Raw genomic sequence first — 57671 nt, forward strand, 5'->3', positions numbered from 1 at the left:
GATAATAATTGGCATATTAATCGTATAGCTTTATATATAATCGCTAATTGGAATTACTATGTTTACTCTAAGCTTATTTTTACTCTCTCCTATTGCCGCTATTTGCACAGCAGCTTTATTACTGCTGTGCGAAAGATACATAAAAGCAATTTAGGGGAAATTAAATGATTAAAGATACCAGCGCACAAGACGTACAAGTAAAGGCACCTATAAGCTATAAAAAATACGCGATAATCACTGCGATTGTTTTCATTGTGGTCTCTGCAATTGCTTATATTTTTTTAACGAGCCATAGCGCTAAAAGCTCTATTAGCCGCTCAAAAGTACAGATTGCAAAAGTACATGTTAAAGCGCTCATTCGAGACATTGCCGCCAGTGGTAAAATTGTTGCTGCTAATGCTCCTAAAATCTACAGTCCAGAACGTGGATTTATAGATTTAAAAGTAAAGGCCGGCGATACAGTAAAGCAAGGCGACACACTTGCCCTGCTGCAAAGCCCTGAGTTAACTAATGAATTGAAGCAACAGGAGTCTGTACTTAAAAGACTTGAAGGCGAACAGCAAAGGCAACATTTGCAAGCAAGACGCCAAACACTCACCTTAAATAAAACACTCGATATGGCACAAGTCGAGCTTAACGCCGCTGAGCGCGAAAATCGTCGCGCACAGTTATCAATACAAAAGCACTTAATTAGCCAAATTGATCTAGAAAAAGCAGTTGATGATTTATCCCGAGCTAAGCTCTCCTATAAGCATGCGCAGCAAGAGGTATTGCTTGCCAAAGACACGCTCGCTTTTGAACTACAAGCTGCTAAAAGTGATGTAACCCGCCAACAACTTATTGTTGATGACTTAATCCGAAAAGTAAGCAACCTATCTATTAAAGCTACCGTTACAGGGATCGTGGGTAACCTATTAGTGCAACAAAAAGCCGCAGTGACGCAAAGCCAACCTCTTATGACTCTCGTCGACTTAAGTAATTTTGAAGCCGAACTCCAGGTTCCTGAAAGTTACGCAAACGAATTAGGGCTCGGTATGGAAGTAGAGCTTAAGTTAGGCAATGAAACAGTGATGGGGAATTTATCCGCCATATCACCAGAAGTTAATAATCGTGAAGTAACAGCACGCGTCCGGTTTAAAGGTGTTACTAACAACATTCGTCAGAACCAACGCTTAACTGCACGTATTTTACTCGACAACCGAGAAGGTGTAATGCAAGTAAAGCGTGGTGCATTTATGCAGCAAGGCGGAATTATAGCTTATAAGGTAGAAGGCAATATTGCAAAGCGTATACCTATTACAATAGGCGCCACCAGCATTAATGCGGTTGAGCTTTTAAGCGGACTAAAAGAAAACGATGAAATTATTATTTCAAGCTACAGCGACTTTAAGCAAGCCAACACGATTTTATTAAATTAAACAGACGTTCTCAACCAACGCTGAAAATAATTAGGAACAACCATGTTACAAATGAACAATGTAAGTAAAGTATACCAAACAGAAATGGTACAAACCCATGCGCTTCGAGATTTTAATCTGCAAGTAAACGAAGGCGAATTTATTGCTGTTACTGGTCCTAGCGGCTCAGGAAAAACAACCTTTTTAAATATTGCAGGTATGCTCGAGCCTTTTAACGAAGGTGAATACCTGTTGGATGGCGTTAATGTTGGCAGCCTAAACGATAACCAACGTGCTGATTTACGTAATCAAAAAATTGGCTTTATATTCCAAGGCTTTAATTTGATCCCCGATTTAAATTTATATGAAAACATAGAAGTTCCTCTTCGCTACAGAGGGATTAAAGCAAATGAGCGAAAACGTCGAATTGAGCAATGCCTTGAACAAGTTGGTTTAGCATCTCGCGCTAAACACTTACCTCAACAACTCTCTGGTGGCCAGCAACAACGTGTGGCAATAGCCCGTGCGCTTGCTGGTAAACCTCGTTTTTTACTTGCCGATGAGCCAACAGGTAACCTTGACAGCCTAATGGCTCGCCAAGTTATGGAGTTACTTGAACAAATCAATCGCGACGGTGCCACTATTGTAATGGTAACGCATGATAGCGAATTAGCCCGCCGTGCTCCGCGTAATATTCAAGTAGTTGATGGACAACTTGCCGACTTTACGCTTTATCAGGGCGCGCAAACTATAAAAACAGCATCGGGGGTTTAACTAATGTTTATTCATTATTTAGATTTAAGTTGGCGCAGCTTCAAGCGCACCCCACTGGTTAGCTTTTTAATGGTACTTGCCATTGCGATAGGTATAGGCATAACAATGACCAGCCTTAGTGTTTATCACATGATGTCGGCCGATCCTATCCCAGAAAAAAGCAGCCAACTTTACAGTGTGCAATTACAAACAATGGACGATGGTAGTACGTGGTGGACAGAAGATAACATGCCACTGCAACTGACCTATCAAGATGCTGAGAACTTATTAAACGCACCCACGTCAGAGAAAAAAGTGGCTATGATGCGTACCGGCTTTTCAGTTTATCTGGACTCCGACAAAATAAAACCTTTTATAGGTAATGCTCGCATGACAACGCCTGACTTTTTTAGCATGTTTAATTTGTCATTTTTATACGGAGGAGCTTGGAGCAAAGAGCAAGAAAACTCAGCCGCACCTGTGGTTGTTATTACCCAAGAGATAAACGAGAAACTATTTGCAGGAAAAAACTCTGTCGGCAAGCTGATTTACTTAGATGATGCAAGCTATCAAGTAGTTGGTGTTATTAACCATTGGCCTCTCAATATTAAATATTATGATTTAAATAACGGTGCATTTAATCAAGTAGAAGAGTTATTTATGCCCTTTAGCTTAATAAAGGCAAAAGAGCTCGTAAGTTGGGGCAATAGCAATGGATGGAAACACGAAAACACACCAACCTTTGCAGATAAACTGCAATCTGAGCAAGTATGGATCCAGTTTTGGGCAGAGCTAAATACGCTTGAACAAGAACAAGCCTATCAAAATTACTTATTAGCCTACATGCAAGAACAACAAAAACGTGGTCGATTTAATCGTAAAGAACTTGAGTATAAACTTCGCGATGTAAACCAATGGATGCAATACAACAACGTCGTCACCGAAGACAATAAAATTTTAGTGGGCCTGAGCTTTATGTTCTTAGGTGTCTGCTTAGCCAATATTTTAGGTTTACTTTTAGCTAAGTTTTTACGCAGAGCGCCAGAAGTAGGTGTAAGGCGCGCATTAGGTGCTAGTAAAAGGCAAATATTTTTACAGCACTTAGTTGAGGTCGCCATGCTTGGCTTTATAGGTGGCATGCTAGGAATTGTACTAGCACAACTTGGCTTAATGGGCGTAGGGCAAAGCTACGACTACTATGAAAACTTAGCGACAATGGATTTGACCATGCTATTGAGCGCCCCATTGATTGCAATTACAACCTGCATTTTGGCTGGTTTGTACCCAGCTTGGCTAGTGTGTAAAACCAACCCTGCTATTTATCTTAAGAGCCAATAAGGGATTTAACAATGTTAGAAATAAAACCTATATTTAACGCCTTATGCCGCTCAAAGGTGGGCGCTGTATTACTGCTAATTCAAATTGCAATCACAACGGCAATAGTCAGTAATGCTGCATTTATCATTCAAGACAGAATTAGCTATTTAAACCAAGAAACGGGCTACCCTGAACAAGATATATTTAAGTTTAATGTAATGACCTTTGGTACTGATATTAACTTAAGTCAGCAGTTTGAGCTTGATGAAAGCATGCTTAGAAAAATGCCAGGCGTGGTCGATGCCGCATTAAGCAGTAGTATTCCACTATCAGGGAGTGGCAGCGCTTCGAGCTTTAATTTAAAACCTGCTCCACAAGAAGGCCTAAGTGTCAGGACCGCTTATTTTTTTATAGATGACCACGCAATTAATACCTACGGCGTTAACTTAATTGCAGGGCGAAACTTTACCGAAGATGAAGTGCTCGTTACAAACGAAATTACACAAAAGCGCACCAACGTCACTATAGTCACTAAAGCCTTACTTGATGAGCTCTACCCTGATGGAGATGGTTTAGGGAAAATAGTTTATTTTGGCGACCTACCACTTAAAATTATTGGCGTGATCGGGAAAATGAAAGGCCCGTGGCTCAAAGACAGTAAACCCGATAATCTTGCGTTTATTCCTTATATTAAAGCAGCAAGTTATGCACAAGTTGCCGTTCGTACAGAGCCTGGTCAGCGAGCAGCTGTAATGAAAGAAATAGAAAATACTATGCTCGAAAATTACAGCAAACGCGTTATTAATAACATTAAAGGACTTGATGAATTAAAAAATGAGTATACCGCTCAAGATCGCCTCATGATGCGCATGCTCATAGTATTAATCACTATTTTAGTGCTTATAACCGCTCTCGGTATTTTTGGCTTAACCTTATTTAATATTAGCAAACGTACTAAGCAAATTGGTACACGCAGAGCACTTGGCGCAAGAAAGTCAGCTATTGTTAGCTACTTTTTAGTAGAAAATGCATTAATTTGTAGCCTAGGTTTAGCCTTAGGTGTAGTAACAGCAATACTGCTTGGGAAAATGTTAATGCAGTATTTTTCTGTAGCTGCACTACCGCCAAGTTATATAGCCGTTACCGCCATTGCCGTATTTTTAATGAGCTTACTTGCGGTATTAGCGCCGGCTAAACGCGCTGCTAATATTTCGCCCAGTATCGCAACTCGCACTATTTAATAATATGTAAATCACTATGCTACACTGCTTAGTAAGGCAGTGTAGCCATTAAAAAATTATAAAAATAACCTATGACTCATAAAATACTCATTGTTGATGATAACCAAGCAGTACTCGACGCACTTTCGTTATTGCTCGAGATCCACGACTTTTCGGTAGTCACTGCAACAAATCCGTTTGATGCTCTGCAAATAGTTCGCTATCAGCGAATTGAGCTTGTAATTCAAGACATGAACTTTACCAGCGACACAACCTCTGGCGAAGAAGGTAAAACGTTGTTTTATGAACTACGAGAAATAAACCCACACCTCCCTATTATACTTATTACAGCCTGGACCGAACTTGCTACCGCTATTGAGCTTGTAAAAGCAGGTGCTGCCGATTACTTACCAAAACCCTGGGATGATGCAAAACTACTAGTTTGTATCAGTAACTTAATAGAGCTAGGCAGTGCTAAAAAAATAGTGGCGACACATAATCGCCATCAACAAGAGCGTGAAGGTACATTTAAAAGCGCAGACCTTGCCGGGCTAATATTTAAAAGCACGGCTATGGAACGACTGGTCACTATGGCGCTACAAGTAGCTAAATCTGATATATCTGCATTAATTACAGGCCCTAATGGAAGTGGTAAAGAGTGCATTGCGCATATCATTCAAAAAAACTCCCCACTTGTATCGCAACCTTTTATTAAGGTAAACGCAGGCGCACTACCACAAGAACTTATAGAAGCCGAACTTTTTGGCGCTGAAGCTGGCGCATACACGGGGATAACTAAACAACGTATTGGTCGATTTGAAGCAGCTGATGGCGGTACGTTATTTTTAGATGAAATTGGTAATTTACCACTTTCAGGACAAATAAAATTACTACGCGTAGTACAAACCGGCGAGTTTGAACGTTTAGGCTCAACACAAACACAAAAAGTAAATGTGCGAGTAATATCGGCTACTAACGAAAACTTACTACAAGCAATTGAACAAGGTCGATTTAGGGAAGACTTATATTATCGCCTTAATGTAATTGAACTCAATGTGCCTGCCCTTAGCGAAAGGCAAGATGATGTTTTAGCACTTATTAGCCATTTTTTACCTCACCGAGAGCTGACTATAAACACAGAGCAAGCACTTCAACATTATAAATGGCCAGGTAACGTTCGAGAGCTAGAAAATGCTTGTAAACGTGTAGCGGTGCTAAAACCAACAGGTGCGCTTACAGTCGATGACTTTGCACTTTCGTCATCGGTTACTGCTCAACAAGAAGCAAAAGCAGAACCGACCAAACAGGAAATAGAACACGCAATGCGCGCTCATCAAGGTGTTATAGCCAAAGTGGCCCGTGAATTTGGTTTAAGCCGACAAGCTCTTTATCGTCGATTACAAAAAATGGGTATTGATTATTAATGCCAAACATTATTAGCCACTTTACCCTAAGCCAAAAGGTTGTGTTAATTTGCGCACTTTGTAGCGCGCTGCCTGTTTTTATTATTGCCGCACTTAGTGGTTTTGATATGTACTACACTCTGTTTTTAATATTACTAACGCTTGCATTTAGCACCTTGCTTTCAAGAGCTCTCACCAAACCAATAAAGCTTGGCATGCAATCGCTCGAAACCGGGTTGCTTAATTTTAAAGATGGTGAGCTCTCCAGCTTACTAGCGTATAAAAGTAATGATGAACTTGGAAAACTATGCCGACTTTATAATCAAACCGCTAAACAGCTTCGCCAAGAAAAACAATGGATTTACCAGCGCGAGTTAATGCTTGATAAAGTATTGCAAAGCTCGCCGCAAGCGTTATTACTGGTCAATGATAATAATACGGTGGTATTTAGTAATTTAATTAGCCGTAGTTTATTTAATAGCGCAACCCGCCTTGAAGGTATGCAGCTAAGTAAATTGCTCGAAAATTCGCCCCTGCAATTAATAGCAGCTATAGAGCACGGTGTTGATGGCCTCTTTAATATAGAAATAGAGAATCAAGACTCGCAAACTTGGCATTTAGCCACCGGGGAGTTTTTACTCAATAACCAAAAGCATCATTTATATATATTTAAACAATTAACCCGTGAGCTTAGTCGCCAAGAAGTTGCCGTGTGGAAAAAGGTAATACGCATTATCAGCCACGAATTGAATAATTCACTCGGCCCTATGTCGTCCATGTTACACAGCGCACAATTGCTCGCAAATAAAGTTGATGAGCCCCGCCTTGCCCGTGTATTTGCAACTATTGATGAGCGAATTAGTCATTTAACTGAATTTGTACAAGGCTATGGCAAGTTTGCTAAATTACCTCAGCCACAAAAAACACGGATTAACTGGCAAAACACGCTCAATAATTTAAAAAATCACTGGCAATTTAGCTACGAAATAAAAAATTCACACAATGAATTACAAGCTGATCAAGCCCAACTCGAGCAGCTGCTCATAAACCTATTAAAAAATTCACACGAGTCAGGCTCCAACTCCAATGAAATACATATTCAGGTCGAATTTGTACCCCAAGCTTGTGTTATAAATGTGAGCGACTGCGGCAAAGGAATGAGCGAGCAAGTAATGGCAAATGCTTTAGTGCCCTTTTATTCTACAAAAAGTACGGGGAGTGGTTTAGGGCTAGCCTTATGCAGAGAAATAGCAGAAGCGCACCAGGGGCATATAAGTTTACATAACAAAATAGAGGGCGGCTTAAACGTACAAGTGAGCCTTCCTTATTCGTAAATTCACAAAAATTAAAAACAACAAAGCCACTTAAAAAGTGGCTTTGTGTTTAAAGAGCTTAATAACCTGATAGCAGGTTGAGTAATAAAATTACTCTGCGTCAGCTTCTTTATATTTAGCAGCAGTTTCTGTAATTAACGGCTGTAATTCACCGCGTTGAAACATTTCGATAATAATGTCACAACCACCAACTAACTCGCCATCTACCCATAATTGCGGGAATGTTGGCCAATTTGCGTATGCTGGAAGCTCAGCACGAATGTCTGGATTAAGTAAAATATCAACGTATGCAAATGGTTCACCACATGACATTAACGCTTGCGATGCTTGTGAAGAAAAACCACAATTTGGTAATTTTGGTGACCCTTTCATAAAAAGGATTATTGGGTTTTCTGAAATTTGCTGTTTAATTTTATCAATGGTTTCCATCTACAACCTCAAAGTAACGATAGCTAAATATATTTAGGTCTTGAAAATAACTCATCGTGACCACAAATATATAACTTAAAATGGGCAAATAAAGCCGCAATTGAAATAGTCTTTCGCAATAGCATTGCTGTTTGCTTAAACTTGAGTAAAATACTCAACAATTATAGTAACACTATATTACCGCTTGGTATAGGTAACTGCTCTGTTTCAACAGGCATTACGTATTACCAAATGGACTATCAACCAAAGAAGATGGAGATAAAAAAATGGCATTTGAACTACCGTCACTACCATATGCAATCGACGCACTTGAGCCACATATTTCAAAAGAAACACTAGAGTTTCACCATGGCAAACACCACAACACTTACGTGGTTAAGCTTAATGGTTTAATCCCTGGTACTGAGTTTGAAAACAAATCTCTAGAAGAGATCGTATGTTCATCAGAAGGCGGCGTATTTAACAACGCAGCACAAATCTGGAACCATACTTTTTACTGGAACAGCTTATCTCCAAACGGCGGCGGCGAGCCTACTGGCGCAGTTGCTGATGCAATCAACGCTAAATGGGGTTCTTTTGATGCGTTTAAAGATGCATTAAATGACAAAGCAGTAAATAACTTTGGTTCAAGCTGGACGTGGTTAGTTAAGCTTGCTGATGGTTCACTAGACATCGTTAATACATCTAACGCTGCTACACCATTAACTGATGATGGCGTTACTCCAATCCTTACAGTGGATTTATGGGAACACGCTTACTACATTGATTACCGTAACGTTCGTCCAGATTACCTTAAAGGTTTTTGGTCGCTTGTTAACTGGGAATTCGCGAACGCTAACTTCGCTTAATTAGCCTTTAAACGCTAATGTAAAAAAGACGCTTAGGCGTCTTTTTTTGTTTCTTATTTATCACACCCAAGCGCCTCATCATTTAATAAAACACTTTTAGTAACATGATCTTTTTTCACTTAAATTTTTAATTTTATTGCACAAAAATACAGATTCGTGACTAGACTTTAAAAGGTAAGCACCTTTTTACAGCGGGTTTCGGAGGTTATTATGACGATTTTTGAGCATTACCAAGCACGATACGAAGCGGCACAGGAAGAAGAATACAGTATCGCTGAATTTCTTGAGATTTGTAAAACCGATAAGTCTGCCTACGCCAGCGCACCAGAACGCCTACTCATGGCAATTGGCGAACCAAACATGGTAGATACCGCAACGGATGCACGACTAAGCCGGTTATTTTCTAATAGAGTAGTTGCGCGCTACCCTGCCTTTGCTGATTTTTATGGTATGGAAGACGCCATTGAGCAAATAGTCTCTTATTTAAAACACGCAGCCCAAGGGCTTGAAGAATGCAAACAAGTGCTTTATTTACTTGGACCTGTTGGTGGGGGTAAATCATCCATTGCCGAAAAACTAAAATATTTAATGCAACAAGTGCCTATTTATTCAATTAAAGGATCTCCGGTAAACGACCATCCTCTTGCATTATTTGACCCAATAGAGGACGCCGACGTACTTAAGCAAGAATACGGTATTAAACCGCGCTACTTAAAAACCATTATGTCCCCTTGGGCTGGCAAACGCTTAAAAGAATTCAATGGTGATATTAGCCAGTTTAGAGTGGTTAAGCGCTACCCCTCAATTTTAAACCAAATAGGCATTGCCAAAACCGAACCAGGAGATGAAAACAACCAAGATATTTCGGCGCTAGTGGGTAAGGTCGATATTCGCCAGCTTGAGCACTTTGCCCAAAACGATCCTGATGCATACGCCTACTCTGGCTCTTTATGTTTAGCTAACCAAGGGCTGATGGAATTTGTAGAAATGTTTAAAGCACCTATTAAAGTGCTGCATCCTTTACTTACCGCAACACAAGAGGGTAACTACAACGGCACAGAAGGCATTAGTGCCCTGCCCTTTAATGGCATGATCCTCGCTCACTCGAATGAGTCTGAGTGGCAAACCTTTAAAAACAATAAAAACAACGAAGCATTTTTAGACCGTGTTTATATTGTAAAAGTCCCTTATTGCTTACGTGTAACTGAAGAAATTAAAATTTACGACAAATTACTTGAGCACAGCGAGCTATACAACGCGCCATGCGCACCAGGTACACTTAAAACATTGGCGCAATTTACGACGCTATCACGTTTAAAAGAGCCAGAAAATTCAAGTATCTATTCTAAAATGCGGGTATACGATGGCGAGACCCTAAAAGACACCGACCCCAAAGCAAAATCGTATCAAGAGTATCGTGATTACGCAGGTGTTGATGAAGGTATGACGGGGCTCTCTACCCGCTTTGCGTTTAAAATTTTGTCCCGAGTGTTTAACTTTGATACCACTGAGGTTGCTGCAAATCCGGTGCATTTGTTCTATGTGCTTGAGCAACAGATAGAGCGCGAGCAATTTTCAAGTGAAATAGAAGAGCGTTATTTAAGCTTTTTAAAAGGCTATTTAATTCCACAATATGTCGAGTTTATAGGTAAAGAACTGCAAACCGCTTATTTAGAATCGTATTCAGAATACGGACAAAACATTTTTGACCGTTATGTTATTTATGCAGACTTTTGGATACAAGACCAAGAATATCGCGACCCTGATACGGGACAACTATTTGACCGTGAGGCACTTAATGCCGAACTTGAAAAAATAGAAAAGCCAGCAGGTATTTCTAACCCTAAAGATTTTCGTAATGAAATAGTGAACTTTGTATTGCGTGCCCGTGCGCATAACAACGGTAAAAACCCACTATGGACAAGCTACGAAAAACTACGCACGGTGATTGAGAAAAAAATGTTCTCTAATACCGAAGATTTACTCCCCGTAATTTCGTTTAATACTAAAACGTCTGCAGAGGATCAGCAAAAGCACGAAGACTTTGTGAACCGTATGGTCGAAAAAGGCTATACACAAAAACAAGTTCGCTTGCTTTCTGAGTGGTATTTACGGGTTAGAAAATCGCAATAACCTTCATAGTCGTAGTATATAGGAGGTCAATATGGCGCATTTTATAGATAGGCGTTTAAACGGAAAAAATAAAAGTACGCTTAATCGCCAGCGCTTTATTAGGCGCTATAAAAAACAAATTAAAGAAGCGGTTTCAGATGCGATTAACAAACGCAGTGTTACCGACTCAAGCTCTGGTGAGAGTATTTCTATTCCACAACGCGATATCAGCGAACCTACATTTCATCAAGGGCAAGGCGGGAATAGAGAACAAATTCACCCTGGTAACGATCAGTTCTCTACAGGTGATAAAATTGAGCGCCCTAAAGGCGGACAAGGCGGCGGTGCCGGTGAAGGTGACGCCAGCGATTCGGGCGAAGGACAAGATGAGTTTGTATTTTCGATATCAAAAGATGAATACCTTGATTTACTGTTTGAAGATTTAGAACTTCCTAACTTACAAGAGAACCAGCTTGATAAGTTAGTGCAAATGAAAACCCATCGCGCAGGATTTTGTAGCAACGGCATGCCAAGCAATATTGACATTGTCCGCTCATTACAAGGCTCGCTTGCACGGCGTGTTGCCATGAGTGCAGGTAAAAAACGCCGTTTAAAAGAGCTCGAAGAACAACTTGCTCTGCTGCTTGCTGGTCCACATAACGATAAAGCAGCAATTGCTTTATTACAAAAAGAAATTGCAGCATTAAAAGTGCAAATTAAGTCGGTTCCATTTATTGATAACTACGATTTACGTTTTCGTAATTACGAAAAACGCCCTCATCCCACCAGCAAAGCGGTGATGTTTTGTATTATGGATGTGTCAGGCTCAATGGATCAGCCAACAAAAGACATGGCAAAACGGTTTTATATTTTGCTCTATCAATTTTTAACACGCAGCTATAAAGACATAGACGTTGTTTATATTCGCCACCACACACAAGCAAAAGAAGTAGACGAGCAAGAGTTTTTTTATTCCCAAGAAACTGGCGGCACTATTGTTTCAAGCGCACTTAAATTAATGAACGAAATAATAAAAGAGCGTTATCACGCAAACGAGTGGAATGTATACGCCGCACAAGCCTCTGATGGCGATAACTGGGCGGACGACACCCCGCAGTGTGGTGAAATTTTACGTAATAAGCTCTTAAGCGCAGTACGCTATTTTGCTTATATTGAAATAACCACTCGTGCCCATCAAAGCCTATGGCGCGAATATGAATCCATAACACACAGCCATAATAATTTCGCCATACAGCATATTCAAAGCGTTGAAGATATCTACCCAATTTTTAGGGAGCTATTTAAAAAAGGTCGTCAGCAGCAAAACTCTGCATAGCCTAAAGCGAGGTAGCATTATGAATGATAAACGAATGAGTGATGGCCCAGATTGGACCTTTGATTTATTAGATGAGTACCAAAGTGAAATTGCCCGTGTTGCAGCTCACTACAGGTTAGACACATACCCTAATCAAATTGAAGTGATAACCGCAGAGCAAATGATGGATGCTTATTCAAGCGTTGGTATGCCTATTGGCTACAGTCATTGGTCTTACGGTAAGAAATTCATCCAAACAGAGCAAAATTACAAGCGCGGACAAATGGGTCTCGCTTACGAAATAGTGATAAATTCGGACCCTTGTATTGCGTACTTAATGGAAGAAAACACCCTACCTATGCAAGCGCTTGTAATGGCACATGCATGTTACGGACATAACTCATTTTTTAAAGGTAATTACTTATTTAAAACCTGGACAGATGCAGGTTCAATTATTGATTACTTGGTATTTGCTAAAAACTACATAAGCCGCTGTGAAGAAAAACACGGTATTACACAAGTAGAAGCCCTACTCGACTCATGTCATGCATTAATGAATTACGGAGTCGATCGCTACAAACGTCCACAACAAATATCGCTATTTGAAGAGCAAAAACGCCAACAAGAGCGTGAAGACTACCTTCAATCGCAAGTAAACGAATTATGGCGAACTATTCCCGAGCAACAGCAAGAAACCAAAAAGAAAGTACGCCATTTTCCTTCTGAACCTCAAGAAAATATTTTGTATTTTATTGAAAAAAATGCCCCATTACTCGACTCTTGGCAACGTGAAGTTATACGTATTGTTCGTAAAATTTCGCAATACTTTTACCCACAAAAGCAAACTCAAGTAATGAACGAAGGTTGGGCAACTTTTTGGCATTACACCATCCTTAATCACTTATATGATGAGGGAAAACTCACCGACTCTTTCATGTTAGAGTTTTTACAAAGCCATACCAACGTAGTTTATCAGCCACCTTATAACAGTAAGTATTATTCAGGTATCAACCCATATGCTTTAGGCTTTAATATGATGGTTGATATTCGCAGAATATGTGAGCACCCAACTGAAGAAGATAAACGCTGGTTCCCTGAATATGCAGGCAGTAATTGGCTAGATACACTGCATTTTGCAATGGAAAACTTTAAAGATGAGAGTTTTATTAGCCAGTTTTTATCGCCTAAGTTAATTCGTGATTTTAAATTATTTACTATTATTGACCATACTAATAACCCCCATTTAGAAATTGGCGCAATACATAACGACAATGGCTATAAAGCAGTAAGAGAAGCGCTCTCAGCGCAGTACAACTTGAGTAATCATGAGCCCAACATTCAAGTATATGACGTTGATATTAGAGGTGACCGTTCACTAACCCTACGCTATGTACCCCATAACAACATTCCTTTAGCAAACTCGCACAAAGAAGTGCTTAAGCATCTTTACAGATTATGGGGCTTTAAAGTAAAACTAGAGCAAGAGTCAAATTCTGGTGAGGTTTCAATGATTGGTCAATGCCCAATAGATGATTCTAGACACACAACAGAATAATGAAGGGCAATAAAATTTTCATACTGATTGGGTTTGCTCAGCAGATCGTAAAAAAACACACTATTATTTAACCCTAAATTCTGGATATAAAAAATGACGCTCAAGCGTCATTTTTTATATCTTCGTAGGCTATTACTTTATTTCGCCCTGTATTTTTAGATTGGTACAGTGCTTTATCTGCAGCCTCTATCCAGCGCTCATGATTTTTAAAATCATTACTCCTACCAGCCAGCCCTATACTTACCGTCATTGTTATTTCAAAGTGTTTATACTTCACAGGGTTAGTTTCAATCAATACCCTTAAACGCTCAGCAAACACAAAAGCGCCTTCTTTATCTGTATCAAGTAATGTCACTGCAAACTCTTCACCGCCATAACGCCCTGCAACATCAGTTTCGCGCAGCGTCGTACGTAGTAAGTTAGATAAATGACGAAGCGATTCATCACCACAGCTATGGCCATATTCATCATTTATTTTTTTAAAGTGATCAATATCAAACATTAATAATGTACTACAGCCACCACTTCGCTTAACTCTTAAAAACTCTTGGCGTAGCGTACCTTCCCAGTGTCCACGGTTTGCAAGCTGCGTTAAGCTATCTGTTTGACTTACTTGTTCTAATTTTTTGTTTAACTCTTCAAGCTCTTTTTTATTTACCGCGACATCTGTTACATCATACAAAATAATACAAATATGGCTAACTTCGCCCATCGTATTTGTAAGAGGGATAAATGTCGCATTTTGATACATGTAATCAGCTTTACCAGTAATAGGTCGATAATTTTTAAACCTAAAAATGTATGGCTGCTGCTCCCAAATCGTAAAAGAGCGGTTTTTTAAAACAAAAACCGATTCTGATTTACTTCTAAACCATTTTTCGTCTATTGCTGGAAATAAATCAAATAGGTCTTTATCTTTTACTGCGCTTGGTAGAAGCCCTGAATGGTTTTCCATAAAACCATTCCATACACACACCTTATAATCTCTATCAAGTACTACAAGGCCTACATCAACGGTATTAAACATATCCATAAGCCAATGGATCTCATTCATTTCTAAATCTGCAGCCATAACTTAATCTTCTAATAGGTAAGCAACTTTATACTTCAAAGTTTTAAGTGAATCTTCAGTAAATAACAGCATGAGGTCGCAATTTATATCATGGTTTTCAATACCGTAACTAATCTCTATAGCAAGGGTACGTTGCCAACGTGACTTGTTTGATTTAACCAGCTCAGACACATCTCTGTGTTGGCCAAGTACTATGGGGTGCCCTTGGCTAAATGACATATCGAGCTGTTTTGAAAGACCCGTTAAAATAGCGCCTATCAAAATATTACTAATATCCATAAGCAGCTCAAGTTCAATTTTATCGTTTAACTCGCCGTCATAATTCATCAAAGAAGCTATTTCTTTAAAGCTTGAATCATTTAAAAGTAATAGCGCCTCGCCCGAAATGCCACCGCCAATAAAGCCCTGGCACACACCCGATGTAGCTGCATTATTATCTATAGACTGCAGCGCCATATCGAGTTCATTAACTTCCAAAATATTCACATTAGGAATTGGTAGCTCTACGAACACATTAAGAAGGCGTGCAAGTAAATCCCCAGCCTGTCCCATAGCAACGTTAGTTAGCTCTTGGTATATATCCCGAACATCAGGGTCGACTTGCTCTCCTAGCGAATGAGAGAGACGTTCACGCATGGCTTTATCTTTAATCCCATGGTGTTCAATTATGCTGGCTAGTTTTTCGGGGGAACATGGTTTTTGAATAAAATCGATAGCACCAAGTTCAAGCACTCTTTGATGTGCACTTGGCTGTATATCACCAGAGACAACAACAGTGAGTATGTTTAGCCCCTGTTCTTTCATAGCGATTAAAACTTCATAGCCATCCATTTCAGGCATGTTTAAATCGAGAAAAAGTATTTCTGGTTCAATTAACTTTATTTGCTTTATGCAATCAACGCCGTCGAGTGCAAATTCAACTTTAATATCCCAATCTTCAGGTAATGAACGAGCTAGCTGACGCCTAGCTAATTTTGAGTCATCACATATTAGTACCGATGTTGACATATTATCTCTCTGTTTCTAAACCAGTAATGAGCATTAAAATCATTTTATGATGGTTTTTATTTTTATTATTGAAGATATATTTTGTAACTTCATGTTAATCAAAGTTTAGCACAGTTACAATTTTTATATTGCAGAACTAATCCCAACTTCATCAGAGCGGTATAATCTCTTGGTTACTATAGCGCAGTATAATACACTGACGCCCATTGCGTTAATTTAAAAGGAAATACCTTATGTTACGTTCACTTACCTTTGCTTTGAGCGCATTTTGCTCTGTGGCTATTGCAGCCGATTACCCAGAAAACACGCTAGACATAGGAAAAGTATCTGCACAAGGCAAACCAGTCACTTTATTAGGCAAAGGGATCTCTGTTGGAGATAGCGCGCCAAATTTCAAAGTAGTTGATGACAACTTCATCCCTGTAACGCTTGAGGATTACAAAGGCCAAGCTGTATTGATAAGTGTAGTGCCAAGTCTTGATACAGGTATTTGTAGCCTGCAAACTAAGCATTTCAATGAAAAAGTAGCCTCGCAATTTCCAAGTGTTGTAATGCTAACAATTAGTGCTGATTTACCATTTGCTCAAAAGCGTTTTTGCAAAGCTGAAAATATCGATAAAATCACTACGTTATCAGATTCTGTTTGGCGCGATTTTGGCCAAAAATACGGATTGATTATTAAAGATATGGGCTTATTAACGCGAACTGTATTTATTTTAGATGAAAGCCATAACGTCATTTATAAACAATTAGTTAGTAGCCTTTCAACTGAACCAGAATACAACAGCGTAATTGAGAAACTTGAAACGCTGTAAAGCCGATTAAATAGCATTGATTAAGCAATGCTAAACAGCCTTAAAACAAAAAACCGCCAATTGGCGGTTTTTTAATGTGCTTTTATAATTAACCTAAAAGCTCACCAAGTTGTGAACTAACAGCTTCAACAGCTTGTGTACCATCTAGTTTGTGGTATTGAGTATTACCAGCAGCAGCTTCTGCTTGGTAGTAATCAACTAATGGCATAGTTTGCTCGTGGTAAATACCTAAACGTTTACGTACTGTTTCTTCAGTATCGTCAGCGCGAACAATTAAGTCATCTCCAGTTTCGTTGTCTTTACCTTCCACTTTTGGTGGATTATATACAATATGGTAAACACGACCAGAACCAGGATGAACGCGACGTCCGCCCATACGTTCAACAATCACTTCGTCAGCCACGTCAAATTCAATAACGTGATCAACCACTACGCCATTTTCTTTCATCGCATCAGCTTGAGGAATTGTGCGTGGGAAGCCATCAAGTAAAAAACCTTTCTCACAATCAGCTTTAGTAATACGCTCTTTTACTAAACCAATAATAATATCGTCAGAAATTAGTTGACCAGCATCCATTACTTTTTTTGCTTCTAAGCCTAATGGCGTGCCCTCTTTAATTGCTGCACGTAACATGTCGCCAGTAGAAATTTGTGGAATACCGTATTTGTCCATTAAAAACTGAGCTTGAGTACCTTTACCTGCACCCGGCGCGCCCAAAAGAATAATGCGCATATTATTGTCCCCTAGTATGGATATTTATTTTAAAGCCTGAATTCTTCCACAAGCGCCGCCGATACTCAAGCAACTTATACTAATTGATGAGTTGTTGATGTATTTACAGCGCATTAAAAAAGGGAACATACGTTCCCTTTTATTTAAAGTATATAATTTATACTTTTATTAACTAAATAGTTAACTGACTACTTGCTTAGTTCAAGCATTAGTTTGTTTAGGCGAGTAACAAACCCAGTTGGATCTTTAAGTGTACCGCGCTCTGCAAGTAATGCTTGGTCTAATAAAACATGTGACCACTGTGAAAATTTATCTTCATCTTGTTCGTCATTCAAATGCTTAACAAGTTGATGCTCTGGGTTTAGCTCAAACACAGGTTTTGCTTCAGGGGCTGCTTGACCAACAGATTCCATTAGCTTTTGCATTTGTGAGCTCATGTCGTTGTCGTCGCTTACAACACATGCTGGAGAATCTGTTAAGCGGTGCGTAAAGCGTACTTCTTTAACGTCATCACCTAGTGCTGTTTTAATACGCTCAACAAGGCCAGCCATCTCTTTTTCAGACTCTTCTTGTGCTTTTTTAGTCTCTTCGTCGTCCAGCTTACCTAAATCTAAATCACCACGTGTGATTGACTGTAGTTGCTTATCAGCAAATTCAGTTAAGTGGCTCATCATCCACTCGTCAACACGGTCACTTAGTAACAATACTTCAATACCTTTTTTGCGGAAAATCTCTAAATGAGGAGAATTTTTCGCAGAAGTAAATGTATCAGCTACTACATAGTAAATTTTGTCTTGGTCTTCGTTCATGCGCTCAACATATTGCTCAAGCGACACATCTTGCGTTTCTGAATCCGTATGAGTAGACGAAAAACGTAGTAGCTTACATACGGCTTCTTTATTTGCCGCATCTTCAGCTGGGCCTTCTTTCATTACTTGGCCAAACTCATTCCAAAATACTTGGTAATCGTCAGCTTTATTTTTAGCCATACGCTCAAGCATTTTAATAATGCGCGATGTACACCCTTTACGAATAGCTTGCGTTACTTTGTTGTCTTGTAGAATTTCACGAGATACGTTTAGAGGTAAATCGTTTGAATCTAGTAAACCTTTCACAAAACGAAGGTAGCTTGGCATGAACTGCTCAGCATCATCCATTACAAATACACGTTGTACGTAAAGTTTTAAGCCACTTTGACGTTCACGGTTCCATAAATCAAAAGGTGCTTTTTTAGGGATGTATAAAAGGCTCGTGTATTCAGTTTTACCTTCAACCTTATTATGTGCCCAGCTAAGTGGATCTTCCCAGTCGTGGCTTACGTGCTTGTAAAACTCTTTGTATTCTTCATCAGAAAGCTCTGACTTATCACGCGTCCACAATGCAGTTGCGCGGTTAATACTTTCCCACTCACCTGGTACTGCTGGAATTTTTTCGCCGTCTTCGCCTTCAGACTCTGGTACTTCTGCTTTAAACATTTGTACCGGTGTTGAAATATGGTCTGAGTATTTAGTAACAATGCCGCGCAGGCGGTAATCGTCAGCAAATTCTTTTTCTTCATCACGAAGATGTAAAATAATGTCGGTACCACGGCCTTCTTTTTCAATTTCTTGAAGCGTGTATTCGCCTTCACCTTGAGATTCCCACTCGTAAGCAGTTGTTTCACCCGCTTTACGTGTACGAACAGTTACTAAATCGGCAACAATAAATGCTGAGTAAAAACCAACACCAAATTGACCAATTAACTGTGAATCTTTACTTTGATCCCCCGTTAAGTTTTTGAAAAACTCAGCAGTACCCGACTTTGCAATAGTACCCAATGAGCTAATTACTTCATCACGTGTCATACCAATACCATTATCAGAAATGGTAATTGTATTTGCTTCTTTATCTGCGCTAATACGAACACGTAAATCGGCATCACCTTGGTAAAGGTCGCCTTGAGATAGCGCTAAAAAGCGTAACTTGTCTGCTGCATCTGATGCGTTTGACACAAGTTCGCGTAAAAATATTTCTTTATTAGAATAAAGAGAATGAATCATTAAGTTTAGTATCTTGCCTGCGTCGGTGCCAAACTCATGTTTTGTAATGTTTTTTTCTTCTGTCATAACGTTGCCTTTTAAGCTTTTGGTACACACTTTGGTACTCATTCAAATTTTACATCGAATGCGGACCAACTAACATGAGTAGAATATTGTGCTACTTGGTGGACAATTCAAGGCCAAGTTATAAATTTCTCGTAGACTTAACGATTCGCCTACTATAACTTAATTACGCGATATTAATACAGGTAGTTTTTATATTGCTGGTTGACGACTCGATACTCTGTTAAAAGCCCTCTTAATTGAGGGCTTTTTGTTTCTAGGATGCAATACCTTCGTATTGCTCAGATAATTTAGCTAGCCCTTTGGCTGTTAGCCTTACTTGCGTAGTTATTCTTTCACTTCCATCCGGTAAAGAAATGGTCGTGATTTTATGCTCTACTAGGTTTTGCTTTATTTTTTCTTGGTATCCAAGCCAAGATGAACCTTGTCGGCGGTATATCCAATCGTGCGATTGAAGATAGTTAAACAAATCTTTTGGCCTAACCTGCAAATGCTTTGCAGCATCTGTAATGCACATACTACCTTCAGCGCCTGTGGCAATACGATCTAGCGCTTCGGCTTTTGGCTGAATAAGCTTTATTTGATCCTCTAGCCCAACCACCTTTTCGCTATAATTCAACAATAGACTTCGCATTGATGCAGGATCGTTTAATACGTCCATAGGATCTATTGCAACAGGCTTCAATTTACCTTGGCGGTAATCGATGAATACTTGGTTTACCTGCAAATGAAATGCAGGACTGATCCAGCTAGCGTAAGAAACTGCCAATAATTCATGGGCAAACGTTCCTTGGCTAGCGCCACCATTGTTTACTTTTAAGGCAGACGCCAGATTTGGCGTCTGCTCAATTTGTTTTATTAGCTCTTTTGTCGACTCTAACCTTAGCCATTTGTTTGGAGCTTTATGGCTACCTAACTCACTTGCTTTATGAAGTGCATTCAAATTAAAACGACCTTCGCTGTCGGTTACGATTTGCACACCTGCGATCACAGGTAATTGAATAACATTACTCATTGGATAGTCCTCATTGGCATTGATTCGAATTTAACTTGCATATCGCCAAGGCGATCAGATACGAGCCACAATAAATTAGAAATTTGCTCCATGGAGAACCCTTCCATGTTGTCGTTGCCTATCATAAAGTCTACGAGCGTTCTGGTTTGCGTCAACAGGCGATCAAAGTCATCATAACTGGCGTTAGTCATGATGTTTGCTTTTGCGAGTAATTCACTTTCATTTACTCGTTGTGCGTTATCTTGGTTTTTTGCTATATTAGTCATGAAGACTCTCCTTACAAATGCTTTGTTGGCTGTTTTCATTGGCCTCAACTGTTCCCGCAGTTGGGGCTTTCATTTTATTGCGCTGATTTAACTTGCTCATTCATCTTTTCCTTTATCCACATTTCAATTTGCTTGTTCTGTGAGCGGCCATTTTCTTCGGCTTGCTCTCTTATAAACTCTCGCATTTCTGATGGTATTCTTAATCCAAATATTTTGTGCTTTCTCATTGCTATTAATCCTGTTATTAATGATAGTAAAATGCAACCAGTTGGCTACCATTGATAATGTAGTAGCATTTCACTACCATGTCAATACCATCAATAAATATTGCCACCTTATGCCAAAAAGACCACCTCAAATAAATGTCAGAGTTTCCGAAGAATTAAAAGAGGCACTACATGATGCAGCTAATGTAAGTGGCCGATCAGTAAACTCCGAAATAGTTTCAAGATTAGAAAAGTCTTTTGGTGACGAAAGCGTAGATGTTGATAGTGGTAGTAATGGTTTGGCAAAACAGCTACAGGATTCTCTACTAAAACAGCAGAGGCTTATAGATGCGCATCGAACAATGACTGAGCAAATGCAGTTTATGGCTGATAAGTACGACTCATTAGTTCGCCATGTTTTACCGGCCATTTGCGAGTCTGAGGTTGTAAGACTTCAAAGAACGTTTACAACATACGGTGATAAAGATAGATTCATTGCTTTCTTTAAAGCTATACCCGACATCAGTCGTATTCTAGTTGCTGTTCGTGATGGGCATTCAAACTATAGTGCAATGACGTTCGTTATTTATAACGAGAGCCATATTTTTATCGCAGATGCTACACCCATGACGGTGGAAAGATTGCCGCGTGAGGCTGAGGTTTTAGAATTGTTTGAAGAGCTAGATAGAGTTGGGCTACTTGACGTTACCGAATGTATTTTAAGTAGGGTTGAGCAAACGAAAGATTTGATTCCGGAAAAGGCGGTTAACATTCTAGAAAATAATGACTCTCGACCTATCAGGAGGAATGTTTACGAATTTTTAAGCCTGTTTTTCCGTGAGCCAGAGCAGGTTAAGCCTGATTGGTTTGTTGACGAATGGAAAAAGTTGAATTAGTTTACCCATGAATTTGTAAGGCTTATTAGGTTGTTAAGTTTTACAGGACGTTTATCAATATAAAAAGGACGCATAATGCACCTATATAAAAAAACACTTATCAGCTCATTTGTGGCATTAACCTTGATTGGCTGCGGTGGCGGCGGGTCTGACTCTAATGGCAATGCAAGTGCTGGCGGCGATAGCTCTCAGCAGCAGCCTGTTACCTCACTGCTAAGTATTATCATCCCTAGCGCCATTGCGGAAGAAGCACCTCCAGGCACAGAAATTAAAGTTAAAATTACAGGTAACGGGGTTGACCTTGAAAAGGCTATTTTAGCTAGCGAGTCTAATGTTAGTTTCAACGATCTTGTTATAGGTGAATATACAGTAACAATCACTGTTTACTCTGGAGATACCGTTCTTGCCAGCGACACTCAAACGGTTGAGGTGACTGAGAATTCAACTGAACTAGAAGCTCAGCTAGCTTTAAATAAAGCCTCTTTAACTGTTACTCCTTTGTTTGCATCTGACTACTCGTTTTTAACAGGCGGTTTTGAAGGTGAATTTAACAAAGATGGCTGCTTAGACTTGCCTTTCAATCCTGCAAATACAGATCTTTCTATTAACGTTGCGGGGCTTGCCGCAGAGCTTGAGTTCTCATTTTTCCCTAACCCAGTGATAAAAATGACCGGTGATCTAAATGACTCCATGGGTCAGTTGCAAGGCTCGGGAACATATCAGTCATCTGATTTCACCAATGGCACTTGGACTATAAGTAAAATATTACAGCCAAGCGAAACAACGGTGTTCATTAGTGGGCAACTAGTAGATGCAACAAATGACAATTGCACTATAGATTTTGAGTACATTGGCACAAATATGGGTGGAATAGATATGGGGCTTTAATAGCCCCGACCCCAATCTAACCGCTAATCATTTTTGATTATGCGGTTAAATCGGCTTCTTACCTCCCTTGCTGATTCATTATCCATTATTAACTGCGCTCGCTTCACTGCGCTTTCAAATGAGCGGTCCGATAGATTTACTGGCGGCACTTGCTCACGCAGTAAAAAGCCAACATTGCGCTTACTAATCCCCGCTAGCAATAGTATTTGCATCACTTGCCTGCGACTTGCTCCCCCTGTTTGAGCTGCTTTGATTAAGCGTGACATTTGCTTAAACGCTTGCTCTTGCTTTGTTTTAGCTCGTGCTTTGGCTGCGATTATTTCTTCGTCAGATACTTTGTTAGGGTCCCTTAGTACGCCGCTTAGCTCTTTTCTGGCTTCGGCTATGGCACTGTTAAAGTCAAACGTGCGGTAGTATAAGCCGACCTTTGGATCAAAGGTTGAGCTTCGAAATCCTGCAAGCGCCAGCATTTCATCCGACAGACTATAAGGCTTACCCGTTGAGCGCTTAACATCTGTTGCAGCCATGCCAATACGCCACGCATTATTTACTGCTCCAGGCGCTAAACCTAATGCTAAATGCCCAGCAATATCAGCGCTTTTGCGTATAGCCGTATCGTTTTCTTTATATACCTGTCCGCCGCTTTGCTTTTTGTTGCTGATCACCTCAAGTATTTTGCCTGTACTAATATCAGTGCCTAAAAATGGCGATACCATATCGCTGAGCGATGAGGCAATAGCCTCGTTAACAGGTTGGTCGCGCATCATGGCCTCTATTGGTCGTTTCCAGTAGGCGTATGGGTCTAAGAACGACATATCAAAGTAACGTAAATTATTGTCGCTATCTCGGCCAGCATAAATAAAGGTTGAGTTTTTTTGCCATGGCGGAGCTAAATCTCTTAGCGCCTCTTCCTCATCATCGGTCACGCCAAACATGGCTGCGCTCAATGCTGATAGTGCAAACATACCGCCACTTGCTAAGCTCATGCCTACAATTCGTTTTGCGCCCATTTCGCGTATTTTTGGGTTGTCTGATTTTATTTCACTGGCTGCAAGCTTCATCATGTTGCCTGTCGTTCTAATAACTTCAGCAGGAAACGATACAAACGTGCCAGCCAGTGGGAACCGTGATAACCACGCCCCCGCTTTTCCTACTCGGCTATATGTTGGGTAGGTGTTTTGTATCCTCTCAGCGGCTAGCGCTTCTGCCTCACTCTCTTTCATGCCTGTACGGACGAGTGCGGCTTTTTCATTTTCAAAGCCTACTATCTTCCAAAAGTCATCGCCAAAGCGATAAAAGCCTGTTGCTTTAGCAGTTAACCAGCGCAAGTTCTCCGTTGTTTTGTCGGCTAGTTTATTTAACCCATCAAAGCCTGTGTTGCTTTTACCTTCAAGCATTTGGCTTATTTTGCCATCAGTCATCACCTTGACTATATCGCCTGCATTAGCTGAGTCATAAAGCACGCCTAATTTAATTAAGCGTTTTATGTAATCAGATTCGCCATCGGTTACTTTTTCTTTAACTTGTGCGTTAAATGCTGCAACGGCCTGCTTCATGTATTTTTGATTAAAGTGTCCATTGGCAACGGTGAAAAAGTACGCCGACATAACATTACGCATGGCTGTTGTGGGTGACAGCACAGTTTTGCCGAATTTAATAAAGCCGTTTATTTGTATGGCCTTGTCTAGCCACCCCTCACCACGCTCACCGCCCATCGCATCTTCAAACGCTTCTTTTATTTCTGGCGTTGTCCACATGCCATTTAGTGGTGCGTATACTTCTGATGCTTCACCGGCGAGCTGCACTGTGGCATTAGGTGGTCGGCTGTCTTTTTCAAAAATGAAATTGTTAATGCCCATATCGCGTATTGTGCTTAGGAGTTTATCATTAGCGATCATAGCTGACATTTTTGATACAGACTTAGCGTAGTTAATGCGTGGGTCTGCGTATTCACCTAGCAAAGCTCTGATCTCAGGTGATATGTCTTTGCGTGGTATTAGTGTAGATAAGTCTTTAGAGCCTAGCTTACTTTCAGCAATAAAAGATCCCAAGCTGTCGTAAGCGGTGCCTGTTTTAACCATTTCGTTCATAGTTACTTGGGCTTTTTGCTGTGCTTCTTTTGCTGTTGCGCCGTCTTTTTCATATTGCTGCATTAAGTATGCACGGGCATCATCAATTACCTTAGTCGGTATTTTTTCAAACCATTTAGGATCGTCAAATGCTTTATAGCTGCGGTTTAAATATTTGCCCATGTTACCTAGCATTTTTTCAAGGCGAGCCGACTCTTTAGGGTCAATATCGCCATCCTCTGCAAATCGCTGATGAAGCTTGTTATTGACGCTTGCTACGTAGTCCTTTGTTAGCCCATCTATATGCTCGCGCATCAGTATGAGCGTGTCTCGCTCATTTTGATTAAGCGCCTTGCCATCATTTTCACCCGTTAAAAACTCGTGGTATTTAGACCATTGCTCATCGGTTAATCTGTCAGGGTTTATTTTAGCGCTTTTCATTGCTGAATTTAGCTTCCCTACCAGCATAGATACATCAAATTCATGTACAGCTACGTCGCGATCACGGCCTCTCTTAGCTTGCTGGATAGTTTCAGGTAAATTGCCACCTGGCATAAACCAGCGTGAAAGCTGGCGTTTTATTTTATCGCCTGCAGTTTTGTCGGTTTCGCGTAGTTGTGCGTTTAGCGCCTCCCACTCTGGCACGCTTGATTTTTCAAAGCGGTCGCCGTTAAACGCTTTTTTTACTGATTCCGCTATTTTGTTTGGTGCTGGGCTAGTGTCGTTATTGGCTGTGCGGCTGAATTTTTTATCGGATTGACTATAAGCCATTTCGTTTTTACTGGTGGCTACTGGCTCTCGCTGCGCTTTAAAGCCTTTTACAATACTTTGTAGCATGTCCCGCATCGCTGTTAATTCATCATCCTCACGGTAAGCTACACCAAGCTTATCAAGCTGTGCACGTATAAAACGCTTTAGCGCATTCCACCAATACTTAACCTCGCCTTTGCTTGGTTCGTTTTCTACAAAGCGTGCAAAAATTTCTTCTGCTTTAACGTCCTCGCTTGCATCCCAATAATCTTTGTTCGCATCTTTCCAGTATTTCTCAAACGCTTTACGGCCCTTGGTCTTTTTAATGCGATCAATAAACTCTTGCTTAGCTTCTTTGCCAATAACGGTATCAAGGCCGCCATGAGCAATAGTTTCATGTGCTAAAGTCTGTTTAAGATCATCTATGCTATCCATGTTTTCAGCAATGATATAAACAGTATTGGACATTTCGCTATAAGCGCCTTTGACTGTTGCGCCGTCCAAGCTCATGCGCCATAGCTTTTCAGCGGTGGCGGTATCTTCTAGGATATTAACAGTTATGCCGTTAGCGCCTTTCAGTGACGTTATGAAATCATCTGCTATCGCTTGCGCTTGCTTGGCGTTTACGCCATTAGCTTTTTTACTGGGCTTTGATTTTGAAAATAATCGTATCCCCTCACTGGTGTTTTCACTTTCAATTGTGTCGAACAAGGTTTGGTAAGCAGGATTTATTTTTTCTTGCTCAGCTTTGTTTGGGTATGGATAGGTACTATTTGATTCTAAACCTAGCGATTCCGCAGCAGTCCACGCTTCATCAAGCACTACATTTGCAAGGTAATCGTTAGTTATGCCTTGCTGCTTTAATTTATCTATAATGTAAGTTTCAAATGATCGCGCTGTCATTTCGATAGTCGTTGCCCAATAAGCTTTAGAGCGCCTGGTATCTAATTGCTTTGAGCGCTCAGGCAATCCGCTTTGCACGATGGCATTTCTTACATGTTTAAAAGCGTTTGCCATTTCAGAGCGAATTTCATCTGTGGATAGTGTGTATGGCGACTCAGTTATAAACTCTGTGTTAGGCCTTTGCTTGCCAAAGTAGTTATCCAGTGCGTGCCACCATTCGTGCGCTAGAGAACCTGCGCCGGCTTTTTTAGTAAGATTAATAACGACGCTGTTTGGTTCGTAATGTGCAGCTGCAGGATTTTTGCCGCCTTTACCTCGCGCACCAAATGCGAGCCCTAGCTTACCGTTTAAACTTAATGCTTTTGGTGGTAAGTCTAATGCTTCAGCTAAATCCATTAGTCCATCGTAAGCTTGGTTTAGATTCTTTTGGCGCTTAGCTTGTTCTACCCAATTACCAAACTCTACACCTCTAAAGCCAAACGTTTCACCAAACGTATCAGGCGTTACATTTTCAGCATAGCGTTCTGGTCCTATGCGTTCAGCATTAACCGGCTTACGCATACTAGGTGTTTCTTTTATTTTCTGTAGCGTTTGCTCGACTTCTTCGCGATTATTTTTAAGGTGATCTCTGGCTGCACCTAAATCATCAAATGACTTTATTTTTAAAACACCGCCTGCACCTTTCCACCCTAAATAAATATCTTTAGTGTATCGATCACGGTAAACACTTATTTTGCTTTTCTTGCCACTTGTCGCATTAGCGTTGTCAGTCTGTTCGGCTTTGATTACTTTAGTTAGCAGTGCCTGTACGTTACTTAACGTTTCGCTAGCGCCATCATAAACAGGGCGCCCATTACGCTCTATAAAATAAAACACCTTGCTAGGCGAGTATGTTTTACCGCCAAATATAGAAAAACTACCAGAAGAAATTCGGTAATCTGCAACGTTTTTTAAGGTGTCAATATCAGCCTTTGCAATAGAAGGTATAGCGTCAACAACAGCGGCTAGCTTTGAGCTATGATTACGCATTCTTTGCATAACGCTTGCTACGTTACGATCACCACTCATTAAGTCTGCGGCAAATGACTTTAACGTATTAACTTTTTCAGCCCATCTTGCAACCTTACGAGCAACTCGTGGCTTTGATGGTATTTCACTTCTCATCGCAGCAATTAGCGCTGCTGACTCCGCATTAGCTCCTTTTTCTACAAGCTCTTTGTAGTTAGGCTCAGGCCATGCTTTGCTTAATGGTAACTCAGTCGTGCTTTTCTGATCTTGTATTGCCTCACTAAAACCACCCCATGCATCTTTACGTGCGCCGCCTAGCTTTTCGCCAAAGTCATCAATGCTTTCTTGTGGGCTAGCTTGTTCTTTCTTGTTTGATGGTTGCTTGACTGTTGCTTGACTATTTTCCGCTGGGATCGTGTCGCTCTTATTTTTAGGTGGGGAGCTTTGCTTTTGCTCTTTTTGAATGTAATAAACAGCCCAAGATAGCGCATCTATTTTTTTACGAGTCTTGGTGTCTAGCGTATAAATTCCGTCTTTTACCTGATTTTCGGGATCGTTGCTCAGCTCTTTAATCCAAGCATCTAGCTCATTAGCTGTATAGTTTTTCGATAGCTCAACACGGTCCCAGCCATAAGCCTTCCGATTTTCAGGCAAAGAAAAACCGCTCTTAGGCGGCTCTGCATTTTTATTTGGCTTAATCGTGTCTGGCGGTGGCGCTTTATCATAGCCAAACTCTTTACGTAGTTCGCTGTAAGCTTGGCGATTAATGCTTTGCGGTGTATCGCTGTTAAACTCTTGATACGTTTCAAAGGAAGATTCTGCAAGTGCTTTATCAATGGCTGGTTCATAACCTTCTTCTATTTTAGCTATGGCAACATCAAAGCCTGGTGCTCCCTTTTTTAGCCCCTGCTTCTTAGCTTCACTTTGCAGCCACTTGCGCTTAGTGGTTTTTAGTATTGGCGGTAGCTCAGCTTGCTGGTCAGTAGTTGCCGGCTCTTGTTCAATTAATTTACCAGTTTCGGCAGTTTCAACGGCCTTTTTTTCAGTTTGTTTACCATTACCACTATTTAGTTTACCAGTGGTGGCAAGTTCTTCATTACCAGTGGCATTTAGTTTACCAGCATTGCCTTGCGTTTCAGTGCTGGGCATTTCCTTGGCCAATGGCACTAACTGCTCAATTGGCGCATTTAAGCGGGTTACTTTTACGGTTTCATCTTTTTCGCGGGCGGCTAGCCACTGGTGATGGCCGTCTAGTACATATCCATCATTCGATACCAATATAGAGCGGTTGCCGCCCTCAAATTCCATTGCCTTTTTAACTTTGGCTGGTGAAAATTCTTGCTGCGTTGGTTTTAATGAGCTTGCTTGCACCTCATCTTTTTCATTGCCAATATCACGCGCTTTCATAAAATTAACCATAGCGCCGCGATTTTCAGCTTTGATTTGTGGCATTTCTGAACGCGGTATATTTTTGGTGCCGCTCTCCTTGGTAAAAGATTGCCACTCATCATCAAGCATTTCACCTGCTATGCTCTTATCTTCTTCGTCCTTTATTTGTGACGCGTCAACCTTTAAAGATAAAGCTTCGCCTTCTTGTTGGTCTAGTTGCGTTTGAGCGTCTTGCTCATTTTGCGCAACCGTATCAGGGTTTTTATCCGCTGCCGGCTGTTCTAAATCTTGCTTGGTGCCATCATCACCTTTAATCGTCCAGCCAAAGCCATTATCAAAACTAACCGCTTTTGTTTTGTGGCCGGCTCTGCGTGCTGCTCGCGCTTCTTTGCTTAATAGCGCAGCGCGTTTGGTTTTAAATGCTTCACCATTTTTAGCCACGTTAACGCCGCTTTCGTTACCAGCAAAGATAATATCTTTTTGTGGTAATAAGTTTTGCGAGTCTTTACCGGCTTGCTTAACCTGCTCTGCTGCGCGCTGCTGTGGTCGGCCATCTTCACCAAAAATAATATCCTTTTGGTCAATACCTTTAGGCTGTGACTCAAGATCAGCTTGTGCTTGCTCGCGCATTTCACGGTTTCTAGTTTGCTCTGTCGTTGGTAGCTTGCCTTGCTCTGGCACTACTTGGCCGTCTATTGGTGCATTGTCTATACCTTGCGCGTTTTGAGCGTCTGGGCCTAATAACTCGCCTTCGTGTTGGTATTTAATAGGACTAAAGCGATCTTCTGGCGTTGGTGACTTGTCAAACGCTGCCGCTTTTACTCGCTCGTCCACAGTAGGTGCGTTGTTGCCTGCTTCTAAGTCTCTTAGCGACTGTTGCGCTGGGCTTGTAAGCATATCACCATACTGGCCGGCTGCTTTTGCTGTCTGGTCAAAGCCTGCTTGTCTTGCGGCTGTTGGCGCATCGTAATCAATATCATCATTTTTAAATACAGGCGTTTCGGTATCTTCTGGTATGGTTTGCGCTGGTTCTGCTTCTGCTTCTGCATCCGTTTCTGGCGCTATTTCCGGCTCTGCTGCGGCTGCAAATACGGGGTCATCAATACCAAATTTTTCTTTCATTGTGCGCGCAACAATTGCTGACGCTTCAACCTCTGTAAAACCTTGCTTAATGGCTGAGTCGTATTGCTGCTTTTTAACTGTTTCAATGGCTTCTTCTGGCGTTGCGCCTGCTTCAACAAGCTGATCGGCACCGTTTTTAACTGCTTCTGCTGATTTTTGCTGATAACCCATTACTTTTTGCGCCGTTTCTGAGCCCGTGCGCATCACACCACCAACCGTAAGACCGCCTACGAATGCTTCGTCTAGCCCTTCAAATTCATCAATATTTTTACCTGCACCCCATTGCGCTAAGGCTTCTTGCCCTGTTTCGGTTAATCCCTCGCCTACGGCACCTTTAAATAATCGCTTTACAAAGCTTGGATCGCGTACAGCGTCAACAAGCTCACCCTTGCCCATACGTTTAGCTGTTTCGACTACGCCATCTTTTAAAAGGTCTTTACCAAGCTGGCCCATGCTAACTTTGATACCTAAGCGCTCAAGCAGCATTTGACCTGAACCTGACGCGACAGCTCTCGCTACATTCTTTTCATCTTCTGGCTGTTTCTCGTAAGCTTCTTGGGATAAGCCTCCGGCAAGCGTAGCTGCGCCAATTGGGTTTGCCGCTGCGGCCATATAAGGTAATGAGCCCGCAACCAACTCACCTGCGTAATTACCAAAATCTTTTAATCCACCAATGTCTTTGTATGATTTAACTGTTGGTTCGTATGCCTTTTGTTCTTCAACATTTCGTTCAATGCCTTTTTCAGCCCACTGGTCAACTTCTGCGCCAGGTCTAAGCTTATCAGCAAGCCAGCTATCAAAAGGTCCAGGCTTTAGTACGTTAAGCTCTCGCTTTGTAGGCTCTGGCTTCTCACCAATAACATCTGTTAACCCCTCAGCCGCGCGATAACCTATCTCTTGTAACTTATCAACACCTGCCCCTAGCGCTGCGGACATGCCTGATTCTGGCTCCGACACAGCTTCTGCCTTTATTTCGCTAGCACCAATAAGTCCGCGCTTAACAGCTTCATCATAAGCCTCTTTTTGAGGTCCTTTTAATAAGCCGCGCTTGTCAGCCTCTTGCAGTGCAAGTAATCTTTCATTGTTCATGTGCTATTTCTCTCCAGAGCTGCCGTAGATAAAACTCATTAATTCATCATCACTAAAGTCAGCATATCCTTTGTTTCCACTCCCTCCCTCTGGGGGGACTTCTACGGCTTGTTTGCCATAAATCTCACCCAGCTTATTCTTACGCTGCTCAAACTGGCTCCTAACTGCCGCTATCGCTTTCTTTTTTAACGCCTCGTCATCCGAACCTTTTTTAGGCTTCCCGTAGGTGTACTCTATTTCAGCAAGGGCGCTCGATTCGTCCTCGATTATTTTTACCCTTGCCTTTCGGTACTCGGACTCTTGAGGGGCTTCTTTTTGCTGTGAACCTGTTTGCAAGGTTCCTTCTATGCTCTTCGCGTGGCGGCGATACATTTCGGGGCTTTTTGCTATTTCCCTTGCAACAAATACAGGTCTTAATTCTCCTAGAAAGCCCTTAGTGTTAAAAGTAGATACTGGATCGTCAGGCTCTGTGGTGCCTCCTCGTGTCACCGGCTTAACCTCTTGATTGCCGTTCTTGTAAGTAACGAGCATAGACATAGCAAACTTTTCGCCGTCCACTTTTCCGTCTGACCGTACGTCACTCAACTTTTTATCGCGTGGTACTGGTATGAACGAGTAAAATTCAGAGTCCACAATTTCAGAATTCTGCACAGGATCATACTGGCCTACAGCCTTTTTAAATCGATGACTGTAAATATTATTAATGGCACCAGTGAATTCAGGTGAGTTAAACCGTGCAACTTCGCCCGTTTTTGCAACTTCGCCCATGACTCGCTGCACTGTATCAACGCTTTCTCCTGCCTGCTTTTCAAATAATCGGCGTGGATCCAGGTGTGGATTACGCTTAAATACTGCCTCGTACTCTTCGGGTAGCGGACTATCTTGCTCTAATAGGTCAAAAGCGGCGGGCAAGATAGACATGTCTTTTTTATGGGTATCCTGTTTTTCTTGGTGGTTTCGCTCCCATTGGGTGTTTTTTTGATTTTCTTCAAAGTTACGATCCACGCTTTTTAACGTGTTAGCTCTATACAGCTGAGTACTATCGTACTCTTGCTGCTGAAACTCGTTATCCCGTTCGCGCTGCATTGCGTCTTGCTTATCTATTTGAGCTTGTCTGTCTAACCCGTCTTGATAACGCTGATCGTTTCGCTTATCCATATCAGCTAACCGGGCTTTATTGTCCTTGCGTGCTTGATGGCGTTCCATCATTTCAAAGCCCTTTAACGCCCCGTCTACAAATGCGCCTGCCATACATTACCCCTTAAAGTGAACCTGCCGCTAAGCCTATTGCTGCGCCTATTGCTGCGCCCCAAGGCCCGCCAACCGAACCAGCTTGCGCGCCTGCCATTGCCCCTGCCACGGCACCTGTACCAGCAGCGCTAATTTGCGCTGACTTCTTTTGCTGTTTTAGGTTTTCGTTAGTCATATCGCGGTTTTGCTCCATATCAGATAGAGATTTAAGCGAGCCTGTGGCCTTGTTTTTTGTGCTTTGGCCGGCCTGTAAGATTGAATAAGCCATTATTTACCACCTATATCAGCTAGAGACTGAGGCGCGCCGCCTTGCCCCGTTAGAATTGAGTTTTGCAAATCATCTACTGACTCGCGTGTTTCGTTGTTTACAGAGGCCGTTGTTAGGCTTTTTAATAAACCTGTATTGGCGCTGCTTTGCTTTGTTTCATCTGGCGTTAAACCGTATCGTCCCAAGCGTTGCGACTCGGCCACTTTCGATTGATTGAAAGAAGTGCTTATATTTTTTTCATTGCGCGCCATCTGTTCATTTAGCAACTTGTCGCTTGTCGCTAAGCCAAACAATTCCTCCTGGACCGGTAAGAAGCGCGTTTTATAATCTTCAAATTGCTGGCGAGTTAGATCGGCTAAGGCGTTTTGATATTTATCGGTTCTAATGCTTGAGCTATCAACACTGTAAATATCGTAATCAAATTCTTCTTCCATAGGTTTCTCCTATACGGTCCAATTGTTGGGGTCGTTATTGCTTGCTAAGTTGAGACTCATATTAACCGCCTCCCATTAGTGATTTATTTACATCGCTTGGGGTTGCTGCGTTAGAGTTAATCACTGCGTCAGGCTTTGGGGGTGGCAAGTTTTTATAATAGCTTCCTGCCGCACCTGCAACCGCGCCAGCAGCACCTAAAATAGAGTCACTTTGTTGTCTGCTATTATTTGCATCGTTAAATGCTTTTTGCTGTGAGCTTGAAGCAATATCGCTTAGCGTTGCTGTAGCTTCCTGTGACTGTCCTTGTCCCATAGCCATTACATTGCTCATCTTGCCTGTATAACGCTCCTGCCCTGCAACCTGTGAGCGTGATTTTGCATCGCTTGTTACTGACGCTTCGTTGTCGGCCATATCGCTAACAACGTTTTTAAACTTGCCGCTATTTGGGTTTATGCCGTTCGCTTCCATACTTGAAAGTGCGTTGTTAGTGCCTTCTGAGAATGACTTTTTATAACCAAGGTTAGTATTCTCGGCTATATCATCGTATACGTTTGCGTCATTGGCTTGCTTTGCTTCGTCAATAACTTGGTTTTCAAACGGTACGATGCTTTCTTGGTAGTAAGCCCATTCTTCGCCATATACTTTGGCAAGCTCTTTTTCGTACTCTGTTTCTTTGACTTCGTTGGACTTACCCATGAATCTTAATCCCCTAAAAAGTGTCGCCACACGGTTAAACCATCACGCACGCCAGCGTGAGCCCAGCCATGTAAGGGAGCTACTTTGTTAAACCCGCGTCTAGCGGTTGCAAATTCGATAAATTGAGCCTTGCCGCACTTAGCAAGCCTAATGATGTGATGTAGGTAACGCTGCGTAGCATTCCCGCCGTGGCAAGACGCTACGGTTATTTCGATAAAGGTTTGGTTTTCAATGTGACGAGGCCACAAAATAAAGAAACCATCTGGCACCAAAAACAAAAAAGCCCGCTCGTTTGAGCAGGCTTTGTCGATTTCTTGGTATAGGTGTGGGTCGTTTGCAATGTTACCTATTCGAGTTATTGGCTCTTTAAGCCGATCACGGTGTTTATCCCATGATACGCATTGCAGATAAGACTTTTCCATTATGTAGAAATACTAACCTATATTGGGGGGTTTATCCATTACCCTAAAGCGCTTCCCTTCTTGAATATTTGAAATAGAACGTCTTGTTGAGAAACTTTAGGGTAAACGGTGCCTGTAAAGGCATCGTTTATAGGTGATGCGTTAGTGCTAACTCTTAGTGATATTGCATACGTAGTGTTCGCATTGATAGTTAACGTTGTGTCCTCTACGCCCTCAGCGCCTTGCCCTGTGTTTGTAGCTAAGCTAGTTCCTGATGTTGTTCTTACATGAAGTGTCGTTGACTTATATTGATTTGATCCACTTTCTCCTGAATCGGGAATACTAACTTTTATCTTTCTTATATATAGCGTTCTTGTGAATGTCGCGCTAGCAATGTTAAGTGTCGCTATTTGGGTTTGGCTTGCGCTTATTTGCGTTAAGTTGACAGGCTTGGTTATTGTATCCGTAATATCACCGCTCAAATTCTCCGCATAAACAGTGCCGTAAAAGCTCGCGTTCTGACCAAACAATTCATTGATATACGCTTGATTTATTTGCGCTGAGCCAATGGCCCCATTAGCAATGTACGTAGTTACATTTGAACTCAAGATTTTACTAAGTCCTGCGAATGGGCCAAGAGAAGGCTTACCAGTTACGCTGTCATAAGCAAGTGAGTTTAAGTATGCCAATGAGCCAAGCGCTGGCTTGCCTGTCACATCGTCATAATCTACTGAGTCTTTAGCGGCTAAATCGCCAAGCGTAGGCTTTCCGCTCAAGTCTGAATAACCTAAACTGCTTAAAAATGCGAACGCTCCAAAGTTTGGTTTACCGCTTAGGCTATCGTAGCTAACCCCGTCCTGTGTCGCTAAAGCGCCCAAACCGGTTACTTTAGAAGAAGCTATTGCGCCAGTAGATGACATTACAACGTTTCCGTTGGCATCCTTTATTGTTACCGATTTAAGCGTTGCGCTATTGGCGTACATGTTGCCACTTGGGTCAATTGAGAAGTTACCCGCCCTAGCGCCGGTTATTCTATTGTAGTTTATTGACGGTGTAGTTAATGACGATCCGACAGTCACGCGATTAGATAGTAAGTCATCAGTAACTAAGCTTTTTATAAATGCCTCGTCAATAATTGCAGTATTAATAACTGTCTTACTATCTGACACCGCAAACACAGGCGTTAAGTTAGTAGGATCTTGATCCGTAATAACCGCAAGCTTTGCGCCTTTAATGGCAAAAATAGGCTCAACACCATCATTAACTAGGCCTACACTTGTTGTTAGGCCTGCTACTGTAGATTTAACGCCCCATAGCGCACTGTACTCACCTTCATTGGTGGCTACTGTTTCACCTAACACCTGCAGTGATGCGCCTATGCTATCTCCATTCTCATCTTCTATTTGAGCTTTCAGTGTTTGGCTAGCGCTACTAATGGCGCTATTAGCTTGTGATTTAGTGTAGTAACTATTATATAAATCAGCGCCTATGCTTGAGCCGTTTGGATCTTCAATGGCACTTTTTAGCTGCGTAGTTGCTGAACTTATCGCGCTATCAGCTTGTGTTTTTGTGTAATAGTTGGTTTGAAGTAATGAATTTACATTGCTAATCTCAGTATCAAACTCTGATCCAAGACTTGTGACAGCTGAGCTTATAGCACTATCTGTATCCGTTTTCGTATAATATGTCGTTTCAAGTCGTGATGCTAAATACCCAATGCCATTGCCCAGCGATGATTGTAACGAGTCCGCAGATTCACTAATTGCACTATCTGTATCAGCTTTCGTGTAATAATTAGTTTGCAAACCCGCACTCAAGTCGCCTATATCGCTATCAAGTGTTGACTTTAAAGCTGTTGTAGCTTCGCTTATTGCACTGTCCGCATCGGTTTTGGTGTAGTAATTCTGCTCTAACCCAGCGCTTAGTTCGCCTATGTCAGTATCAATCGTAGACTTTAACCCGGTAACAGCTGAGCTTATCGCTAAATCTGTTTCAGTAGTTGTTGAGTAGTTAACGTATAGATCAGCACCAATGCTTGATCCGTTAGGGTCCTCGATGGCGCTTTTAAGTTGCGTTGTCGCTTCTGCAATGGCGCTGTCTGCCGATGCTTTCGTGTAGTAATTGGTTTGTAACTCTGCTGTTACAGTCTCTAAAGCTTCATCGTCACCGCCTTTTATAGCCGCACGTAAAGCCATATCTGCACTGGCTATTGCTTCGTTAACGTCTGCGCTAGTGAAGTAGTTATTAACTAAATCTGCTTTTACATCGCCTACACTGCTATCAAGCTTTAACAGGTCTTGAGCGGTTGCTTGTGTCTTGCTTACGAAAGTAGTTTGCAGTTGGTACAAGCTAGATTTACTTTCCTCTATAGCAGAATTTAAAACAAATATAGACTCTGCTAGCGCTTGTTGCTCGTTCGCAATAACGCTTTGCTTGCTGATTATATCCGCTTCCGATAGCGTTCTTCGATTTTCGGCCAAGTCATTTGCTAACGCGTTTTCTATTGCGGCTTGTGCGCTTGGCTCAAATTCAGCCCTTAGCTGTTGGTTAGCGCTTGCGGTTGACTGCTCCGCATCTACTTTAGTTTGGAACTCGTTAAATAGCGTTGCGCCCAGGCTATTACCTTCTGGATCTTCAATCTCGCTTTTTAAAACGGTTGTAGCCTGGCTAATTGCTTGATCTGTTTCCACTTCGGTTCGGTAGTTGTTTTGCAAATCAGAGGTAATGCCGCCAATATCGCTATCCAACGTTGATTTAAGTGCGGTTGTTGCTTCGCTTATCGCTGTGTTTGTGTCTACCTTTGTTGAAAAGTTAGTGTAAATATCCGCTGCTAAACTATCGCCGGCAGGATCTTCAATAGCACTCTTTAACTGCTGGGTCGATTCTGAAATAGCGAGATTTATTTGCGCTGTAGTAGAGTGATTATTCTGCAAGTCCGCAGCAACACTTCCTATGTCGCTGTCTAAAGCAGATTTTAGCGCCGTGGTAGCTTCACTTATTGCGCTATCAGTATTTGCTTTTGTGTAGTAAGCATTAACCAGCGTTGCACCTAGGCTGTCACCGCTAGGATCTTCAATAGATGATTTTAATAGCTGATCCGCTTGCGCAATTGCGCTATCAGCATCCGTTTTAGTGTAATAATTTTGGTCTAAGCCTGCGCTTATTTCGCCTATATCGCTTTCAATATCAGAACGTAACGCGGTTACTGCTGAGCTAATAGCGCTATCCGCATTAACCTTTGTATAAAACTTGTCGTAAATTTCAGCCGACAAGTCACCAACGTTTGAGCTTAATTGAGTAGTTAACTCACTCAATGCGTTGTCTGTATCGGTTTTCGTGTAGTAATTAACTTGAAGGTTTGCGGCTACGCTTTCGCCTTCTGGATCTTCAATTTCAGATTTAAGCGCTAGCACTGCATTTACAATAGCCTCGTCTACAGTTGCCGAAGTATCGTAATTATTTAATAAGGTAGCTGATACGCCGCTTATGCTTGATTCGAGTCTGTTAATTTCCTGCGCTGTAGCAAGTACGTTCCCTGCAAATGTTTCGCGTAATGTGTAAAGATCTGATTGGCTATCGCCAAACTCAGACCGCAAAGCAAAAATAGATTCAGCAAGTGCGCCCTGCTCGTCAACAACCACTTGTTGCTTTGAAATTATCTCTGCTTCAAAGTTTAATCGCTTGGTGTTCGTTTCATCATAAGACAAAGCATTTTCAATAATTGCTTCGCTTAATGGCTCGTACTCTGCGCGTAATTGTGTGTTTAATTCAGCTATGGCACCGTCTGTATCTGTTTTTGTGTAATACTTTGTAAATAATTCAGCGCCTAAGCTATCACCTTGCGGATCTTCAATAGCTGATTTTAATAACGTTGTAGCATTACTAATGGCACTATCTGTTGCTACATTAGTGTAGTAATTAGTTTGCAAGTCGGCGGTAATGGTTTGCACCGCACTGTTATCACCGTCATCAATCGCCTGTAAAAGCTCCGTTTTAAGAGCGCTAACACTGCCGGCTATCGCACTATCCGCATTTACTTTCGTGTAAACATTCTCGTAAATATCAGATTGAAGATCATCAAGGTTTGAATTTAACTGCGTTGTAGCCTGTGTAATCGCCTGGTTAACTTCTGTCGTAGTTGAGTAATCAGTAAATAACGTAGCACCAATGCTATTACCGTTTTCATCTTCTATTTCAGATTTTATTAATTGCGTTGCCTGACTAATGGCTGTGTTTGTATCCGTTTTAGTGAAGTAGTTGCTCTGTAGGTCTGCGGCAACTTCACCAATATCACCATCTAGAGTAGATTTTAGGGTTGTTGTCGCTTCGCTAATCGCGCTATCGGCTTGTGTTTGAGTGTAATAATTTGTTTGTAAGTCCGCTGTAATAGCCAAAGATAAAGCTTCATCACCATCATCAATCGACTTTAATAATTCAGACTTTAACGCTGTTACACTTCCGGCTGTCGCATTGTCTGCTTCTACTTTTGTGTAAACGTTTTCGTAAATGTCAGACTCTAGCCCACCAATAGCAGAGTTGAATTGATTTACTGACTCGCTAATAGCAAGGTTAACGTCTGCTGTTGTTGAATATTCTGAAAACAACGTTGCGCCCAGGCTTTCGCCTTCTGGATCTTCAATGGCGCTTTTAAGTATGGTTGTGGCTTGGCTAATGGCGCTATCGGTTGCTGTTGCCGTGTAATAGTTGGTCTGCAAGTCGGCTGTAATAGATTCAGATAAGGCCGTGTCGCCATCTTCAATAGATTGCACTAGCTCAGACTTTAATGCCGTCACACTGCCGGATATAGCGCTGTCCGCTTCGATTTTAGTGTAAACCGATTCAAAAACATTTGATTCAAGATCATCAATGCTAGAATTTAGAAGTGTTGCAGCTTGGCTAATGGCGCTATCGGTTGCTGCTGATGTGTAATAGTTATCCTCTAAGTTTGCTGAAACATTGCCAATATCACCATCAATTGTAGACTTTAAAGCTGTTGTCGCTTGGCTTATTGCGCTGTCGGTTGCTGCTGATGTGTAATAGTTATCCTCTAAGTTTGCTGAAACATTACCAATATCACCATCAATTGTAGACTTTAAAGCTGTTGTCGCTTGGCTTATTGCGCTGTCGGCTTCTACTTGTGTATAAAAGTTTTCATGTAGATCAGCATTAACGCTTTCAATGCTAGAGTTCAGTTGTGTGCTAGCTTCACCAATTGCGCTATCAGTATCCGCAGCCGTGTAATAGTCACTCGTTAAAACCGATTGAAAACCGTTTTCGACTTCTGACTTTAATGCGGTTGTCGCTTCACTTATCGCACTTTCAGTATCGACCTTAGTAAGATAATTTACCTCCAAGTAAGATTTATTACTTTCAACCTTGCTGTCTAACTGAAATATTTTAGACGCGCTAGAACTTATACTATTTGAAACAGCTTTATCAAGCGCAGTAATGCGTGCACTACTGTCATTAAATTGAGTTTCTATTTCAGATATAGATTGCGCTAACGCTTTCGACTCGTCCGTTATCGTTTCTTGGGTTCTTATAATACCTGCAGTTATAACTTCTTGGCGCTCTATAGCTTCATCATTAGCAAGCGCATTTTCAATAATTGACTCAGCTAAAGGCTCGAACTGGCTGTTTAATTCAAAAATAGCGCGTGATACGGCTTGTTCAGTGTCAACCTTTGTCGAGTAATCAGTGAAAAGCGTTGCGCCCAGGCTGTTGCCTGTAGGGTCCTCGATGGCACTTTTTAGTAATTGCGATTCAGTTGCAATGGCTAGATCTGATTCTACTTTGGTGTAGTAATCATTCGTTAATGTTGCGTTTACGCTTGAAAACTTTTCATTGAAGTCAGTCGTTAACGCATCATCAAGATCGCTTATTGCTTCGTTAACTTGCGTGTTTAGTTGCGAGCTTAGCTGCGTTGTCGCTTGGCTAATTGCGCTGTCGGTGTTTGTCTTTGTGTAATAGCTCTGATCAAGTAGCGATGTTATTTCTTCTTTCGCGTCATTATCACCGCTTTCAATCATTGAACTTAGGTTTGTTACCACCTGGCTAATTGCGCTGTCCGTTGCAGTTTTGGTGTAATAATTTGTTTGCAGAGTTGCGCCCAGGCTATCGCCGGTAGGGTCCTCGATGCTGCTTATTAGCTGCAATCCGTATGCTGTTATAGCACTGTCGGTTTCTACACTTGTGTAATAGTCGCTGTTAATTAACGCCGCCAAACTATCGCCACTTGGGTCCTCTATTTCGGCTTTTAATTGTTCAGCCGAAAAGCTTATCGCACTATCTGTACTTGTTTTAGTGTAATAATTTGAGTCAAGCAGAGCGCCAATGCTATTGCCGGCAATATCTTCTATTTCAGATTTAACGGTTTGCGTAGCTTGAGCGATTGCCTCATCTGTTGTCGCTTTTGTGTAATATGTACTCTCAATATCACCCGAAAGAGCAAGCCCGGTTGCCTCTATTTCAACTCGTATCGTTTCCGCTGCCGCTGCTATCGCTTCACTTGCCTCAGCCTTTGTAAGAAATTCAGCTTCAATACGCGCATTAACACCTTCAAGCTCAGATTCAAAAAGCGTGAATTTAGTTGTATTGTTAGTCCAGTTTTCATCGTTAATTGCCGCAGACTCGATTAGCTGTCTTGCTAATGAGTCATTGCTTATTTCTACTGACTCAATGCGTGATCTGGCATTCGCAGCAACTTCCTTGGCCTCGCTGGTTTCATCCGTAAGATCCTCAACCTCTTGGCGTATCTCCGGTATTTCAGTTTTAAAGCTGCTTATCTCGCTTTGCATTTCTGGAATGTCAATTAGGTGCTGATCAACAATCCCTCTTATCTCAGGAATATCGACAAGCGTTTTATCAACATCGGCACGTATTGCGGGAATATCAATTAAGTTTTGATTTACGTCCTCGCGCAATGACGGTATATCAATTTTAAATTGGTCTATATCGCTTTTAAGTGCTGGTATCTCAGTAAGCTTTATATCTTCTATGCTAGTTTTTAATAAGGGTAGCTCAGCTAGGTTCTTATCAACATCAACTCTCAATTCGTTAATATCTATGCCTATATCATCAATATTAACTTTTAATGCGGGTACCTCAGTATCAACCAATTCACCAAGCATAAAATCAAGCGCAGGTATCTTCCCAATTTCAGACGTTAAAAACGTCCCTAAGTGAGACTTCTCAATCTTGCCGCCAATTTCACCCAAGATTAATTCAGCAGAGTTAACCGTTTCTGCATAGATACCGCTTGCGCCTTGGGTTGGCCCTTTCATATCAACGACATTTACGAAGCGGACCCAGTAATAATATTTAGAGCCCATATTTACAGCGTCGCTAAATATATCCGCAACTTCTGTCGCTATGCGCGTTGCAGTGCCAAATATATCTTGCTCACTTCGCCATATTTCAGCATACGCATGGCCTCTGTACGTTGGGTGATCCCATGTTATTGCTATAAAAGTAAAGCCGCCTGTAGCAGTTAAGCCAACCGGCGCGTGCGGTCTCTCTACTCCGCCGGTTGAAATAGGCAAGCCGCCGGCGTTTGTGCCACCATTAGCATTATTGATAAGCGCGTTGCGCTTCATATCATCTAAGTTAACTAAGTCGCTAACCAGTAAAGCGCGATTATCCCCTTTGCCACGTTGACCGGTTAAAATTTCAATGTTTTCGGCCATAGCACTATCAGCCGGCTTTTGCTTTCCCTGTCTGACAATGCCAGGAAACACACCTTTTTTTAATTTAGCCATTAAGCGGCAACCTCGCGCATAGTTGTGGCAATAGAAATACTGTGGATAATACCTTGACCGTAAACCTCAAAGGACCATGAGTTACCGCGTGTGTTTGGTAGTCTAAAAGCTGATTTTGGTATTTGACCTGGTTCTAAGTGCAAGACGACTTCGTTGTCAGCATAAATATAAAGCCCTGCAAGCTGCGTATCGACACCTTTAACCATCGCGCACGCAAAGCTTAGGTCATTAGCCGAAAACTCTTTAGAGCGCCATTCATAGCTCATTAGTGATAGGCTAGAATCCCACTTACTAAGGTTTGCGCCCTGGCATGTATACAAAACATCATCAACAAGACTGTTGAACCCGCAAATTGCTGTGGCTGTAAAATGCCTAAAATCACCATTGCTCGGATCAAAAATAAACGCTTTATCTAAGTTGGCACCGTAAAAAGCAAGATAGCGCCCCTCCTGGTGGTAAGCTTCGATAGTGCTTGGATCGTACTCCTGCCATTGCTCACGCGTTATAACTTGATTGGTTAGCATTGTTAAACCGCCACTTGTTAAACCTATTAATCCGTCAGGACTAGCGTATATGAGCGTGCCATTTACAATGACTGCAGATCTAGCGTTTGTGCACGATTGGTTAGACTCTAGCTTTTGACCCGCCATTGAGTCAGGGCTTATACCACTAAATAAATATGGGTAGCCTTTTGTTAAAACAGCTAACGTATTGCCAAGCGCAGCAACGGTTACTATTTCGTGCTCAGTTGTTAGCTGGTAAGCGCTAGGCCAAGCGTAAGGAAGGTATGACTCACTAAAGCAAACTGTGCTATCAAAAAAACCAGCCAATATGCCGTTTGCCATCGACGTTAAACCAATCATGTTTTCGTTGGGCATTTCATAATCGTATGTATCAAGTGATGAACCTAACTCGTCCGTTGGAATGTTATCTACAAATTGGTTTTGTGAAATTGGTATCTCTGCCACAAACAAGTAATCAGCTATGCCGCCGCCGGTTGCCGTTCTGTATATTCTGCGGTGCGTTATATTTGACGCATTTACATTTGGCGGCGATAAAGCAAGCGTTACGTATGTGCCTTCTTCGTCTGGGTATCTAATGTCAAGACGCTGTGATGCTTCGCCCGGCGAGCCTTCTTCGCCCTGCTCAGTTACAAACGTGTGCGTGTAGTAGCGCGTTTCGTCATCATTAGGATCTATTTCATCGGTTGCCGCATCGGTAACAATGGCGATTATCGGCACTTCTGGCGATTGAACGCCAAGACGATAAGCACTAGCAGGCATATTAGAACCGCTAAAAATAGCGTTGTTAGTTACTTTTGGGTAACCATCACCCGTAAAGTAAACACGTTGCCAAGGATCGTCAGCAATCGGGCTCGCGACTGCGTTAACCACTTTATCCCAGGCGAACCAATGTTCATTTAAGTGCTGGTAAATGGTTTTTGCGTTTGGTAGTACAGATATACCGGTTAGTGCTGGACGCTTTAGAGGGGAAAGATTGCCATTATCAAAATGACAACCATACGCTTTAGATGCTGATTCATTGGGGAGTAAACGAGGATCGATTTTAGGCCGTTCACCGGCAAAAGTTTTAACGGATATTGCAGGCATAGGATTCGCTTATTTTAGTTTGAGTAGTTTGAAGGGGATTGGTTTAAAGGTTTATTACTTTTCGTTCCCACTTGTGAGCGCGCTTGCAGTGGTTAGCTCCATCAAAAGGCTTTGCAAGAAAATCAATCACACGCATTTGATAGTGGTAGCGCTTATCGTGCGATAGCCTAAAGCTGCGTGCTGAAATTGACTCAAGCCTAGTGCCGTGGCTAATGCTGCAAATAGCTATGTCTATGCTGTATAAGCTATTGAATGCCCATGAGCTACCGAACAGCGCAACTATGGATAAAATAACAAAAGGACCAATAAACAAAAGGCCACATAAAATGTAGCCTATTAACGTTCTTAGCGTTTTTAGTGTCGTTAGCATAGTGTTCTCACTTACTCAAAAAATGCCTTTCTAGCCAATACAAAAGCTAGACCAAACTGTTTAAATTCACTTTCATCATCAAGCACAAGTACCTTGTTGCCTTCGCATGTTTCAGCATTGAACTTGATAGGGAAGAATTGATCATCGGCACCAAACTCTGTTGCCAATTCAAGCGCCGACTTTAACGCGGATAGTCCATTTTGATTAGTTTCTGTTAACGAGATATCTAATCCTTTGAATGTTATCCCGCGTGACTTCGCTATTTTATGAGAGTAGGGTTCAAGCACTTGCTCAACCGTCTTAACGTCTGGGCGCTCTGGTTCTTCGGGTAGTGGCTTTGGCGTTGGTTCTATTAGCTCGCCATCCTCACCCGTTACCGTCTCAAGCTCTGAGTTTTCAAGCTCAACCGCTTTAGCTTGTTTTAAGTAATTAAGATATTCAGCCGCCCATTGGTATTGTTCTAACTCTGATTGCAAAGCAGCGAATTTATCAATGTGAGTAACCTTACCCATATCTACAAGTTGACCAATATCTTTAGCTATTGGCGCTTGCTTTAGAGTAGGCCACCCCTCAGCATTAAGCAGAGGGTTTTGTTCATCATCAAGCACTACAAATTCAATAATTTTATTTGTCATTTTTAATCCACCCTAATGGCTCAACAATACGTGCGGTTCCTACTTTTACAGTGTTTCCGTTGGTATCGAGCATGGTTGTTTGATTGTCTGCGATATGAATTTTACTATCATCACCCCAATCACCATCGTATTTAAGCTCGGTATACGCGTAGTTAATAAAGCCTTGTTGGTTTTCAACTACGTTGTAGTTTAGAGCTTTAACACCTACCGACCCAGCATAAATATCCAAAGGGGTATGTTGCGTAGTTAAGGTGTTTGCCCCGATCAACAGGTCTAGGCCACCCCCAAATTGAACGTTGGTTAGTCCTAAATAGCTTTGGTCCTTACCTGCACTGCTTACCGTACTCCCTACTGGAACCTTACCAACCAAGGATTGAACCCATGCTGCTCCTGTTTGAACCTGATTTCGGGAGGTGGCAAAGACCAGCCCCAGCCCCTGCAAATGTCCAAAGGGTTCAGCGTTTGGCGTACTCTCCGTCTGATTAGCCAATGCTTGGTGCTGGAATACCGCCACATTACCTGTAGCAAATAGTGTCGGGTGTGCAATTGAGTTGCTAGATTCTAATAGATTGAACGCTGAGTTTGTTTCAAGCCAAGTATCTCCAAGGTTACTACTGTAACTACACAGAATATTTGTTGAACTAGTCACCTTTCTAGTAAGCGGAAACCTGTTGCCTGAACCGTCAGGGATAGTGGGGCTCCAGCTACCAACCCATCCATCTTTTAAGTCGTCACACTGTAGAATATTCGCAGGATCTCCGATTACCTCTGTCATATTAAACTCACTAGATAAGGAAGCACCTGTAGGCGCAACAACAAAAAAGTATAATTCGTCGCCTCGGCTTACAAAATCATCCGATTTATCCGAAGCTTTAGAGCTGGAAGAACTAGCACTAGCGGGTGTTTGGCCTTGAGACGTTTCTGCCAGTTTTATTATCTCGGGTGCATAGGTCTCAAAATCCAAAGCGTTAGTGGAATTAAAAAACTTGAAAATAAGAACGGTAGGTCCTCCAGTGTAGTCAAAGATTTTCTCTACGAGGGCTATTGTCCCTTTTGAGGGGTTATATATGTAACAAGTCGCCTTTGAATTTTGGTACGTACTAGTCAAACCCAAAGAAGCTAGAGTGTCAAACATTTCAGTAGTAATAGGTACGCGTCCGTAGCTCGTTTCCGTACTGTTAACTTCGGTGCTAGGGGTTACTTGAGAAAATATTCTTGTCGTGAATAGGCGTTCGGTTCCACGATACTCACCACTCTTAACCTTTAAATCTGCCTCAGCAAAATCTTCTTGAGTTAAACCCCACGCTGAATATCGCATGTCACGGCAAACACCACCCTGACCGCTAGCGTATATAACATCATAATATCGTCCGTCAGGTCTGCCAGAGTAGCCCCCTATCCGACCCCAGGGCGAGCCGTGGTGAAATGTGGTCTTACCAGTATCTTCGGGAGTCTTTAGGGAGTAGTCAGTGAATGTGAAACAATTAAGTTGGCTATGCTTATTAGCATCAATTTCATACCAATCCATATTTCCCGTAGATGTCTCCCCAAGGTATGACCCCGAACCTAGAGGGTTGTAACTAGGATGATAAGCGCCTTGGTTAAGCCTATTCACTGTGCCGCAGACTAAAAAGTAGCACTCACCATTTGCGGCCTTGGTGGATATATCGACTAAGTTTAGATGTTTTGCTATAAATAGGCCAGCATAACGTGATTGCGATCTATCAACCACAAATTGTGAGTTTGTATGATATCGGTATGCATCAACATTCGCAGTCCAAAAAGGTAGACTCTCAAAATCCCCATTTGAGGCTCCTATGGGCGTAACCAATCTTGTATTTGTAGACAGCAAGGCACCCGAGGTCTGGGTAGGATCGTTACCTAAACCATTCCAATCCCCATTGCCCGCACCCGCAAAGCTACGACCACGCACACACCATTGATAAAACTTACCTGTGGCATCATCAAAGTAGATATTGTTTTCAGGGTCACTAGCTATTGATATGCGCTGTGCTTCTGTCGCTGTTTGCCAATTAACGCCTTTACCTGCGCTTGAAGAATCGCCTTCATACCAAGCAAAATATGTAGCAGGGCGAACATTATCAGTGACCGTTGTCACTCCATCAATATTCGCTGACTGGCTTTGAATTAAGCCATTAGCGTATACAAACGGGTCAGCATCGTTGATTTCACGTAAGAAAGCTTCAAAGCCCCACATATCTACGCGGTCAGTTACGACTTTATTAGTGTCGGTTTCGCTTGCAAATGCAATCGCTGGGGTTGCGTGGGTTACGCTAATACCCGTTGCACTATCATAGGTGCGAGTACCATCTTCTGCGGGTGGGAGTTTTACAATAAATGAATCTCTATCCCAAGCTCCAACGGAATAGCCCCGATCTGCTACCAGTAGTTTTGTTATCACACCCGCAACAGTTATAACAGGAACGTCTGTTTTTGACGTTCCCGAAGGGGCGGTGTCATTTCTTCCTAGGTGTAATACCTGAGCCCTAGACAGCACTGCGGCCGTGGGGTTTACATACATACCCTGATTTATATTCTCCTCCCCATAGTGCTTACCGAAATGCACAAAACCACTCGCCGCAAACTTTTCATTATTCACAGCACGGCGCGCTTCAAACTCAACTTTACGCATTGCATAAGGGTATGGGTGAATAGTATCAAGCTCAGCAAGCTTTTCATCGTGATCACGAACCATCTGTGACGGTGTTTTAAGTGATTGTTTTAAGCCGTGACTGTCTGTTAATTCTTCGCTTGCGTTATCTGAGTTAAGCCAAGTGCGCAATTCATCTAAAAACAATTGCTTTTGGTTGAACTGAACAGACACTTGCCCAGCGATGCGCGTTAATATCGTGCCGGAAGTATTGCGCACAATTGCATATGTTTTATTTGTGCCTGTAGAGCCCTCAAAGCCACGATCAAGTGTAATGCTTGTATCGCTATTGACCGCTGTAACTTCGTACCAGGTCTTTGCATCTAGCGTGAAAATATCACCAATAGCAATAGCAATTACATCGCTTTGCCAATTTGTATCCACACCAACGACTGATTGATTGTCGTTAGTGACGTTTACTTTACCTACGCGATACCACGCGCCTGCGCTTGCCGTCATTTTACTGCCCCTTCTCTTGCGCCATCATTGCAACGTCTGCTTGGCTTTTTTCACCTAACTGACTTCTAAATGCGTTCATGTGCATTTGGCTCTTATTAGGGTTGGCCGCATATTCAGCATCTTTCATGTATGAACGGTATAAAATCCATTCAATGATTGCGTTTACGTACACATCATCAAGCGCAATTACTTCGCCTGAGTCATTGGCTGCGGTATCAATCGCCGGCGGCGCTTTAGAGTAAACAAGGGTTAAATTAATACCGGTAACAACACCAGGGTAAACGTAGAATGTTTTCGGGTTGCGCTCGTCATAAATATAAAGCTCTACTTCTACCGCTGTTTTACCTGCATACCAAGTATCATAGTTATCATCTAACACTTGTCGATTGTATGGGCCGCGAATAGCCTTACCGGATTCATTGCGAGGAATATCAATAAGCTTTAAAGCATCTGCTGGGAGCGTTTGCTTAACACCTTCAACACACGCAAAGTCGTCAATATCAACGGTGTAAGAGTCAGGACGGCGCAAAACAATAGCTCGTTGAGCGTCATTTAGATAATTTAATAGCTCGTCTTTAGGCCAACGAGTGTAGCCCGGATCGTTTAACAGCTTATTTACGCGCTGTAAGATTTCGTTTGATGTAATAATAGCCATTAGTAAAACACTCTTGTTTGTGAAGGTCTTTGCTCGTCCAGGGCTTCGATAGCAACTTGAAAAGCATCGCGGTAGCCATCGGTAAAACGGCGTTTAAAGTAATCAGACTTTGCCAGATCGGTCCATGCAGTATTAGGCATCATCAACAACGTTGACGCGGCACCATCTGCGATAGCGTCAGCCCAGCGGTTAACAATTGTGTTATCCGCTTCAAAGTCATTAGGTAGAAGGAATTGCGGGGCGATATGGTAAAACACACGCACTTTAGACGATGTGCTGTTTACGGTTACAGTGCCGTTTGACGATACCAAGTAGTCATCTGAGCTTTTAAGCTCGCTACCATTGGCATCTAAAACAAAATCAACACTGACAAACACGTGATCATCATCAATGTTAAGCTCCCCGCTTTGGCCTTTCTCAATTTCTTGAGTGCGAGCTAAAAAACGAGACTCATAACAAAACTTTTGATAGGCGCGACCTAGCTGGTCTTTCGCCATCTGATCAAGAACGCCCCCGCAGCGTTCACGAACTAACGGGATCAAGCTAGATAATTGCGCCATGATTATTCGCCCTGGTCTGTATTTTCGTCAGCTACAGAAGCGCGGAACGCATCACGTACTTTCTTGCAGTATGCTGGTACTGGTTTTTTAGCACCTTCAATAGTTAAGTCGTGCGCTTCAACAAATGTATTAAGCTGATTTGAGCTGTACTTACCTAAGTCGATTTCTTCGCCATCAACGATGATCAACATGCTTGCATCAAGCGCTTCTTGCTTTTCAGCTTCTTCGCGTGCAATGCGTTCTTTTTCGGCCTGTTCTGCTAAGAACTTTTGGCGCTCGATATAGGCTTTAGCATCTTTTTCGGCAACCCAAACTTGGTTAAAGTCTAAGAAGCGTTGAACAAGATCAGACGGCACTGCTGTTGGTTCGCCTTGCTTGAAAATAGTGCGGGTATTACATACGGTGTCTTTTTTAAAAGGCTTCTTACCGATGTAAACGATATTCGTTGTATTGCTCATGGATATTCCCCAATAAAAAGCCCCGCAATGAGCGAGGCTTGATTTAAACGTGTATCTAAAGGCTTAGTAACCTTTGTAGCGGTACTCTAGTTGAAGTACAACTTCGCCGGTTGCCGCAGCTGATCCCGTATTTTTAACAACTAAATCACTTGGACCTTCATCGCCAATATATACAGGCTTAACAAATGCGCCTGCATTGCCAGCACTTGCAGTATCAAAAGCGGTTAAGTCCTTTTTACCACCTGAATGATCAACAACCTGAACTGTTAGCTCAGTGTCAGCGCCTAGCGCATCGTTAATAATACGAACGCCAGTGATTTGCGTGCCGATTGGCAAGCCATCCGAAGCAATAGTTGTAGCATTAGCCGCTAAAGCAGCAAGTGAAACAGTTGCTACGTGTAGCGATAGGTTACCGGCGGCACCTTTATAAAATGTTTCTTTCATAATTTTATCCAATTATTAAAAGTTAAAATGAAAAGCCGGATAGCTCCGGCATAAAGGGCTTACTGTAGAGATACAGCCGTATCAATTACCATCGTGCCGTAATCGTTTACGCGACCTGTTTTGTCAGAGAAACGTACTTTCTTACAACCATTCATCCATACGATAGCTGTTTCGTTCGCATTGCCGTGGTCGGTTTTCTCTGTAGTCATAGAGAAGTGTGAGCCCGAATCAGACTTACCGTAAGCATTCGCAAGCGCTTGACCACCAAGAAGGATTGCACGATCGATAGTTGTACCCGCTTCAACAACTTTAGTTGTCGCTAACTTATCGTTGTTCGATACAGTCACTTGATCACCTGCAAAGAAGCGTACAGGCTTACGATATTGACGAACAAGAATGTTGCGCCACATGATCACATCACCTTTGAATACAGGGTGATTGAAACCTTGGCCGCGTTTCATAGCGCGTGATTGAAGCTCTTGTAACTTTTTATCAGTCGCAGAAGCATAAAGGTCACGCCATTGGCGCGGAGTTACGAATAACAAGAAGAACGGGGACTCGTTAGCCATTTGGTCAGCTTCAAAGCTAATGTGCTTCATTGGGTTAGCTTGTTCTTCCAGGATAAGCGCTAAATCGTCCAGCTTTTCAAGCGTCATAATATCCGCAGCATCAATTCCTTCAAAGCTTGTCGCATCACCACCAAACTGGTGACGGTCATACGTTGGAGCCATCACATCGTTAACCATGATTTCTTTAAATTCTTCATGATCTTCAAGTGGAATAATAAAATCGCTTGGCGCATAAGAACCACGTGCACCGGCCAAGTGATACATTGCCATTTCATCTTTAAAGTCGTTGTAGTAGTTACCTAACAACGTTTTAGCAGTGCTAAGCAAGTTGTGCTTAGTACGCTTTTGCGACATTTTACCGCCGCTATCAACCATCTTACGACCTTGGTCAATACGCAATTCAAATACTGTTTTGCTCAAGCTTTCGCCACGGCCTTCTAGTTTTTTATCGCCCATTGTTGGTAAACCGCTTAGGTTGTGGAATAAATCCATTTCAACCGAATCACCGGCTTGGCTTTGCAAGTCGTTGATCATAACCACTGGCGCGCCCTTTTCAGTTTGCTTTTTGCCGTGGGCCATATCAGCTTTAGCCGCTTTTGGTGCCGAACCCGTTAGCATGTTCACGAACGTATTTTGACGGCGTGTATGTGTAAACAGGGCAGCGCCAAACGCTTTAGCCGCTTGTGCTTTTGTAATTGTGCTCATTTTAATTTCCTAGAGAAAATCTGACGCGCTCTCAAGCATCGCTTCAATTTGCGCTTCGGTCATACCTTCCATTTCTGCTGTGATAGTCGCAGCATCTTTGTCCAGTAAGTTTGCGTTAGCGCTCAGATCGCTGGCTTGTGTGCCTACGTCAGTGGGGGTATTTGGGATTGGTGCAGAGTTTGCGTTGCTTGGCTTAGGCTTGTGCTGTTCACCAAAGGCGCTTTGTACGCGCTTTTCAACTTCTTTAAATCGCTCTGCTACAGATTTTTTTGCAAACGATGGGTCTTTTGCGAGCTTGTCATCAATAACCTTTGCCATATCCCACTTATCAACGTCACTTTCCATCCACTGTTTTAAGTGCTGTGAATTAGAAAACGCGTCTTGCACTTCATTTTGTGAAGTAGGTTGTTGTGGTGCCGGCTGGCTTTTGGTGCCGTATTGCTGAATTTGATTAGCAAGTTCACTAACTAATTCGCCTAGCTCTGGGTATTCGTCCTTTATGCGTTCCATTAGCTCAGGATCTTTAAGCATTTCACCTGGTAGTTTGCGTGGATCTATTCCAGCCTCTTTAAGTTGGCTGCTATGTAGCTCGGCTACACGTTTAGATTCTGCAAACTGGCTTTCAAGTTCTGCTTTTTCGGTGGCTAGTCTTTCGCGTTCTGCTTCGGCTGCTGCTGCGCGCTCTCGCGTTTGCACAAGTACGTCATACGGTAAACTGTGCTGACCGTTCTTGCTGCTTATATCCGTTGCTTCTACGTAATACTTACCGTCAATTTCAACAAAACCTTCTGGTGCTTCACCTTCTTTGGTTGACGACTCCCCTTCTACGTCTGTTTTAGCTGGTGTTTCGCTTGTTTCCTGCTTTGGCTCTGCCGCTGGTGTTTCTTGTTTGATTTCTACTACAGGCTCTTTTTCGCCATCTTCGCCACCAAACAACGTATCACCATCAATATCAAGACCAGCTAGTGCCGCCTCGATTTCTTCGTCAGTGCCGTTTGCTAATATCTCGTCTAGTTCGTCCACTTTATTACCCCATCGACCATTTAACGTATGGTTACGAAAATTAAAATTTAGGCGTATCGCTGCCCTTGCGAATTTGTGCATCGCACAAAAAAGCCGCCTTGATTTCTCAAAGCGGCTTCATTTCTGCGTAGTACGTGTTTTTTTATTTAGCCTGCGTGAATGGCTTGTTTGACTACGCTATGGAATAGCGCATCTTTGACTTGCTGTTTTTCAGGTAAGTGATGAAATGGCTTCAGGTGCTCATGCGTTTTGTTTTTGATTGAGCGTTTAGGTCCGTACTTCCAGCCGGCAACAATCATTTTTGCCACCCATGCGTCATGCCATGCTTTAGCGTCAGCATCGATGTTGATAATTAAAAACGCCACATGCTCAATAACACCGTCTTTTTCTGGCTGCTCTAGCTCATGCCAATGCTTTAATGGCTCACGAATTACCGCTGTGTAAGCTTGATTAACTTCGTGACACATTTTTGCAATGGCTTGTATTTGTTCAATGTGATCTTCTGGTATGTGGTCTATGCTCTCTAGCTGCTTCATTGCTACACCTGTATTGCGTCTAGTTGCTGTTGAATGTTTGCTTGTACGTTTGATTTCATTGCCGCTATTTCAGCATTGCTTCTACGCACTTCACTTAAAATCTTTTCAGTTTCAGCTATCAACTTGTCGTCTTTAACTTCTTCTGTTTCAGTTTTCTTCTGTAATTCAAGAATTTTTACTTTTAGCTGTTCTCGCTCAAGAGTTAGCTTTTCAAGATTGCCTTGAATTTCTTGCATTTGTAGCTGTTCCATTGCCTGTGCTTTTTCAGCTTGGGCTTGTGCTTGTGCAAGTTCTTCTTCGCTCATATCTTCTTGAGGCTTAGGAATGTTTAACGCCTGGCGTAGAGTAGCTAAAAATTCCTCTTTATTCGGTAGGTCCATTAGTTCAACGAACATAGGCATTGTCGCTGCTTGTGCTTCTGGCGGTATTTGTGCCATTACATTGCTTAATAGCGTTGCTTGTTGTTGTCGATACGTTGGCGTAGCTTTAACCGGTGCTAATGCTAAGTGGCCTTTCCATCGTGCAACATCGTTATTGCGCTTGCCTTCTTCGTTAGGCTGGTTAAGTACAATTTGCTTGCGTTTGGCCTTGTCATTACGGTTAACGGTTACCGCCACATTGTTTTGTGGCTTTAAATCTTCAATTTGATAAGCAAGTAGTAAATCACCCACTCTGTTGCGTGAGAAATGAAAGTTATCATTTAATTCAGCAAGTGTTGTTGTGCCTTGCTCAACCAAGTTAGAAATAGCAACACCGCTTGTCGCATTACTGTCTTGCCCTAACATGGAATTATAAACGCCGGCTGTATCCTGGATTAACTTCATATCGTTTTGCATGAGGTTAAATTGCTGCGCTGCTATGCCTACATCATTTTGAATGCTTAACGCGTCAGAGGCTTTTAGCTTATTTTTACGCTCCGGGTTTAATGGTATGTAACCGTCCGGCTTTTCAACTTCTTCTTTTAATCTGTCATTACTTAATTGTGTCGCATCTTCATCGGCAACAATTCTACGCGCTTGCAGTAAGTAGTTAAGGCGTATAATACGCGCATTAATACCGTCTTGCGCTGGCACCATGCGGCTAATAAGGCCGTAAGGTTCGCCGCTTGCATCTTTTTGGTAGCCAATGAAAGGCACTAAGTTATACATGCCGCCTGGCGCTTCACTAGGTCTATCAATGATGCGATGAGGGCCAACAAACCACGCTTCACGAACATTAGAGAAAGAAGCGTACTCAAGTTGCACTTTACCGCTTTGCACTGCGGCTTGGTGTATCTGATTTGTTTTATCGTATTCAATAATGCGCCCGTCACTCATTTTAATAACGTGTGCACGCTTCCATACTTTGTAGTAGATAACCTGCAGTAATACGCGGTTACGAGTTTGGTCTAGCCACTCGCTTTGTCCGCGTGTCCAACTTTGACTGTCGTGCCATGCTGAATGTAACGCGTGTTCTTCTACATGCTCTTTATCAACTGTGTTGTAAAAATCTTCCCACAAATTAACTGAGTTTTTTAAAATCTCTTTGTGATCAGGGAAAGTTGCAAGCGCTTCGTCCAGGTCCATCCATTTTTTACGTAGCATCCAACGTGCATCGCTGCGATCTGCTTCTTGTGCGTTCCAATCCCACCACACTTCGCGGCGGTGAATAAACTTAACACGATAAGGTGCGGCAAAAGGAATAGGGTTTTTCGTGACTTCTACCCAGCCAATGCCAGCTTTTAATTGACTAGCATACGCATCTGAACAAGCACGATCAGCATGAGATAAACGCCATGCGTCCTTAAACTTCTCATTTAGACCTTTTGCCAGTTCTTCGCCGTTTTCATCATCGGCCACGATCATTAAGTCAGAGCGCGAGCGAGCTTCTAAACCAAGTACGCCATCAATAGTAGGCCCAATCATGTTGTGCACTATTTCCGGCTGTCCTCTGCGTCTAAGTACCGCTCTTATATCCTCAGACAATTGATCGCCATCATAATAAGCGCAAGCCTTAGTTGCTGGTGTGCGCCAATCCGGTTGACTATCTATATCGCCTAGTAGCGTTAACAGCTTATCTAGCGTAAAGCCGTCTTTATTTGATTTTACGTGATCAGCCATTTGTTATCGTGCCATCCAATGATTAGGGTTGTGTGGTGCAGGTGTATTATCTTTAATTAATCGCTTAGGCATTCTTACTCGCATTTCTTGTGCAATTGCATAGCTCATTACCTGGTCATCAAAGCCGCCTGATTGCGCGCCCATTCGACCTTTTTTGTCGTAAACAAACGTATTGAGCTCGTTAACTGTGCCACGCCAAACAATGCCGTCTTTATCGTGAGTAAGCAGTTCATCAAGTCCACTCGTTAAAATTGGCTTTGATTGTGCGCTTGTATGCCAGCCTACCTTTCGTGTTTCTTCGTCTGTATCTTCACGATCAATGTGTTCTTCCGTGTAAATCCGGCTGGTTGGGTAAATCTCAACAAGCTCTTGAAGTGTTGCATGACCGTGATTGTTTCGCTCAACGCCGATATAGGCCTTGTTATACATAAGTCCGATATGCTTGTTTATGTGTGCAAACCGCTTAGGGTCTATATGACCGAACCAATGTGCTACCTGTCGCCCGTCCGATCTGGCAACAACGTCTAATGAGCTGCGATCGCCGTGTTCCAATCCTTCGGCAACATCGGCACCGATCGCATAATCTTCGTTCTCGTCTGGTAATTCCCACACAAGCAAGTAACCAAGTGTTGATTGAGCCAGCGTATCGCCACCTTTAGCGCTTAAATTAACCTTGCCGTTCATTTTTTTACGCTTGCCAGTGTAAGGCTCAATGTCATAAACCAATATAGGCTTAACGCATCGACCCTCAACGCGCATCAAATCTTCGCTATCAAACACTTTGCGGCCTGATGTTAAGAATGCTTCCATCGGTGTAGATGGATATTCCTGCTTCATTTTGCCTTTTTGGTTGCGTTCCTTGCCTATGTACCAGCTAATTTGCTCGTCTGTGAGTGTTGCGCCGTTAGCTTCTTCGACTGCTTTGAAGTATTTGGCCTTTTCCTTTGATAGCTTTAAGCCACCCGGCGCCACTGCCGCTACATACTTAGGATCTTCAAACCAAGGGTAAAAATGAAATTTAAAGTCTTGCTGACCTAAATCTATACCGGATGCTAATAGTTCCATTGCATCGACTGACATATCAAAGAAATTGCCGCTTGCGCCTTCTGCTGTTGACTCTATAAAAATATAAGAGTCTTCATGTACCGCATTAAGTGAGCCCGATTGAACCTCGTCTGCTCGTAATGGGTAGTTAGCGCATATTTTGCCGTATTCAGATACATGCAAAACCTGCAGTGTTCCCGAACGGAAAGAAACGGCAACTCGTATCCATGAGTCATTGTTAAACTTAATCCCGGTGCCTGTTTTACTCTTTACTGAGCGTTTGCCGGTTTTAAGCCAACTTGGTAACCGCTCATAGGGATACAATATCTTTGAGGAAAATATTGCGCCGGCTTCGTCTTTACCCTGCGCGATTACCCCGCACTGCCTGTTGTCGTTAAACATGGCGTGGTCCAGGATAAAAACCTGTATTGCCGTACTGAACCCCAATTGACGCGCTTTTAAGATGATGTTTAAGAACCACATCGTCATAAACAATACTGTTTGCGCTATACGACAACGAAATAAAACTTCACGGCCTTTCTCGTCCGCAATGATGTATAAGTTGTTTATTCGCCACCACCAACAATCAAGGTATGGCTCGCAACGCTCTAATAGCTCAACTTCGTCTAGTTCAAAGCGTTCTTCTGGCGTTAACCAAGTGCTTTTAGGGTATTTAGCTAGTTTGGGTTGCATTACTGACTAACCACGGTATCTAAACCGCCTGTGCGTTTATCAATGAAATCATCAAGCTTACTAGTACCGCCAGCTTCTTTGCGTGCTTTAGCTGCTTCATGCTCTGCAATTTCCGCTTGATGTTTGCCGCGCTTGGTAGCGTGAACCAATGATTTTGTTTGCTGTGCTATGCGTGCTGTTTCAGCAATCAACTTACCGCGTGCTAATGAGTCTGTTTCTATGCTTGATAGCGTCTTAGTTATCGACTCTGCGCGTGTAATGTTTCTATCAAGTGCGTTTTCAGCTTTGAACATTGACTCATAAAGCCGTGTTCTTGCGTCATTGTCAGTGTCAGGATCATCTAATAGATTTTGAATACCTGGCAAAGCTTCCATAACCATGTGAATGCGAGCCCGACAAAGATCAAGTTCATCTTCAAGCGTTGTTGCTTCAACAAGCTCGTTAACCTCACCTTTAAAATACTTTGAATAACCGCCATGCCTAAAGTTTGGCGCTCTTGTGAGCTTTTGGCCTTCATCCTTTACAACCTTGCGCGGTGCTGCTCTTGATGTTCTTATATGCTTTCGCGCAGTGCTGTAGTTTAATTTGTTGTTATCGCAAAAATCACGCAACGATATTTTTGTTTCGCTATGCTCTTTTTGGAATAGCTCATTTAAATCGCTCCATTTTGACACTACTTGTCACCGCTATTGCCTTTGATGCCTATGCGGTTCTGAAAGTGTTGCTCTAACATGAATATAGAGCGGCCACCCATGTGGCCCGCAATACCCGCAGTCGCAGCGGTTATTGTTGCTGATAGCCCCATTTCTTGACAGATAAGCACTGTAATTATTCCCGCAAAACCGCTTATAGCCCATTCGCCTATTAATTCCACAACGCTAAACGGTAGTTTGTCCTTTTTTCTGCGCGTTAGATAATTCACGGTGCCACCCCAAATAGCGAGCAATAAGAACCAAACGTAACCAAGGCCCAGATCAATCAAGCTCTTTAATATAGGCCCTGTTTCGTTAGGCATTTTTGTTCCCTAATTTTGTTTTGATAATGCGCTCAATTAGTGGAGTTACATTTTTCATTGCTCTTTCGCCAAATAGAAAAGCGAGCACTAAAAAATTAATAATCCACAAAGCGCTCTCTTGTGTATCTGTTAATCCTGTCCAGGCACCACTAAACACATTAAAATCAATGTATAGAGTTGAGTAGCCCCAAACTGGACGCTGACAACCGCGTAAAAAAAGCATTAAGGGACCAAGTACAGGGATAGATTTTAAATCTTTAGCTGTTCCCTCTAATTCTGCGATGCGTCGATTAAACTCGGCTT

44 protein-coding genes (1 of these 44 running past the window's edge) are annotated in these 57671 nt (G+C 42.2%); 13 read left to right on the top strand and 31 right to left on the bottom strand.

The window, feature by feature from the left end; genetic code table 11:
• Positions 1-164 precede the first annotated feature (164 nt).
• The 6 genes from CXF89_RS03735 (at position 165) to CXF89_RS03760 (ending at position 7424) form a co-directional block, all read left to right on the top strand.
• A complete protein-coding gene (locus tag CXF89_RS03735) occupies positions 165-1418 on the top strand; it encodes an efflux RND transporter periplasmic adaptor subunit (protein ID WP_121953828.1) in 1254 nt (417 codons plus the stop codon).
• A 42-nt stretch (positions 1419-1460) separates the two neighbouring features.
• Positions 1461-2171 carry an ABC transporter ATP-binding protein gene (locus CXF89_RS03740; RefSeq protein WP_024592687.1) on the top strand — a complete coding sequence of 237 codons (711 nt, stop codon included), beginning with the start codon at positions 1461-1463 and terminating at the stop codon, positions 2169-2171.
• A gap of 3 nt (positions 2172-2174) precedes the next feature.
• Positions 2175-3488: an ABC transporter permease gene (locus CXF89_RS03745; protein WP_121953829.1), complete on the top strand. Its 1314-nt coding sequence runs from the start codon at positions 2175-2177 to the stop codon at positions 3486-3488.
• Between the two features lie 11 nt (positions 3489-3499).
• Complete coding sequence (locus CXF89_RS03750; RefSeq protein WP_024607684.1) at positions 3500-4708, top strand: ABC transporter permease; 1209 nt, start codon at positions 3500-3502, stop codon at positions 4706-4708.
• 71 nt (positions 4709-4779) lie between these two features.
• Positions 4780-6111, top strand: a complete 1332-nt coding sequence (locus tag CXF89_RS03755; protein WP_024590831.1) for a sigma-54-dependent transcriptional regulator — start codon at positions 4780-4782, stop codon at positions 6109-6111.
• Positions 6111-7424 (top strand): sensor histidine kinase, encoded by a 1314-nt coding sequence (locus tag CXF89_RS03760; RefSeq protein ID WP_024592689.1) that lies wholly within the window; start codon positions 6111-6113, stop codon positions 7422-7424. Before CXF89_RS03755 ends, CXF89_RS03760 begins: the two co-directional genes overlap by 1 nt.
• Positions 7425-7514: 90 nt before the next feature.
• Here CXF89_RS03760 and CXF89_RS03765 read toward each other — a convergent pair whose 3' ends face one another.
• Complete coding sequence (locus CXF89_RS03765; protein ID WP_004335359.1) at positions 7515-7853, bottom strand: Grx4 family monothiol glutaredoxin; 339 nt, start codon at positions 7851-7853, stop codon at positions 7515-7517.
• A gap of 266 nt (positions 7854-8119) precedes the next feature.
• Between CXF89_RS03765 and CXF89_RS03770 the strand changes: the two genes are divergently transcribed.
• The 4 genes from CXF89_RS03770 to CXF89_RS03785 all read left to right on the top strand — a co-directional run bounded on the left by CXF89_RS03770 (position 8120) and on the right by CXF89_RS03785 (position 13683).
• The gene (locus CXF89_RS03770) at positions 8120-8701 is read left to right on the top strand and encodes a superoxide dismutase (protein ID WP_002960323.1); all 582 of its coding nucleotides are present in this window, start codon (positions 8120-8122) and stop codon (positions 8699-8701) included.
• Between the two features lie 210 nt (positions 8702-8911).
• Positions 8912-10834 (top strand): PrkA family serine protein kinase, encoded by a 1923-nt coding sequence (locus CXF89_RS03775; RefSeq protein ID WP_010553401.1) that lies wholly within the window; start codon positions 8912-8914, stop codon positions 10832-10834.
• A 31-nt stretch (positions 10835-10865) separates the two neighbouring features.
• The gene (locus CXF89_RS03780; RefSeq protein ID WP_121953830.1) at positions 10866-12149 is read left to right on the top strand and encodes a YeaH/YhbH family protein; all 1284 of its coding nucleotides are present in this window, start codon (positions 10866-10868) and stop codon (positions 12147-12149) included.
• A gap of 19 nt (positions 12150-12168) precedes the next feature.
• Positions 12169-13683 (top strand): SpoVR family protein, encoded by a 1515-nt coding sequence (locus CXF89_RS03785; protein WP_121953831.1) that lies wholly within the window; start codon positions 12169-12171, stop codon positions 13681-13683.
• A gap of 100 nt (positions 13684-13783) precedes the next feature.
• Here CXF89_RS03785 and CXF89_RS03790 read toward each other — a convergent pair whose 3' ends face one another.
• Both CXF89_RS03790 and CXF89_RS03795 read right to left on the bottom strand, forming a co-directional pair.
• On the bottom strand, positions 13784-14755 hold the full coding sequence (locus CXF89_RS03790) for a sensor domain-containing diguanylate cyclase (RefSeq protein ID WP_024590826.1): 972 nt from the start codon (positions 14753-14755) through the stop codon (positions 13784-13786).
• 3 nt (positions 14756-14758) lie between these two features.
• On the bottom strand, positions 14759-15763 hold the full coding sequence (locus tag CXF89_RS03795; protein WP_007584074.1) for a response regulator: 1005 nt from the start codon (positions 15761-15763) through the stop codon (positions 14759-14761).
• Between the two features lie 233 nt (positions 15764-15996).
• Here CXF89_RS03795 and tpx point away from each other — a divergent pair, with 233 nt between their 5' ends.
• Positions 15997-16578 (top strand): thiol peroxidase, encoded by a 582-nt coding sequence (tpx, locus tag CXF89_RS03800; protein WP_101216785.1) that lies wholly within the window; start codon positions 15997-15999, stop codon positions 16576-16578.
• Positions 16579-16666: 88 nt separating this feature from the next.
• On the opposite strand, the gene adk is transcribed toward tpx, so the two are convergent.
• The 5 genes from adk to CXF89_RS03825 form a co-directional block, all read right to left on the bottom strand.
• The gene (gene adk / locus CXF89_RS03805) at positions 16667-17311 is read right to left on the bottom strand and encodes an adenylate kinase (protein ID WP_007584076.1); all 645 of its coding nucleotides are present in this window, start codon (positions 17309-17311) and stop codon (positions 16667-16669) included.
• A 188-nt stretch (positions 17312-17499) separates the two neighbouring features.
• Entirely contained in the window at positions 17500-19416 is a 1917-nt protein-coding gene (gene htpG / locus CXF89_RS03810) for a molecular chaperone HtpG (RefSeq protein WP_121953832.1), read from the bottom strand.
• A gap of 253 nt (positions 19417-19669) precedes the next feature.
• Positions 19670-20428, bottom strand: a complete 759-nt coding sequence (locus CXF89_RS03815; RefSeq protein WP_121953833.1) for a phage antirepressor KilAC domain-containing protein — start codon at positions 20426-20428, stop codon at positions 19670-19672.
• Positions 20425-20694: a hypothetical protein gene (locus CXF89_RS03820; RefSeq protein ID WP_121953834.1), complete on the bottom strand. Its 270-nt coding sequence runs from the start codon at positions 20692-20694 to the stop codon at positions 20425-20427. The genes CXF89_RS03815 and CXF89_RS03820 overlap by 4 nt, the downstream gene beginning before the upstream one ends.
• 74 nt (positions 20695-20768) lie before the next feature.
• A complete protein-coding gene (locus CXF89_RS03825; RefSeq protein WP_121953835.1) occupies positions 20769-20921 on the bottom strand; it encodes an Arc family DNA-binding protein in 153 nt (50 codons plus the stop codon).
• A 41-nt stretch (positions 20922-20962) separates the two neighbouring features.
• On the opposite strand from CXF89_RS03825, the gene CXF89_RS03830 reads away from it, so the two are divergent.
• On the top strand, positions 20963-21796 hold the full coding sequence (locus CXF89_RS03830) for an Arc family DNA-binding protein (protein ID WP_180961378.1): 834 nt from the start codon (positions 20963-20965) through the stop codon (positions 21794-21796).
• A gap of 75 nt (positions 21797-21871) precedes the next feature.
• Complete coding sequence (locus tag CXF89_RS03835; protein WP_121953837.1) at positions 21872-22684, top strand: hypothetical protein; 813 nt, start codon at positions 21872-21874, stop codon at positions 22682-22684.
• A gap of 23 nt (positions 22685-22707) precedes the next feature.
• Here CXF89_RS03835 and CXF89_RS03840 read toward each other — a convergent pair whose 3' ends face one another.
• From CXF89_RS03840 to CXF89_RS03950, 23 genes are all read right to left on the bottom strand, one after another.
• The gene (locus CXF89_RS03840) at positions 22708-31014 is read right to left on the bottom strand and encodes an LPD5 domain-containing protein (RefSeq protein WP_121953838.1); all 8307 of its coding nucleotides are present in this window, start codon (positions 31012-31014) and stop codon (positions 22708-22710) included.
• Positions 31015-31017: 3 nt separating this feature from the next.
• A complete protein-coding gene (locus CXF89_RS03845) occupies positions 31018-32265 on the bottom strand; it encodes a hypothetical protein (RefSeq protein ID WP_121953839.1) in 1248 nt (415 codons plus the stop codon).
• 10 nt (positions 32266-32275) lie between these two features.
• Positions 32276-32533, bottom strand: coding sequence for a bacteriocin (locus tag CXF89_RS03850; RefSeq protein WP_121953840.1), 258 nt, complete (start codon positions 32531-32533; stop codon positions 32276-32278).
• Positions 32533-32967 carry a hypothetical protein gene (locus CXF89_RS03855; protein WP_121953841.1) on the bottom strand — a complete coding sequence of 145 codons (435 nt, stop codon included), beginning with the start codon at positions 32965-32967 and terminating at the stop codon, positions 32533-32535. Before CXF89_RS03855 ends, CXF89_RS03850 begins: the two co-directional genes overlap by 1 nt.
• A 61-nt stretch (positions 32968-33028) precedes the next feature.
• Complete coding sequence (locus CXF89_RS03860) at positions 33029-33664, bottom strand: hypothetical protein (RefSeq protein ID WP_121953842.1); 636 nt, start codon at positions 33662-33664, stop codon at positions 33029-33031.
• Positions 33665-33669: 5 nt separating this feature from the next.
• Entirely contained in the window at positions 33670-34086 is a 417-nt protein-coding gene (locus CXF89_RS03865; RefSeq protein WP_121953843.1) for a hypothetical protein, read from the bottom strand.
• 38 nt (positions 34087-34124) lie between these two features.
• Positions 34125-41822 (bottom strand): hypothetical protein, encoded by a 7698-nt coding sequence (locus CXF89_RS03870; RefSeq protein ID WP_121953844.1) that lies wholly within the window; start codon positions 41820-41822, stop codon positions 34125-34127.
• The gene (locus CXF89_RS03875; RefSeq protein ID WP_121953845.1) at positions 41822-43432 is read right to left on the bottom strand and encodes a hypothetical protein; all 1611 of its coding nucleotides are present in this window, start codon (positions 43430-43432) and stop codon (positions 41822-41824) included. The genes CXF89_RS03870 and CXF89_RS03875 overlap by 1 nt, the downstream gene beginning before the upstream one ends.
• A gap of 43 nt (positions 43433-43475) precedes the next feature.
• Positions 43476-43802 carry a hypothetical protein gene (locus tag CXF89_RS03880; protein ID WP_121953846.1) on the bottom strand — a complete coding sequence of 109 codons (327 nt, stop codon included), beginning with the start codon at positions 43800-43802 and terminating at the stop codon, positions 43476-43478.
• 11 nt (positions 43803-43813) lie between these two features.
• A complete protein-coding gene (locus CXF89_RS03885; RefSeq protein ID WP_121953847.1) occupies positions 43814-44437 on the bottom strand; it encodes a hypothetical protein in 624 nt (207 codons plus the stop codon).
• Positions 44427-47567, bottom strand: a complete 3141-nt coding sequence (locus CXF89_RS03890) for a hypothetical protein (protein ID WP_121953848.1) — start codon at positions 47565-47567, stop codon at positions 44427-44429. Before CXF89_RS03890 ends, CXF89_RS03885 begins: the two co-directional genes overlap by 11 nt.
• A 1-nt stretch (position 47568) precedes the next feature.
• On the bottom strand, positions 47569-48222 hold the full coding sequence (locus CXF89_RS03895) for a phage adaptor protein (protein ID WP_121953849.1): 654 nt from the start codon (positions 48220-48222) through the stop codon (positions 47569-47571).
• On the bottom strand, positions 48222-48782 hold the full coding sequence (locus CXF89_RS03900; protein ID WP_121953850.1) for a hypothetical protein: 561 nt from the start codon (positions 48780-48782) through the stop codon (positions 48222-48224). Before CXF89_RS03900 ends, CXF89_RS03895 begins: the two co-directional genes overlap by 1 nt.
• 2 nt (positions 48783-48784) lie before the next feature.
• A complete protein-coding gene (locus CXF89_RS03905) occupies positions 48785-49240 on the bottom strand; it encodes a hypothetical protein (RefSeq protein WP_121953851.1) in 456 nt (151 codons plus the stop codon).
• A 63-nt stretch (positions 49241-49303) separates the two neighbouring features.
• Positions 49304-49684, bottom strand: coding sequence for a hypothetical protein (locus CXF89_RS03910; RefSeq protein WP_121953852.1), 381 nt, complete (start codon positions 49682-49684; stop codon positions 49304-49306).
• A gap of 59 nt (positions 49685-49743) precedes the next feature.
• Positions 49744-50958, bottom strand: coding sequence for a N4-gp56 family major capsid protein (locus tag CXF89_RS03915; RefSeq protein WP_121953853.1), 1215 nt, complete (start codon positions 50956-50958; stop codon positions 49744-49746).
• 9 nt (positions 50959-50967) lie between these two features.
• A complete protein-coding gene (locus tag CXF89_RS03920; protein WP_145990797.1) occupies positions 50968-51981 on the bottom strand; it encodes a hypothetical protein in 1014 nt (337 codons plus the stop codon).
• 146 nt (positions 51982-52127) lie between these two features.
• Positions 52128-52517 carry a RyR domain-containing protein gene (locus CXF89_RS03925; RefSeq protein ID WP_121953855.1) on the bottom strand — a complete coding sequence of 130 codons (390 nt, stop codon included), beginning with the start codon at positions 52515-52517 and terminating at the stop codon, positions 52128-52130.
• Between the two features lie 2 nt (positions 52518-52519).
• The gene (locus CXF89_RS03930; protein ID WP_121953856.1) at positions 52520-54616 is read right to left on the bottom strand and encodes a portal protein; all 2097 of its coding nucleotides are present in this window, start codon (positions 54614-54616) and stop codon (positions 52520-52522) included.
• A gap of 3 nt (positions 54617-54619) precedes the next feature.
• Positions 54620-56353, bottom strand: coding sequence for a terminase large subunit (locus CXF89_RS03935; RefSeq protein ID WP_219621661.1), 1734 nt, complete (start codon positions 56351-56353; stop codon positions 54620-54622).
• A complete protein-coding gene (locus tag CXF89_RS03940; protein ID WP_121953857.1) occupies positions 56353-57027 on the bottom strand; it encodes a hypothetical protein in 675 nt (224 codons plus the stop codon). The genes CXF89_RS03935 and CXF89_RS03940 overlap by 1 nt, the downstream gene beginning before the upstream one ends.
• Complete coding sequence (locus tag CXF89_RS03945) at positions 57027-57368, bottom strand: phage holin family protein (RefSeq protein ID WP_121953858.1); 342 nt, start codon at positions 57366-57368, stop codon at positions 57027-57029. Before CXF89_RS03945 ends, CXF89_RS03940 begins: the two co-directional genes overlap by 1 nt.
• Positions 57361-57671 carry the 3' portion of a hypothetical protein gene (locus tag CXF89_RS03950; protein ID WP_121953859.1) on the bottom strand. Its footprint extends 190 nt past the window's final position, so 311 of the gene's 501 nt are visible here — the last part of the coding sequence; the start codon falls outside the window, past its right edge — the gene reads right to left on this strand; the stop codon is at positions 57361-57363. Before CXF89_RS03950 ends, CXF89_RS03945 begins: the two co-directional genes overlap by 8 nt.

The sequence above is a fragment of the Pseudoalteromonas sp. MelDa3 genome, from assembly GCF_002863625.1.
In the GTDB taxonomy this organism is placed as follows: Bacteria; Pseudomonadota; Gammaproteobacteria; order Enterobacterales; family Alteromonadaceae; genus Pseudoalteromonas; species Pseudoalteromonas arctica.

Excerpts from the sequence above, each read along its gene's own strand:
- CXF89_RS03735 (WP_121953828.1), top strand. The coding sequence starts at position 165 with ATGATTAAAGATACCAGCGCACAAGACGTACAAGTAAAGGCACCTATA.
- CXF89_RS03740 (WP_024592687.1), top strand. The coding sequence starts at position 1,461 with ATGTTACAAATGAACAATGTAAGTAAAGTATACCAAACAGAAATGGTA.
- CXF89_RS03745 (WP_121953829.1), top strand. The coding sequence starts at position 2,175 with ATGTTTATTCATTATTTAGATTTAAGTTGGCGCAGCTTCAAGCGCACC.
- CXF89_RS03750 (WP_024607684.1), top strand. The coding sequence starts at position 3,500 with ATGTTAGAAATAAAACCTATATTTAACGCCTTATGCCGCTCAAAGGTG.
- CXF89_RS03755 (WP_024590831.1), top strand. The coding sequence starts at position 4,780 with ATGACTCATAAAATACTCATTGTTGATGATAACCAAGCAGTACTCGAC.
- CXF89_RS03760 (WP_024592689.1), top strand. The coding sequence starts at position 6,111 with ATGCCAAACATTATTAGCCACTTTACCCTAAGCCAAAAGGTTGTGTTA.
- CXF89_RS03765 (WP_004335359.1), bottom strand. The coding sequence starts at position 7,853 with ATGGAAACCATTGATAAAATTAAACAGCAAATTTCAGAAAACCCAATA.
- CXF89_RS03770 (WP_002960323.1), top strand. The coding sequence starts at position 8,120 with ATGGCATTTGAACTACCGTCACTACCATATGCAATCGACGCACTTGAG.
- CXF89_RS03775 (WP_010553401.1), top strand. The coding sequence starts at position 8,912 with ATGACGATTTTTGAGCATTACCAAGCACGATACGAAGCGGCACAGGAA.
- CXF89_RS03780 (WP_121953830.1), top strand. The coding sequence starts at position 10,866 with ATGGCGCATTTTATAGATAGGCGTTTAAACGGAAAAAATAAAAGTACG.
- CXF89_RS03785 (WP_121953831.1), top strand. The coding sequence starts at position 12,169 with ATGAATGATAAACGAATGAGTGATGGCCCAGATTGGACCTTTGATTTA.
- CXF89_RS03790 (WP_024590826.1), bottom strand. The coding sequence starts at position 14,755 with ATGGCTGCAGATTTAGAAATGAATGAGATCCATTGGCTTATGGATATG.
- CXF89_RS03795 (WP_007584074.1), bottom strand. The coding sequence starts at position 15,763 with ATGTCAACATCGGTACTAATATGTGATGACTCAAAATTAGCTAGGCGT.
- tpx (WP_101216785.1), top strand. The coding sequence starts at position 15,997 with ATGTTACGTTCACTTACCTTTGCTTTGAGCGCATTTTGCTCTGTGGCT.
- adk (WP_007584076.1), bottom strand. The coding sequence starts at position 17,311 with ATGCGCATTATTCTTTTGGGCGCGCCGGGTGCAGGTAAAGGTACTCAA.
- htpG (WP_121953832.1), bottom strand. The coding sequence starts at position 19,416 with ATGACAGAAGAAAAAAACATTACAAAACATGAGTTTGGCACCGACGCA.
- CXF89_RS03815 (WP_121953833.1), bottom strand. The coding sequence starts at position 20,428 with ATGAGTAATGTTATTCAATTACCTGTGATCGCAGGTGTGCAAATCGTA.
- CXF89_RS03820 (WP_121953834.1), bottom strand. The coding sequence starts at position 20,694 with ATGACTAATATAGCAAAAAACCAAGATAACGCACAACGAGTAAATGAA.
- CXF89_RS03825 (WP_121953835.1), bottom strand. The coding sequence starts at position 20,921 with ATGAGAAAGCACAAAATATTTGGATTAAGAATACCATCAGAAATGCGA.
- CXF89_RS03835 (WP_121953837.1), top strand. The coding sequence starts at position 21,872 with ATGCACCTATATAAAAAAACACTTATCAGCTCATTTGTGGCATTAACC.
- CXF89_RS03840 (WP_121953838.1), bottom strand. The coding sequence starts at position 31,014 with ATGAACAATGAAAGATTACTTGCACTGCAAGAGGCTGACAAGCGCGGC.
- CXF89_RS03845 (WP_121953839.1), bottom strand. The coding sequence starts at position 32,265 with ATGGCAGGCGCATTTGTAGACGGGGCGTTAAAGGGCTTTGAAATGATG.
- CXF89_RS03850 (WP_121953840.1), bottom strand. The coding sequence starts at position 32,533 with ATGGCTTATTCAATCTTACAGGCCGGCCAAAGCACAAAAAACAAGGCC.
- CXF89_RS03855 (WP_121953841.1), bottom strand. The coding sequence starts at position 32,967 with ATGGAAGAAGAATTTGATTACGATATTTACAGTGTTGATAGCTCAAGC.
- CXF89_RS03860 (WP_121953842.1), bottom strand. The coding sequence starts at position 33,664 with ATGGGTAAGTCCAACGAAGTCAAAGAAACAGAGTACGAAAAAGAGCTT.
- CXF89_RS03865 (WP_121953843.1), bottom strand. The coding sequence starts at position 34,086 with ATGGAAAAGTCTTATCTGCAATGCGTATCATGGGATAAACACCGTGAT.
- CXF89_RS03870 (WP_121953844.1), bottom strand. The coding sequence starts at position 41,822 with ATGGCTAAATTAAAAAAAGGTGTGTTTCCTGGCATTGTCAGACAGGGA.
- CXF89_RS03875 (WP_121953845.1), bottom strand. The coding sequence starts at position 43,432 with ATGCCTGCAATATCCGTTAAAACTTTTGCCGGTGAACGGCCTAAAATC.
- CXF89_RS03880 (WP_121953846.1), bottom strand. The coding sequence starts at position 43,802 with ATGCTAACGACACTAAAAACGCTAAGAACGTTAATAGGCTACATTTTA.
- CXF89_RS03885 (WP_121953847.1), bottom strand. The coding sequence starts at position 44,437 with ATGACAAATAAAATTATTGAATTTGTAGTGCTTGATGATGAACAAAAC.
- CXF89_RS03890 (WP_121953848.1), bottom strand. The coding sequence starts at position 47,567 with ATGACGGCAAGCGCAGGCGCGTGGTATCGCGTAGGTAAAGTAAACGTC.
- CXF89_RS03895 (WP_121953849.1), bottom strand. The coding sequence starts at position 48,222 with ATGGCTATTATTACATCAAACGAAATCTTACAGCGCGTAAATAAGCTG.
- CXF89_RS03900 (WP_121953850.1), bottom strand. The coding sequence starts at position 48,782 with ATGGCGCAATTATCTAGCTTGATCCCGTTAGTTCGTGAACGCTGCGGG.
- CXF89_RS03905 (WP_121953851.1), bottom strand. The coding sequence starts at position 49,240 with ATGAGCAATACAACGAATATCGTTTACATCGGTAAGAAGCCTTTTAAA.
- CXF89_RS03910 (WP_121953852.1), bottom strand. The coding sequence starts at position 49,684 with ATGAAAGAAACATTTTATAAAGGTGCCGCCGGTAACCTATCGCTACAC.
- CXF89_RS03915 (WP_121953853.1), bottom strand. The coding sequence starts at position 50,958 with ATGAGCACAATTACAAAAGCACAAGCGGCTAAAGCGTTTGGCGCTGCC.
- CXF89_RS03925 (WP_121953855.1), bottom strand. The coding sequence starts at position 52,517 with ATGAAGCAGCTAGAGAGCATAGACCACATACCAGAAGATCACATTGAA.
- CXF89_RS03930 (WP_121953856.1), bottom strand. The coding sequence starts at position 54,616 with ATGGCTGATCACGTAAAATCAAATAAAGACGGCTTTACGCTAGATAAG.
- CXF89_RS03935 (WP_219621661.1), bottom strand. The coding sequence starts at position 56,353 with ATGCAACCCAAACTAGCTAAATACCCTAAAAGCACTTGGTTAACGCCA.
- CXF89_RS03945 (WP_121953858.1), bottom strand. The coding sequence starts at position 57,368 with ATGCCTAACGAAACAGGGCCTATATTAAAGAGCTTGATTGATCTGGGC.